The 57,370-nt window shown below is 65.1% G+C and carries 49 protein-coding genes (1 of these 49 cut by a window edge); 28 read left to right on the forward strand and 21 right to left on the reverse strand.

Annotated elements, in window-relative coordinates; genetic code table 11:
- Nucleotides 1–89 precede the first annotated feature (89 nt).
- The 4 genes from ABIB35_RS11275 to ABIB35_RS11290 form a co-directional block, all read right to left on the reverse strand.
- Nucleotides 90–965: an ABC transporter permease gene (locus ABIB35_RS11275; protein ID WP_354181422.1), complete on the reverse strand. Its 876-nt coding sequence runs from the start codon at nt 963–965 to the stop codon at nt 90–92.
- A gap of 7 nt (nt 966–972) precedes the next feature.
- Complete coding sequence (locus ABIB35_RS11280; RefSeq protein WP_354181424.1) at nt 973–1,989, reverse strand: TIGR03842 family LLM class F420-dependent oxidoreductase; 1,017 nt, start codon at nt 1,987–1,989, stop codon at nt 973–975.
- Between the two features lie 28 nt (nt 1,990–2,017).
- Nucleotides 2,018–3,439 carry a dihydropyrimidinase gene (hydA, locus tag ABIB35_RS11285; RefSeq protein WP_354181426.1) on the reverse strand — a complete coding sequence of 474 codons (1,422 nt, stop codon included), beginning with the start codon at nt 3,437–3,439 and terminating at the stop codon, nt 2,018–2,020.
- A 70-nt stretch (nt 3,440–3,509) separates the two neighbouring features.
- On the reverse strand, nt 3,510–4,358 hold the full coding sequence (locus ABIB35_RS11290; protein WP_354181428.1) for a nitrilase-related carbon-nitrogen hydrolase: 849 nt from the start codon (nt 4,356–4,358) through the stop codon (nt 3,510–3,512).
- A 387-nt stretch (nt 4,359–4,745) separates the two neighbouring features.
- On the opposite strand from ABIB35_RS11290, the gene ABIB35_RS11295 reads away from it, so the two are divergent.
- The 3 genes from ABIB35_RS11295 to ABIB35_RS11305 are packed head-to-tail and all read left to right on the forward strand — an operon-like array spanning nt 4,746 to nt 7,707.
- Nucleotides 4,746–5,765: a putative F420-0 ABC transporter substrate-binding protein gene (locus ABIB35_RS11295; RefSeq protein WP_354181430.1), complete on the forward strand. Its 1,020-nt coding sequence runs from the start codon at nt 4,746–4,748 to the stop codon at nt 5,763–5,765.
- On the forward strand, nt 5,762–6,850 hold the full coding sequence (locus ABIB35_RS11300) for a putative F420-0 ABC transporter permease subunit (protein WP_502915776.1): 1,089 nt from the start codon (nt 5,762–5,764) through the stop codon (nt 6,848–6,850). The genes ABIB35_RS11295 and ABIB35_RS11300 overlap by 4 nt, the downstream gene beginning before the upstream one ends.
- Nucleotides 6,847–7,707, forward strand: coding sequence for an ABC transporter ATP-binding protein (locus ABIB35_RS11305; protein ID WP_354181432.1), 861 nt, complete (start codon nt 6,847–6,849; stop codon nt 7,705–7,707). The genes ABIB35_RS11300 and ABIB35_RS11305 overlap by 4 nt, the downstream gene beginning before the upstream one ends.
- Here the strand turns inward: ABIB35_RS11305 and ABIB35_RS11310 are convergent.
- From ABIB35_RS11310 to ABIB35_RS11320, 3 genes are all read right to left on the reverse strand, one after another.
- Nucleotides 7,658–8,509, reverse strand: coding sequence for a coenzyme F420-0:L-glutamate ligase (locus ABIB35_RS11310; RefSeq protein ID WP_354181434.1), 852 nt, complete (start codon nt 8,507–8,509; stop codon nt 7,658–7,660). The two genes, ABIB35_RS11305 and ABIB35_RS11310, sit on opposite strands and share 50 nt — an antisense overlap.
- 3 nt (nt 8,510–8,512) lie before the next feature.
- Nucleotides 8,513–9,517, reverse strand: a complete 1,005-nt coding sequence (locus ABIB35_RS11315; RefSeq protein ID WP_354181436.1) for a TIGR03557 family F420-dependent LLM class oxidoreductase — start codon at nt 9,515–9,517, stop codon at nt 8,513–8,515.
- A 161-nt stretch (nt 9,518–9,678) separates the two neighbouring features.
- Nucleotides 9,679–10,572 (reverse strand): GmrSD restriction endonuclease domain-containing protein, encoded by an 894-nt coding sequence (locus ABIB35_RS11320; protein WP_354181438.1) that lies wholly within the window; start codon nt 10,570–10,572, stop codon nt 9,679–9,681.
- A gap of 239 nt (nt 10,573–10,811) precedes the next feature.
- Here ABIB35_RS11320 and ABIB35_RS11325 point away from each other — a divergent pair, with 239 nt between their 5' ends.
- Together ABIB35_RS11325 and ppk2 are read left to right on the forward strand one after the other, a co-directional pair.
- The gene (locus ABIB35_RS11325) at nt 10,812–12,812 is read left to right on the forward strand and encodes a S8 family serine peptidase (protein ID WP_354181440.1); all 2,001 of its coding nucleotides are present in this window, start codon (nt 10,812–10,814) and stop codon (nt 12,810–12,812) included.
- Between the two features lie 83 nt (nt 12,813–12,895).
- Complete coding sequence (ppk2, locus tag ABIB35_RS11330; protein WP_354181442.1) at nt 12,896–13,906, forward strand: polyphosphate kinase 2; 1,011 nt, start codon at nt 12,896–12,898, stop codon at nt 13,904–13,906.
- Here the strand turns inward: ppk2 and ABIB35_RS11335 are convergent.
- Entirely contained in the window at nt 13,903–14,475 is a 573-nt protein-coding gene (locus tag ABIB35_RS11335; RefSeq protein ID WP_354181444.1) for an Lrp/AsnC family transcriptional regulator, read from the reverse strand. The two genes, ppk2 and ABIB35_RS11335, sit on opposite strands and share 4 nt — an antisense overlap.
- Before the next feature lie 104 nt (nt 14,476–14,579).
- On the opposite strand from ABIB35_RS11335, the gene ABIB35_RS11340 reads away from it, so the two are divergent.
- The 8 genes from ABIB35_RS11340 (at nt 14,580) to ABIB35_RS11375 (ending at nt 24,820) form a co-directional block, all read left to right on the forward strand.
- Entirely contained in the window at nt 14,580–15,827 is a 1,248-nt protein-coding gene (locus ABIB35_RS11340) for an NAD(P)/FAD-dependent oxidoreductase (RefSeq protein WP_354181446.1), read from the forward strand.
- A gap of 92 nt (nt 15,828–15,919) precedes the next feature.
- The gene (locus ABIB35_RS11345; protein WP_354181448.1) at nt 15,920–17,350 is read left to right on the forward strand and encodes a TrkH family potassium uptake protein; all 1,431 of its coding nucleotides are present in this window, start codon (nt 15,920–15,922) and stop codon (nt 17,348–17,350) included.
- Nucleotides 17,343–18,038: a potassium channel family protein gene (locus tag ABIB35_RS11350; protein WP_354181450.1), complete on the forward strand. Its 696-nt coding sequence runs from the start codon at nt 17,343–17,345 to the stop codon at nt 18,036–18,038. Before ABIB35_RS11345 ends, ABIB35_RS11350 begins: the two co-directional genes overlap by 8 nt.
- 207 nt (nt 18,039–18,245) lie before the next feature.
- Nucleotides 18,246–21,653, forward strand: a complete 3,408-nt coding sequence (locus ABIB35_RS11355) for a DEAD/DEAH box helicase (RefSeq protein ID WP_354181451.1) — start codon at nt 18,246–18,248, stop codon at nt 21,651–21,653.
- A gap of 221 nt (nt 21,654–21,874) precedes the next feature.
- The gene (locus ABIB35_RS11360) at nt 21,875–22,327 is read left to right on the forward strand and encodes a MarR family winged helix-turn-helix transcriptional regulator (RefSeq protein WP_354181453.1); all 453 of its coding nucleotides are present in this window, start codon (nt 21,875–21,877) and stop codon (nt 22,325–22,327) included.
- A 31-nt stretch (nt 22,328–22,358) separates the two neighbouring features.
- Complete coding sequence (locus tag ABIB35_RS11365) at nt 22,359–23,117, forward strand: hypothetical protein (protein WP_354181455.1); 759 nt, start codon at nt 22,359–22,361, stop codon at nt 23,115–23,117.
- A complete protein-coding gene (locus ABIB35_RS11370) occupies nt 23,114–23,899 on the forward strand; it encodes a DUF4166 domain-containing protein (RefSeq protein WP_354181457.1) in 786 nt (261 codons plus the stop codon). The genes ABIB35_RS11365 and ABIB35_RS11370 overlap by 4 nt, the downstream gene beginning before the upstream one ends.
- Nucleotides 23,900–24,019: 120 nt before the next feature.
- Nucleotides 24,020–24,820 carry a cyclase family protein gene (locus tag ABIB35_RS11375; RefSeq protein WP_354181458.1) on the forward strand — a complete coding sequence of 267 codons (801 nt, stop codon included), beginning with the start codon at nt 24,020–24,022 and terminating at the stop codon, nt 24,818–24,820.
- 59 nt (nt 24,821–24,879) lie between these two features.
- Here ABIB35_RS11375 and ABIB35_RS11380 read toward each other — a convergent pair whose 3' ends face one another.
- Both ABIB35_RS11380 and ABIB35_RS11385 read right to left on the reverse strand, forming a co-directional pair.
- Nucleotides 24,880–25,893, reverse strand: coding sequence for an NAD(P)-dependent oxidoreductase (locus tag ABIB35_RS11380; RefSeq protein ID WP_354181460.1), 1,014 nt, complete (start codon nt 25,891–25,893; stop codon nt 24,880–24,882).
- A 100-nt stretch (nt 25,894–25,993) separates the two neighbouring features.
- Nucleotides 25,994–26,632, reverse strand: a complete 639-nt coding sequence (locus ABIB35_RS11385) for a CE1759 family FMN reductase (RefSeq protein WP_354181461.1) — start codon at nt 26,630–26,632, stop codon at nt 25,994–25,996.
- A 296-nt stretch (nt 26,633–26,928) separates the two neighbouring features.
- On the opposite strand from ABIB35_RS11385, the gene uriT (ABIB35_RS11390) reads away from it, so the two are divergent.
- The 5 genes from uriT (ABIB35_RS11390) to ABIB35_RS11410 all read left to right on the forward strand — a co-directional run bounded on the left by uriT (ABIB35_RS11390) (nt 26,929) and on the right by ABIB35_RS11410 (nt 33,736).
- Nucleotides 26,929–28,395 carry a uridine transporter UriT gene (uriT, locus tag ABIB35_RS11390; RefSeq protein ID WP_354181463.1) on the forward strand — a complete coding sequence of 489 codons (1,467 nt, stop codon included), beginning with the start codon at nt 26,929–26,931 and terminating at the stop codon, nt 28,393–28,395.
- A 367-nt stretch (nt 28,396–28,762) separates the two neighbouring features.
- The gene (gene uriH / locus ABIB35_RS11395) at nt 28,763–29,710 is read left to right on the forward strand and encodes a uridine-preferring nucleoside hydrolase UriH (RefSeq protein WP_354181465.1); all 948 of its coding nucleotides are present in this window, start codon (nt 28,763–28,765) and stop codon (nt 29,708–29,710) included.
- Nucleotides 29,707–31,137 carry a uridine transporter UriT gene (gene uriT, locus ABIB35_RS11400; protein ID WP_502915777.1) on the forward strand — a complete coding sequence of 477 codons (1,431 nt, stop codon included), beginning with the start codon at nt 29,707–29,709 and terminating at the stop codon, nt 31,135–31,137. Before uriH ends, uriT (ABIB35_RS11400) begins: the two co-directional genes overlap by 4 nt.
- Before the next feature lie 55 nt (nt 31,138–31,192).
- A complete protein-coding gene (locus tag ABIB35_RS11405) occupies nt 31,193–32,107 on the forward strand; it encodes a ribokinase (RefSeq protein ID WP_354181466.1) in 915 nt (304 codons plus the stop codon).
- Nucleotides 32,108–32,230: 123 nt separating this feature from the next.
- On the forward strand, nt 32,231–33,736 hold the full coding sequence (locus ABIB35_RS11410; protein ID WP_354181468.1) for an AAA family ATPase: 1,506 nt from the start codon (nt 32,231–32,233) through the stop codon (nt 33,734–33,736).
- Here the strand turns inward: ABIB35_RS11410 and ABIB35_RS11415 are convergent.
- Complete coding sequence (locus ABIB35_RS11415) at nt 33,720–34,532, reverse strand: hypothetical protein (RefSeq protein WP_354181469.1); 813 nt, start codon at nt 34,530–34,532, stop codon at nt 33,720–33,722. The two genes, ABIB35_RS11410 and ABIB35_RS11415, sit on opposite strands and share 17 nt — an antisense overlap.
- Nucleotides 34,533–34,578: 46 nt before the next feature.
- A complete protein-coding gene (locus ABIB35_RS11420) occupies nt 34,579–36,249 on the reverse strand; it encodes an FAD-binding dehydrogenase (RefSeq protein ID WP_354181470.1) in 1,671 nt (556 codons plus the stop codon).
- Nucleotides 36,250–36,470: 221 nt separating this feature from the next.
- Between ABIB35_RS11420 and ABIB35_RS11425 the strand changes: the two genes are divergently transcribed.
- A complete protein-coding gene (locus ABIB35_RS11425) occupies nt 36,471–36,620 on the forward strand; it encodes a hypothetical protein (RefSeq protein WP_354181472.1) in 150 nt (49 codons plus the stop codon).
- 114 nt (nt 36,621–36,734) lie between these two features.
- Here ABIB35_RS11425 and ABIB35_RS11430 read toward each other — a convergent pair whose 3' ends face one another.
- Together ABIB35_RS11430 and ABIB35_RS11435 are read right to left on the reverse strand one after the other, a co-directional pair.
- Nucleotides 36,735–36,971, reverse strand: a complete 237-nt coding sequence (locus tag ABIB35_RS11430) for a YegP family protein (protein ID WP_354181473.1) — start codon at nt 36,969–36,971, stop codon at nt 36,735–36,737.
- Between the two features lie 106 nt (nt 36,972–37,077).
- Nucleotides 37,078–38,070, reverse strand: a complete 993-nt coding sequence (locus ABIB35_RS11435; RefSeq protein WP_354181475.1) for an asparaginase — start codon at nt 38,068–38,070, stop codon at nt 37,078–37,080.
- Nucleotides 38,071–38,226: 156 nt separating this feature from the next.
- Here ABIB35_RS11435 and ABIB35_RS11440 point away from each other — a divergent pair, with 156 nt between their 5' ends.
- The 6 genes from ABIB35_RS11440 (at nt 38,227) to ABIB35_RS11465 (ending at nt 43,967) form a co-directional block, all read left to right on the forward strand.
- Nucleotides 38,227–38,667 carry a very short patch repair endonuclease gene (locus tag ABIB35_RS11440; RefSeq protein ID WP_354181476.1) on the forward strand — a complete coding sequence of 147 codons (441 nt, stop codon included), beginning with the start codon at nt 38,227–38,229 and terminating at the stop codon, nt 38,665–38,667.
- Between the two features lie 48 nt (nt 38,668–38,715).
- Nucleotides 38,716–39,408, forward strand: a complete 693-nt coding sequence (locus tag ABIB35_RS11445; protein ID WP_354181478.1) for an HAD family hydrolase — start codon at nt 38,716–38,718, stop codon at nt 39,406–39,408.
- 268 nt (nt 39,409–39,676) lie between these two features.
- The gene (locus ABIB35_RS11450; protein WP_354181479.1) at nt 39,677–41,008 is read left to right on the forward strand and encodes an ABC transporter substrate-binding protein; all 1,332 of its coding nucleotides are present in this window, start codon (nt 39,677–39,679) and stop codon (nt 41,006–41,008) included.
- Nucleotides 41,009–41,098: 90 nt separating this feature from the next.
- A complete protein-coding gene (locus tag ABIB35_RS11455) occupies nt 41,099–42,202 on the forward strand; it encodes a Gfo/Idh/MocA family protein (RefSeq protein WP_354181480.1) in 1,104 nt (367 codons plus the stop codon).
- Nucleotides 42,202–43,188 carry a DUF6807 domain-containing protein gene (locus ABIB35_RS11460; protein ID WP_354181482.1) on the forward strand — a complete coding sequence of 329 codons (987 nt, stop codon included), beginning with the start codon at nt 42,202–42,204 and terminating at the stop codon, nt 43,186–43,188. The genes ABIB35_RS11455 and ABIB35_RS11460 overlap by 1 nt, the downstream gene beginning before the upstream one ends.
- An 8-nt stretch (nt 43,189–43,196) precedes the next feature.
- Entirely contained in the window at nt 43,197–43,967 is a 771-nt protein-coding gene (locus tag ABIB35_RS11465) for a cupin domain-containing protein (RefSeq protein WP_354181484.1), read from the forward strand.
- A gap of 62 nt (nt 43,968–44,029) precedes the next feature.
- Here ABIB35_RS11465 and ABIB35_RS11470 read toward each other — a convergent pair whose 3' ends face one another.
- From ABIB35_RS11470 to ABIB35_RS11485, 4 genes are all read right to left on the reverse strand, one after another.
- Nucleotides 44,030–46,540: a Tex family protein gene (locus tag ABIB35_RS11470; protein ID WP_502915778.1), complete on the reverse strand. Its 2,511-nt coding sequence runs from the start codon at nt 46,538–46,540 to the stop codon at nt 44,030–44,032.
- Nucleotides 46,541–46,685: 145 nt separating this feature from the next.
- Complete coding sequence (locus ABIB35_RS11475) at nt 46,686–46,982, reverse strand: DUF503 domain-containing protein (RefSeq protein WP_354181486.1); 297 nt, start codon at nt 46,980–46,982, stop codon at nt 46,686–46,688.
- Nucleotides 46,983–47,049: 67 nt separating this feature from the next.
- A complete protein-coding gene (mmsB, locus tag ABIB35_RS11480) occupies nt 47,050–48,048 on the reverse strand; it encodes a 3-hydroxyisobutyrate dehydrogenase (protein WP_354181488.1) in 999 nt (332 codons plus the stop codon).
- A gap of 106 nt (nt 48,049–48,154) precedes the next feature.
- Nucleotides 48,155–49,573: an MFS transporter gene (locus ABIB35_RS11485; protein ID WP_354181489.1), complete on the reverse strand. Its 1,419-nt coding sequence runs from the start codon at nt 49,571–49,573 to the stop codon at nt 48,155–48,157.
- Between the two features lie 242 nt (nt 49,574–49,815).
- Here ABIB35_RS11485 and ABIB35_RS11490 point away from each other — a divergent pair, with 242 nt between their 5' ends.
- From ABIB35_RS11490 to ABIB35_RS11500, 3 genes are read left to right on the forward strand one after another with little or no spacing between them, the layout of a single operon-like run.
- On the forward strand, nt 49,816–51,075 hold the full coding sequence (locus ABIB35_RS11490; RefSeq protein WP_354181490.1) for a type III polyketide synthase: 1,260 nt from the start codon (nt 49,816–49,818) through the stop codon (nt 51,073–51,075).
- Between the two features lie 38 nt (nt 51,076–51,113).
- Nucleotides 51,114–51,845: a class I SAM-dependent methyltransferase gene (locus ABIB35_RS11495; RefSeq protein ID WP_502915779.1), complete on the forward strand. Its 732-nt coding sequence runs from the start codon at nt 51,114–51,116 to the stop codon at nt 51,843–51,845.
- Entirely contained in the window at nt 51,842–53,065 is a 1,224-nt protein-coding gene (locus ABIB35_RS11500; RefSeq protein ID WP_354181493.1) for an FAD-dependent oxidoreductase, read from the forward strand. The genes ABIB35_RS11495 and ABIB35_RS11500 overlap by 4 nt, the downstream gene beginning before the upstream one ends.
- A 134-nt stretch (nt 53,066–53,199) precedes the next feature.
- Here the strand turns inward: ABIB35_RS11500 and ABIB35_RS11505 are convergent, their stop codons facing one another.
- From ABIB35_RS11505 to ABIB35_RS11515, 3 genes are all read right to left on the reverse strand, one after another.
- Entirely contained in the window at nt 53,200–54,888 is a 1,689-nt protein-coding gene (locus ABIB35_RS11505) for an MDR family MFS transporter (RefSeq protein WP_502915780.1), read from the reverse strand.
- A 188-nt stretch (nt 54,889–55,076) separates the two neighbouring features.
- Nucleotides 55,077–55,574, reverse strand: coding sequence for a MarR family winged helix-turn-helix transcriptional regulator (locus ABIB35_RS11510; RefSeq protein ID WP_354181497.1), 498 nt, complete (start codon nt 55,572–55,574; stop codon nt 55,077–55,079).
- Nucleotides 55,575–55,703: 129 nt separating this feature from the next.
- On the reverse strand, nt 55,704–57,370 hold the 3' portion of the coding sequence (locus ABIB35_RS11515) for a thiamine pyrophosphate-binding protein (RefSeq protein ID WP_354181499.1). Its footprint extends 100 nt past the window's final position; the window shows 1,667 of its 1,767 coding nt (coding positions 101–1,767); its start codon lies off the right edge, out of view; its stop codon occupies nt 55,704–55,706.

A 57,370-nucleotide genomic window follows, 5' to 3' on the forward strand; every position in this document is an offset into this window, starting at 1 on the left:
ACCCTGGGCATGGCGACCCCGGCTCAGAAACTTGCTGAGCTGCTGCAACCCGCAGCAGCCTGAACCCCGTGTTGCACTAACCGGTTGACTTAGCCGTGCAGGAACAGTCCCAGGACGGTGGTGGCGGCAACGGCTGCCAGGCCCAGAAGGACGGCTCCGAAGATGGGTGCCCAGGGTTTGCCGGGATCTCCGCCGGCCGCAGCGGCGTATTCCACGATCATCCGGCCGATCCCGCCTTTGAGGCCGATCGATACTTCCGCCACCACGGCACCGATAACGGCGTTGGCCGCGGCCAGGCGCAGAGCGGGCAGCAGAAACGGAATGCTTGCCGGGAGCCGCAGGAACAGGAAGCTGCGCCACCAGCCCACGGCATAGCTGTACATCAGATCCAGATGATTGCCCTGCGGGGAGGAAAATCCGCGCAGGGCACCGATCGCCACCGGGAAGAAAGCCAGATAGGAGGCGATGACCGCCACCGACATCCAGTTTTCCCAGGTGAAGGAGCCAATCTCCAGCTGCGATCCCCAGCGCCGCACCAGCGGTGCAATGGCGATCAGCGGGACGGTCTGACTCAGGATGATCCATGGCAGCAGCGCCGATCCGGCGGACCGGAACCGCTGCATCACCATGGCCAGGCCGGTCCCCACCACCACACCGATCAGCCAGCCCAGCGCCGCAATCCCCAGCGTGAACGCCGCGGCCTGCAGCACGGCGGCCCACAGCGGCACCGCCCCGGCAGCCGAGGTGACCGGTTCGGCCAGCCGCGCAAGCATGGTCCAGATATGCGGCATGGCCAGGTCGGAGGTCCGCGGCAGCAGCGGCATGCCGGCAAGGCTGACACCGCTTTCGGGTCCGGCAAACTTGTACCCTTCCCAGAGCAGCACCGGAGCCAGGACTCCGCCGGCCGCCCAGCCAATCCTGGCCGCCGGCCCCGCCGGCCCCGCCGCCCCAGCCGCCGAGCTCATGCGCTGCTCATGAGGTTGCGCTCACGTGCTTGCGCAGCGCCGGGATGATGCTCTCACCGTAGACGCGCAGGGTTTCCTCCTTGTTGTCATGCTGGAGGTAGCCGGCAAACTGGGTGACCCCCAGAGCCTGGAGCTTTTCCAGCTTTTCCATGTGCTGCTCGGCGGTGCCCATCAGGCAGAACCGGTCCACAATCTCGTCCGGCACAAATGCGGTGTGAGTGTTTCCGGCGCGGCCGTGTTCGTTGTAGTCGTAGCCGTCCCGCCCCGCTATGTAATCGGTCAGCGCCTGCGGCACCGCGGCATCGGCACCATATTTGGACACAATGTCCGCCACATGGTTGCCCACCATCCCGCCGAACCAGCGGCACTGGTCCCGCATGTGCTCCCAGTCATCCCCTATATACATGGGCGCCGCCACGCAGAACTTGATCGCCATCGGATCGCGGCCGGCCGCGGCCGCAGCGGTGCGCACAGTGGCGATCATCCATTCGGCAATGTCCAGATCCGCCAGCTGCAGGATGAACCCGTCCCCCACTTCACCGGTAAGTTTCAGCGCCAGGGGTCCGTAGGCTGCCACCCACATTTCCAGCTCCGAGCCGGTGCTCCACGGAAACTGGATGGTCCGCCCGTTGTATTCCACGGGCCGGGAGTTTGCCAGCTCGCGGATCACGTGGATCGCCTCGCGCAGCGTCTTGAGCGTGGTGGGCGATCCGCCGCTCACCCGCAGTGCGGAGTCACCGCGGCCGATGCCGCACACTGTCCGGTTGCCGTACATCGAGTTCAGCGTGGCGTAGGTGGAGGCGGTCACTGTCCAGTCCCTGGTGGCCGGGTTGGTGACCATGGGCCCCACTTTGATGTTTTGCGTTTCGGCCAGGATCTGGCTGTAAATCACATACGGTTCCTGCCACAGGATGTGCGAGTCGAACGTCCAGACGTAGTCGAACCCATACTCCTCGGCCCTTTTTGCGAGCGCCACTGTACGGGCGGCGGGCGGGTTGCACTGAAGTACTGCACCAAATTCCATGCTGTTCCGCTCCTTGTAAGGTACTGGCCTAAATCAGGTACTGGCTGGGGGCACGGCGGACGTAGCGGCCGTGGCCCTTGGATTCCAGGTATTCGTTGTCATTGATGAGGACCCGCCCGCGGGACAGCACGGTGTCCACGTGCCCGTCAATCTCGTAGCCTTCCCACGCCGAGTAGTCCATGTTCATGTGATGGGTCTTCTCCAGTCCTATGGAGGTGTGGCCGTTGGGGTCATAGATCACGACGTCGGCATCGGCTCCCGGGGCGATCACGCCTTTGGTGCCGTACATGCCAAACATGCGCGCCGGCGTGGTGCTGGTGATTTCCACCCAGCGCTCAAGGCTGATCCTGCCGTCCACCACCCCCTGGTACATCAGGTCCATGCGGTGCTCCACCGAGCCGATGCCGTTGGGGATTTTGGAGAAGTCCCCCTGGCCCAGGTCTTTTTGCCCCTTCATGCAGAACGGGCAGTGGTCGGTGGCCACCATCTGGATATCGTTGGTGCGCAGTGCCTGCCACATGTGGTCCTGATGATGCTCGTGCTTGGAACGCAGCGGTGTGGAACACACCCATTTGGCCCCTTCAAAACCCTCGGCGCCGAGCTGGTCCTCCAGATTCAGGTACAGGTACTGCGGGCAGGTTTCGCCGAACACGTTCTGGCCGTTGTCCCGGGCGGCGGCCAGCTGCTCCACCGCCTGCTTCGCCGAAACGTGGACCACATACAGGGGCGCGTTGGTGAGGTTGGCCAGCATGATGGCCCGGTGCGTGGCTTCCTCCTCCATCTGCCAGGCCCGCGCCACCCCGTGGTAGTAGGGATCGGTTTTGCCCTGGGCCAGCAGTTCGGTGACCATGGCGTCAATGGCGGGGCCGTTTTCGGCGTGCATCATGGTCATCAGGCCGGTTTCGGCTCCCACCCGCATGGCCTTGTAGATCTGCGCGTCATCGCTGTAGAAGACCCCCGGATAGGCCATGAACAGTTTGTAGCTGGATACCCCCTCATCGATGAGCCCGGCCATGGCCTTGAGCGAATCATCGTTGACGTCCCCCACAATCTGATGGAAGCCGTAGTCGACGGCGCATTCCCCGGCGGCCTTCTCATGCCACGCCTCCAGGCCGTCCATCACCCGCTCGCCGTACCGCTGGATCGCGAAGTCCACGATCGTCGTGGTCCCTCCCCAGGCGGCGGCGCGGGTGCCGGTTTCAAAGGTGTCGGAGGCTTCAGTGCCGCCGAACGGCATCTGCATGTGGGTGTGCGCATCAATGCCGCCGGGAACCACATACTTGCCGCGGGCGTCCAGGACCGTATCCACGGAGCCGGCCAGGTCATGGCCGAGCAGGGTGGACCCGGGTGCGAGTACCGCCGCGATCTTCTCCCCGTCAATGAGGACGTCCGCTTCGCTGCGGCCGGTGGAGGTAACAACTGTTCCTCCGGTGATCAGTGTTGTACTCAAAACGACTCCCTTGTCTGACTGCTGTCCTGCTGCGATGTCCAGCCAGGAACGGGCTGGCGGAACTGCCGGTCTACGGGTTGGTGATGGGCGTATAGGCGTCCGGCCGGCGGTCGCGGTAGAACTGCCAGTTGTTGCGGGCGGTGCGCACCAGGTCCATGTCCAGGTCGCGGATCATCAGCTCCTCGTTGTGGCGGCTCCCCAGCTCCCCCACGTAGTTCCCCTGCGGATCAACAACGTAGGAGGTGCCGTAGAAATCAACGGCCTCATCACCGAATTCATTGGTCTCACTGCCCACCCGGTTGGGCACCACCACGTAATAGCCGTTCGCCGCCGCGGCGGTGGGCTGTTCCAGTTCCCAGAGCCGGTTGGAGAGCCCCGGCTTGGAGGCGTTCGGGTTGAACACGAGTTGGGCCCCGTTCAGTCCCAGGACACGCCAGCCTTCGGGGAAGTGGCGGTCGTAGCAGATGGTCACGCCCACGGCGCCTACGGCGGTGTTGAACACCGGCCAGCCCATGTTTCCCGGCCGGAAATAGAACTTCTCCCAGAACTTATCAACATGGGGAATGTGGTTTTTGCGGTATTTGCCCAGATACGTTCCGTCGGCATCTATAACTGCTGCCGTGTTGTAAAGGATTCCGGGCTGCTCCTCTTCATAAATGGGCAGGATGATGACCATGTTGTGTTCGGCGGCAAGTTTCGAGAACCGCTCGGTGAGGGGGCCGGGAACCTTCTGCGCATAGTCGTAGTACTTGTTGTCCTGCACAATTCCGAAGTACGGGCCGTGGAAGAGTTCCTGGAAACAAATGATCTGCGCGCCCTCGGCAGCTGCCTTTCGGACAAACTCCTCATGCTTGGCAACCATGGATTCTTCATCCCCGGTCCACGTTGTCTGGGTCAGGGCTGTGCGGATGATGGTCATTGTGCCTCCTCATTGCGGCTGCAGTGCCGCGGTGCCGATGCGCCCTTTCACGGGCCTTTACCAGTCTTTGTGCCGAACGTTTCCCCAACATTTCCGCGGCGTTAAAGCTGGGGCGTCATTGCCGCGGCGTGGGTTCATCCTTCGCCCTTGTCCGGGAACCCGCAAGGGTTTGCTGCTGCGGCTTTTCCAGGCCGGTGCAGGTATTGGCGGAAGAGTTACCGGCCGGCAGAGGAATGATCCGGAAACAAAGTGATGCTAGCGTTCTGCACAGATCACCGGCTCGAATGGCCGGTAGCGCCGGTCTGGATTTGGACCATAGATCCCTCAGCTGCCCCACCAAAACCACGAGGAACTATGAACCGATCACCTAAACCCTCCCCTTTCCTTATGCCCGGCCTTTCCCTGTTCCTTGCTGCCAGCCTGCTGGCCCTGGCCGGCTGTGCCGCGTCCCCCGGCCCTGCGGCGCAGGCCGAAAGCCCTGCAGCGCAGCCCGATGGCGGGGACGGGACGGCTGCCGCAGCGCCGGGCCCGCCGTCGTCGTACCCGATCTTCGTGTCCAACTGCGGCACCGATGTCACCCTTACCGCCCCGCCCGAACGCATTGTGGCCATTAAATCCACCTCCCTGGAAACAGTTCTGGCCCTGGGACTGGGCAGCAAAGTGGTGGGCACGGCATTCCTGGACGGCCCCGTTCCTCCGTCATTGGCGGCGGCCGCGGAAGGGATTCCGTCCCTGTCCGACGCGGCACCCTCGCAGGAGGTGGTGCTGGAGCGTGAACCCGACTTCATCTACGCCGGCTGGGAATCAAACCTGAGCGCCGACGCCGCCGGCGAGCGGGATGCCCTGGCCTCCCTCGGCATCAGCACCTATGTGTCCCCGGCAGCCTGCCGGGAGGAAGGGGCGCCGGGCAAACTGACCTTCGAGGCCGTTTTTGATGACATCGTCGAGGCCGGTAATCTTCTGGGCGCTCCGGAGGCAGCCGCTGATCTGGTGGCCGAGCAGCGGAAGGTCCTGGCCGGGATTGAGCCTGCCGGAGCCGGCCGGACCGCGTTTTGGTTCTCCTCGGGCCGGGACACTCCGTACGCGGGAGCAGGTTTGGGTGCACCGCAGATGATGATGGAGACGCTGGGCCTGGAGAACATTGCCGGCTCGGTGGAAGATGCCTGGGCTTCGCTGAGCTGGGAAACCGTGGTGGCGGCCAACCCGGACGTGATCGTCCTGGCGGATGCGGACCGGAACACCGCCGAATCCAAGAAGGAGCTGCTGGCGGCCAACCCGGCCACGGCGGGGATGGACGCGGTCATCAACGAGCGCTATCTGGTCCTTCCCTTCGCCGCCGGCGAGGCCGGCGTCCGCAACACCGACGCCGTGGCGGACCTCAACGACCAGCTCGCGAAGCTGCAGTGACCACCGTCCGCCTGGCCCGCGGGGAAGCCGCCGCCCTCACCCCGGAGCCAGCGGAGCCGGCTCCCCCGCGGGGCAGACGCCGCTTCCGCACGGGCACGGCGACGGCGGTGCTGGCCGCGTCGCTGGTGCTATCCATCGCCGCCGCCGCGACCGTGGGCCCGGCGGACATTGGCGTGGCGGACGCTTTCCGTTCCATCCTCTCCCACCTTGGGCTTGGCACCAGCCCGCTGTCCGCCCTGCAGGACGGCATTATCTGGGAACTGCGGCTGCCCCGGGTCCTGACCGCGGCGGCAGTGGGCGCCGGCCTGGCAGTGAGCGGCGCGGTCATGCAGGCGCTGACCCGCAACGCGCTGGCCGATCCGTACCTGCTGGGCCTGTCCTCCGGCGCTTCACTGGGGGCGGTCTGCGTAGTCCTGCTGGGCGCCCAGCTGCTGCTGCCGCTGGCGGCGTTCATCGGCGCCCTGGCCGCGCTGGCCGCAACCCTGCTGCTGGCTCGACTGGCGGGCGGACTGACACCGTCCCGCACCGTCCTGGCCGGAGTGGCGGTCTCCTCCCTGGGCAGCGCCCTGACCAGTTTGGTGATCTTCTGGACCGCCACCGGCGATTCCTACCGGAATATTCTGGGCTGGCTGCTGGGTTCACTGAGCGGCACCCAGTGGTCCAGTGTGGGCATAGCCACCGGCGCCCTGCTGCTGGTGGGCCTGCCGCTGCTGGGCACCGCCCGCATCCTGGACGGGTTTGCCTTCGGCGACGACGCCGCCTCGGCCCTGGGCATCAACGTTGGAGCCGTGCGGTGGAGCATGCTCGCCGCGACGGCCCTGCTGACCGGCGCCATGGTTTCGGTCAGCGGATCGATCGGCTTCATTGGCCTGGTGTTCCCCCATGTGGTCCGGCTCATTGCCGGTCCGGGTCACCGCGCTCTGCTGCCGCTGTCCGCGCTGCTCGGCGCGGTGTTCCTGATCTGGGCGGATACGGCGGCCCGTGCCGCCTTTGAACCCCGTGAGCTGCCGGTGGGCGTGGTGACAGCCGTGATTGGCGCACCGGTGTTCGCGTACGTGCTGGCCCGGCGGAAGGGCGGGGCATGAGCATCGGGCAGGCAGCCAAGCCGGACGTGAAGGCCCTGCGCGCCGCTGATCTGGCGGTCCGGCTCGGCGGGAGGCTGGTGGTGGACGGGGTGGACTGTACGGTGCCGGCCGGTACCCTTTCGGCTCTGGTGGGGCCCAACGGTGCCGGCAAGTCCACGCTGCTGCGGGCGCTGGCCGGCGTAGTGCCCGTGCGCGCAGGCAGCGTGCTGTGGGAGGGCCGGGATCTGCTGCGCCGGCCGCGCCGGGAGCGCGCCCGGATTGCGGCCCTGGCCGAGCAGGAGTCCGGCACCGACTCACCCCTGACCGTGCGCGACGTCGTGTCGCTGGGCACCATGCCGCACCGGTCCATGCTGGGTTTTGGCACCAGCGGGGACGACGCCGAGGTGCTGGCCTCGCTGCAGACCGCCGGTGTGCCGGAGCTGGCTGAGCGCATGTTTAACGAACTTTCGGGCGGCCAGCGGCAGCGGGTCCAGCTGGCCCGGGCGCTGGCCCAGCGGCCGCAGCTGCTGCTGCTGGACGAACCCACCAACCACCTTGATCCGCATGCCCAGCTGACCACGCTGCATCTGCTGCGGGAACTCGCCGGCCGCGGGATCGCCGTCGTCGCCGCCCTGCACGACCTCACCCATGCGGCCGCTCACTGCGACCATGTCATTGTTCTTTCCGGCGGCGCGGTGGTGGCCGCCGGGGATCCGCGGACCGTGCTGACCGCCGACCTGATCCGGGAGGTCTACGGTGTGCAGGCCCACGTGCTGGTACATCCGGGGACGGGACGGCCGCTGATCGCCCTGTCCCTGCCGCCGACTTCTAGTTCTGCCCGTCCGCTGCCGGTGCCGTCCCGTTCGCGCCGGCAGTGAACCAGCCCGGCAGCGGCAGCCCGGCGTCATGGCAGGCCGCCGCGTAGCCTTCCCGCCAGGCCTCGGCGCTGCCCAGCCGGAACATGTCCCGGGCCGCAGGCCTCACCAGCGCCCGGGCGCCCCGGTCAGCACTGAAAAACCCTTCGGGATGCACCAAATCCGGCAGCCCCCTCAGCACCGCCACGGGGCACTGGCTGGTTTTGCCCTTGACCAGATCCGCAGCCGCGGCAATCTCGTCCGCAACAGCAGTCATGGTGGCTTTCATCTCCTGGCCAAAGGCGTCAGCTGTTCCCCGCAGATCCAGCATGACGTCCATCCCGGCGGCCCCAATGGCGGCGTCGGTCTGCCCCTCCCGCCAGGCGCGGCCCAGGGTGTCGGTAATAAGGACCCCGACGTCGAACCCCAGTTCCCGCCGCAGCCCGGCGCACAGTGCCCGGGCCGAGGCGTCGGGATCAACGGGAAGCAGCAGGACCGTTCCGGCGGGCGTGTTGCTGTTGTCCACCCCTGCCGCGGCGGACACGATGCCCAGCTTGTTCTCCACGATCCGGGTCACGCCTCCGGGATGGACCTTGCTGGCCACCACCCGGACCGTTTCATCGGTAATCGCCTGTTCCCGGTCCTCCGCCGCTACTTGGCGGCCTTCGGCCTTGGAGACAATCTTGGAGGTGACGGCCAAAATGTCTCCGGGCCGCAGGGCCGTCTCCGGAGCTGAGCCCGCGGCCGCCAGGATAACGGCAGCCAGGTCCGCGCCCGGGGTGATTTCCCCAATGCCCGGCACGGCAAAAAGTGTGATGCTGCGCATCGGTCAGCGCTGCAGGGCCGGAAGGACGCTGCGGCTAAAGACATCGATCCACTGGCGCTGGTTTCGTCCCACGTTGTGCAGGTAGATGCGGTCAAAGCCCAGATCCACGAATTTCTGAATGTACGCGCGGTGCAGGTCCGGATCGCTGGAAATAACCAGGCGCCCTTCAAAGTCCTCCGGCCGGACCAGCTTGGCCATCTGCTCCAGCTCGAACGGGGACCGGATGTCCCCCTTGGGGAACTTCATGCCGCCGTTGGGCCATTCCACCATGGCGTTGGTGAGGGCTTCTTCGTCCGTCTCGGCCCAGCTCATATGCAGCTGCAGGACCTTGGGCATGGTGTCCGGATCCTTGCCGGCTTCGCGGGCTCCGGCGTCGAACCGCTCAAAGAGCATTCCGATCTTCTCCAACGGAGCGCCCACTGTAATGAGCCCGTCGGCATGGCGGCCGGCCCGCTTGGCTGTCACCGGCCCGGCCGTGGCCACCAGGATCTCCGGGGCGGTCTCCGGCATGGTCCACAGGCGGGTGGACTCCATCTTGTAAAACTCGCCCTTGTGCCGGACGTCCTTGCCGGCCAGCGAGTTCGTGAAGAGCTTGGTGATGATGTCGATCGCTTCGAACATGCGGTTGATGCGCTCCGGCGCCTCCGGCCAGTACTGTCCGGTGATGTGCTCGTTCAGCGCCTCTCCGGACCCCAGTCCCAGCCAGTGCCGGCCCGGATACATGGCAGCCAGAGTGGCCGAGGCCTGCGCCACCATGGCCGGATGCCATCTGAAGGTTGGGGCCGTCACACCCGGGCCAATGTCGCCCCTGGTGCGCTCTCCTAAAGCAGAGAGAACATTCCAGACAAAGGCGGACTGTCCCTGCGCCGGAACCCAGGGTTGGAAATGATCTGCGGCCATGACGCCGGAAAAGCCCTTACTTTCGGCATATTCCGCCAGCGCCACGGCCTCCGTGGGATGGAACTGCTCCAGCATTGCCGCGTAACCGATGGTGAGGGAAGAGTTCATATTCCGATCCTGACAGCCAGACATTTCGAAAAGGAGAACGATTGTTTCCAATGTAATAAGGCACCACATTCCGGCCCTGACCGGAACCTGCTGCCCATCCTAACGGCCGCGCCCGGGGCGCACTCCGTTAGAAGCTGTCCTTAACCTCCGATGACGCCCGGCTAGGAGGTGCAGCCCACACCGTCGCCGTCGCCGTCGAACTTGGGATCCCAGCCCGCCTCGCCGGGACGGATGGGCGCGGCGCCGGCAGCCTTGACGGCCGCGCAGTTGGCATAGACCGGCGCTTTTCCGGCCTCGGCGGGAGGCACAACCTCCACCGCTCCAGCGCCGGCGCCGGCCGTATCAGCAACGGGCTGGTCCGGGCAGGACGAAAGGACCCCGGCGATCGCGTCGTGCTCAGCCTGGGTTACCCACAGCTCATACTCGGCCTTGACCGCAACCTGGCGCGCCACATAATCACAGCGGAAGGCCTTGTTGGACGGCAGCCAGGTGGCGGCGTCGGAGTCCGACTTCGCACCGTTGGCCGGGCCGTCCGCCGCCATCAGGTTCAACGGATCATTGGCGAGCTGGCGGCGTTCCTCGGCGGAGAGCTGCTGGGCGCCCTTCTGCCAGGCATCGGACAGCGCCACGATGTGGTCTATCTGGACGGCTGTGCTCGTGTCATTGCCGCGTACAAAGCTGATGGTTGTGCCCGTGTAGGGGTCGGCGAAGGTGCCGGAGGCCACCACGCATTCCTTGGTTCCGTCCTTATAAACGACGGCGGTGAGGTCCCGGGCCAGGATGTCGTTGCGGGTATCGCACCCGTTGCGGTCCACGTCCGCCCAGGAGGGCCCAAACTGATCCCGGTTATAACCGGTCTTCGGTGCACGGCCCTTCACCGGGAGCGTCTCCAGCTGCTCCAGCGCCGAGCCTGCCACTGCCTCCTGGACCGGCGACGGGCCGGTTCCCGTTCCTGGGGCCGCATTTCCCTCCGTCAACGGAGTGCAGGCGGCGGATCCGAACAAAAGAGCGGGCAGAGCGGCAAGGGACAGAACTTTGGTGCGTAGAGAAGTCATCGGTATTCATTATGAATGAAGAAAGGTCTGCAGCTTTCGATTCCGCGCCGCCGCCGCTTCTCTTAGCACAGTGGACTGTTGATTTCTGCCGGAGAAACACTCCGGTAGGCGCTACCGGGGCGACGGGATAGAGTCAGCATTCGCGGCAGACGCCGCATTCCAGGCGTGCATGAGGCCAGGATCGTCTTTCCCCGGCGGAGCCCTTGCCCGTCCGGAACCCCGTTTGAACAGGAACACCCTTGGCGAAGATCCTCTGTCCCCGCGTCCTGGTCCGTGCCGTGGCCGGGGCAGCTGTTCTCCTGCTCACCGGCGGCACGCTGGTGGCAGGACCGGCAGTGGCAGTCAGCCAGGTAGAGCAAACGCCGGCACCGGACGCCGCTCCGGAAACCGGGACCAACCGTTTCATTGTGAAGTTCACCAACAGGTCTTCGCTTTCCGGCCACGACCGGGCGCAGTCCTATGTTCAGGCCGCCGAGCCGCTGGAGACCTCGGTGACCGAGCTTCACCAGACCGCCGCGGGAGCAACCGTCATCGAAGTGGACCGCGAGCTCAGCACGGAAGAAACTGCCGCCGTCGTCGGCACCCTGGCAGCCAACCCCAACATCGAGTCCGTGGAGCCGGATATCCTGCTGCATCCGGCGGCAGTGACCCCCAATGACCCCCGCTATCCGCAGCAGTGGAATCTACAGGCTGCGGGAGGCGGAGCCAATGTGGCGGCCGCGTGGAACGTCTCCACCGGCGAGCGCCAGGTGGTGGCCGTCGTGGATACGGGCATCACCGCGCACACCGAGCTTCGGTCCAAGCTCCTCCCGGGTTACGACGTGATTACTGATCCGGCAGTTGCCGGTGACGGCAACGGGCGCGACGCCGATCCGCGCGATGAGGGCGACTGGTACCCGGCCGGTGCGTGCGGCAGAACCGTGGGCGCCCCGTCTACCTGGCATGGCACCCATGTTTCAGGCATCATCGCCGCGACGGCCAACAACCGAGTGGGCATCAGCGGTGTTGCCCCCGGAGCCCTGATTCTTCCCGTCCGGGCGCTTGGCACCTGCGGCGGATACATGTCCGATATTTCAGACGGCATCATCTGGGCCGCCGGCGGACAGCTGCCCGGCGCTCCGTCCAATCCCACGCCTGCCCGTGTCATTAACCTGAGCCTTGGCGGAGTGAGCACCTGCTCCGGCGCCATGCAGGAGGCGATCGACTTCGCGGTGGGCCGCGGAGCCGTTGTTGTGGCGGCGGCAGGCAATGACGGCATCGCCGCTGACCGGAGCCAGCCGGCCAACTGCCGGGACGTCGTCGTGGTGGGTGCAACAGATGCGAACGGCTCCCGCGCGGTCTACTCAAACTATGGTCCGTTGGTGGATGTCATGGCCCCCGGCGGCAACACTTTCACTGACCCTGCCGGGGGGATCCTCTCAACCGTGAACACCGGCACATCGGTGCCGGCGGCCGAGGGCTACGAGTTCTATCAGGGAACCTCCATGGCGGCGCCGCATGTGGCCGGAACAGCCGCGCTCCTGTTGGCGGCGGACCCGGGGCTGAAGCCCGCGCAGGTGGAGGCGGCCCTGAAGGAAACGGCCCGCACCCTTCCCGGAACCTGCTTCCCGCACTGCGGTCCGGAGCTGCTGGACGCCGCCGCTGCTGTAGCCTCCGTGGCCTCCCCCTTCGCCGATGTGCCACACAGCATGCTGTTCTCCGATGAAATGGGCTGGATGGCCGCCGCGGGCATCTCCACCGGCTGGACCGAGGCCAACGGAAGCAGGACCTACCGCCCGCTGGACTCCGTGAACCGAGACGCGATGGCAGCCTTTATGTATCGTTTGGCCGGCAGCCCGAAATTTACTGCGCCGAAGAAATCTCCGTTCGCTGACGTTTCGACCAGCAACCAGTTCTACCGGGAGATCGCCTGGCTGGCAGCGGAAGAGATTTCCACCGGCTGGCTGGAAAGCAACGGCACCAAGACATACCGGCCGCGTCAATCGGTAAACCGTGACGCCATGGCTGCCTTTATGTACCGGTATGCCGATTCGCCCGACTTCACGCCTCCCGGAAAAGCTCCCTTCAGGGACGTCGCGAAAAACAACCAGTTCTACAAAGAGATTTCCTGGTTGGCGTCCACCGGGATCTCCACCGGGTGGACCGAGCCCAACGGCACCAGCACGTACCGTCCCTTGACCGCCGTGAAGCGTGACGCGATGGCGGCGTTCATGAAACGTTTCGATACTCAGTTCAACTGATAATCCGGCTGCGCTAGCCCTTCCCTGACCTGCTGTGGCGACGTAGATTCGGTTATCACCGTCCGCGCGTGCAGGAGATGCCCATGGCTACGAACAAGACCACCGTCAAGGATGAGGATAAGAAACTGGCAGGAGGCCAGGCTTCCGGAGACCTCAGGCCACCCGAGCGGGAGAAGCAGATTTCCCTGACGCAGGACTACGCCGACGAGCTCGATGAGTTGCGCGATCTCAAAGTCAAGAGCAAGAAAATCACGGCCGTCGCCGACGACGAAGCCTGGCGGTACAACTACCCGTACGACAAGAAGCTCAGCCGGCGCAGCTATGACAAGCAGAAACGGGCCCTGCAGATTGAACTTCTGAAAATGCAGCTGTGGGTTAAGGAAACCGGCCAAAAGATGCTCCTCATTTTTGAGGGCCGTGATGCGGCGGGTAAAGGCGGAGCGATCAAGCGCTTCAACGAGCATATGAATCCCCGTGGCGCCCGAATTGTGGCGCTGGAAAAGCCCACAGACAGCGAGCGCACCCAATGGTATTTCCAGCGCTACGTTGCCAGGCTTCCCAGCGGCGGTGAAATCGTCATGATGGACCGGTCCTGGTACAACCGGGCCGGTGTGGAACGCGTCATGGGATACTGCACCCCTGCCCAGTACCTGGAGTTCATGCGCGAAGTGCCTGAACTGGAGCGCATGCTCGTGAACTCGGGCGTACTGCTCAACAAGCTGTGGTTTTCCGTGGGGCGGGCGGAACAGGTGGCCCGGTTCGCCGCCCGTGAAACAGACCCCGTGAAACAGTGGAAGCTCTCCCCCACGGACCTCGCCAGCCTGGACAAGTGGGACGACTACACCGAGGCCAAGGAAGCCATGTTCTTCTACACGGATACCGGCGACGCCCCGTGGACCGTGGTGAAGTCCAATGACAAGAAGCGGGCCAGGCTGGAAGCCATGCGGTTTGTGCTGCACAGCGTCGACTATCCCAATAAGGACATCTCGGTTGCCCATGCCCCTGATCCGTTGATTGTTGGGCCTGCATCCAGCCACTTTGAAGAGGGCGAGGAGCCCAGCGGACGTTTCCCTGTGGTGAAGCCAAAGAGCTAACCGGCAGAGATGCTCCGTTCCACCGAGACGTATTCAAAGATGACGCTGGTGTTGGTTCCGGCCACCTCCGGATGAACGCTGAGGTTGTGCGCCACCAGGTCCCGCAGCGCCTCCGAATTTGCCAGCGCCACGTGGATGAGAAAATCCCGGTCCCCCGTGACGAAAAAAATGCTCTCCACCCCCGGCAGCTGCGCCAAATACTGTTTGAAGGTGGCCAGGTTTGAACGCGCGTGGGCGTGGAGCCGAATGGCGATCAGCGCCTGGAGCCCGCGCCCGACGGCGGCCGGATCAATTGCTGCGTGAAAGCCCCGGATAACGCCGCGCTCCTGCAGTGATTTGATCCTTCCGTGGCAGGTGGACGGTGCTATGCCGACGGCGGAGGCCACGGCGTTGTTGGCCATCCTGGCGTCGGCCTGCAGCAGCGCCACAATGGACAGGTCAATGGCATCCAGCCCTGTCACCGGGGCTGGAAGGACGGAAGCCTGCAGCGCGGGTGCAGCACTACCGGCGGGCCGCTGTTTCTTCGATCCGGCAATCCGGGAAGCCTTCATTTTTGAACCTTTAGCCATGATCGGCAGTCTAAACAGAATTCTTGTCGATTTCGTTGCTTTCGGGGTAACTGATCTTCAGGATGGCACCAAGTGCTCAGTCCCCGCTTTTGAGGAGTTCCCGTATGTATCCCCGTGCCGCCGCTCCCCGCAGTGCCGTCGTCGTCGGAGCCGGAATGGTGGGGCTCGCCACCGCCTGGCATCTTCAGGAACGCGGCCTCGACGTCACCGTTTTGGATCGTTCAGGCGTGGCCGCCGGAGCGTCCTGGGGCAATGCCGGCTGGTTGACCCCCGGCATGGCCATGCCGCTCTCTGATCCCTCGCTTTGGTCCTACGGTGCCAAGGCCCTGCTGGACCCGAGCGCGCCCCTGCACATTCCGGCACGGCTGGACCCGCAGCTGTGGAGCTTCCTGGCGCGCTTTGCCGCCCATGCCACGCCGCGTGCCTGGTCCAAAGCCATGGCCGCACTGACCCCGATCGATCAGATGGCCCTGGAGTCCTTTGATGAGCTGACCTCCGCGGGGGTCCGGTCCGAGACCAGGAAAGGACCCTTCATTATCGGCTTCGAGTCGGCGCCCCAGAGCCTGCCCTTCACCCGCGAAATTGCGCATGTGGAGGCGGCGGGACAAGCCGTTCCGCTGACATTGCTGGAAGACGCGCAGGCGAAGGTCCCGCAGCTGTCGGACAACGTTTCAACCGTCTATTCAATGGGCGGCCAGCGGTTTATCGAGCCCGGACCGTTCGTTCAGGCTCTGGCGGACTCCGTGCGGGCCCGCGGCGGCAGCATCGTCACCGGTGCCGAGGTCCGATCGCTGCGGCATGGTCCGGCGGGAATCTCCGTGGAGACCTACGCGGCGGCTCCCGTGACCGCCGACGTCGTTGTGCTGGCTACCGGAGCCTGGCTGCCCCGGCTGGCCAAACCCTTGGGCGTGCGGACCTCGGTACAGGCGGGACGCGGATATTCCTTCAGCGTGGCCACTGACGATCCGGCCGAGTTTCCCATCTATTTCCCTGCCCGTCGGGTGGCGTGCACCCCGTATCAGGGGCGGCTCCGGATCGCCGGAACCATGGAGTTCCGCGGTCCGGATGAACCCCTTCAGACCGGCCGGATCGAGGCCATTCTGGCCTCTGTGCGTCCGCTGTTCACCCGCATGGATTTGGCGGACCTGCAGGACATTTGGGTGGGTGCGCGGCCCGTGACCCCGGACGGGCTGCCCGTTATCGGTGCAACCCGTTCCCCTGGCGTGTTCGTAGCCGGCGGCCACGGGATGTGGGGCATTGTGCTGGGCCCTGCCACCGGGAAACTGCTGGCGCAGCAGATCGTCAGCGGTGAGGTCCCCGACCAGATTCGTCCGTTTAACCCGCTGCGCTAGCTGAGCCCGCGCAGCGCTCCACATGTGCCGACATTTCACCGGCACGCTCCCTGTGCGAGGGTCCGCTGTTTTCCGGTGATAACGTGACGGCCATGCACTTTGTTCGCGCTGCCAAGAGCGGCTTGGCCTCCCTCGCGAACACCACTTCAGCAGCCGCCGGAAGAACCCCGGTGATTCTGTCCACAGCCCGTCGCGCGTTTGCACCCCGACATCCCGCCCAAGTCATAGTGTTGGGGTTCGCCGGAGCTGTTGCCGTTGGGACCAGCCTGCTGATGCTCCCGATGGCCAAGGCCGGAGACGGCGGCGCAACTTTTCTCGAGGCGCTGTTCACTGCTACCTCAGCTATCTGCGTCACTGGCCTGATCACCGTGGACACGCCCGTCTTCTGGACTGGCTTCGGCCAGCTGGTCATCCTGGCGCTCATCCAGATTGGCGGCTTCGGCGTGATGTCCTTCGGTACACTGCTTGGCGTCCTGACCGCACGCCGGCTGGGTCTGAAGTCCCGCATATCCGCTGCCGCGGAGACCAAAAGCAGCGGCTTCGGCGACGTCCGGCGTGTGGTGGTTGGAGTTCTCCTCATCAGCGTGCTTGTGGAAGCAGTGCTGGCCTTGATTCTCACGCTCCGCTTTGCGGCGGAATACGGCTACGGGCTGGGAAGAGCTCTCTGGCATGGCATTTTCCACTCCATCTCCTCCTTTAACAACGCCGGCTTTGCCCTGTACTCGGATAATCTGATGGGGTTCGTCGGAGACCCCTGGATCTGCCTGCCGATCGCTGCCGCCGTGATAATCGGCGGACTCGGATTTCCGGTCCTTTTTGAGCTGGGCCGGCAATACCGACGTCCCATCCACTGGAGTATGAACACCAAACTCGTCCTAGTCGGCTCGGGCATCCTCCTGGCGGGCGGAACCATGTTCCTCACCGCCGTCGAGTGGACCAACCCGGCCACTTTGGGCGGCCTGCCTCCGGCTGAGCGTATGCTGGCCGGCTTTTTCCAGTCCGTCATTACCCGCACCGCAGGGTTTAACAGTATTGACATCACCCAGATGAACCCGGTGTCGTGGCTGGGCATGGACATCATGATGTTCATTGGCGGCGGCCCGGCTGGTACAGCCGGCGGCCTGAAGATCACCACGTTTGCCGTCCTGTTCTTCATCCTGAAGACCGAACTGCAAGGCGGAACGGCGGTGAATATCTTCGGCAAGCGGCTCTCCCGCGGAGTGCACCGGCAGGCCATTACCGTGGTGCTGCTGGCGATCGCCCTTGTCACCGGGGCCACGATGTTCCTGATGATGATCACCGATTTTGGGCAGGAACGGCTCCTGTTCGAGGTTGTTTCGGCCTTCGCCACAGTCGGATTGTCCGCCGGAATCACCGCTGCACTCCCTCCGGCCGGACAGCTCGTGCTGATCCTGCTCATGTTCGTTGGGAGGCTGGGGCCCGTCACGCTGGGGGCGGCCCTGGCCCTGCGCGAACGCCCTATGCTGTACGAATTCCCCAAGGAAAGGCCCCTCATTGGCTAGGAACATCTTCTCGTCCCGCTCCGATGCCGCAGCTGATAAGGCATCCTCGGTGGTAGTCATCGGCCTCGGCCGCTTCGGCGGATCGCTAGCCCTGGAACTGGAGGCGCAGGGAACTGAGGTGCTTGGCATCGATGCCAGCGAAGAGGTTGTCCAGTCCTATAACGGGCGCCTCACCCACGTGGTGCGGGCCGACTCCACCAAGGAAGAGGTTCTGCGCCAGCTTTCGGTCCATGAATTCGACCGTGCCGTGGTGGGCATCGGCTCGGACCTCGAAGCCAGCATCCTCACCACCTCCCGGATCCTGAAGTTCCAGCGTCCTCAGATCTGGGCGAAAGCCATCAGCGAACCCCACGCTGAGATCCTGGGCCAGCTCGGTGTGGAGCACGTGATCCGGCCGGAGCATGACATGGGCCGGCGTGTGGCGCACTTGGTCCTGGGCTCGATTCTTGATTACGTGGAATTCGAGGATGACTTTGTCATGATCCGCACCAGCCCGTCATCGGCCGTCAGTGACCGGCCGTTGGGCGTGCTCGGGATCCGGGACAAGTACGGCGTCACCGTTGTCGCCGTGAAACGGCCCGGGGGCACATGGGGCCACACCACGGCGCAAACGGTGTTGTACAGTGATGACCAGATCATTGTTCAGGGCCGCAAATCCCAGGCGGAAAAGTTCAGCGTTCTCCCCTGATGACCGCCATACGTGACGTGTGAAAGCGAGACGCAGACCACGCCATTGTGATCTGCGTTACCCCTGATGCTAGCGAGATTGACCGGACTTTGCAGAAATGCCTCGACACGCCGCGCGTCGGGCGCTCCACCCGGCAGGGGATGGCAGCGTTTTGACCGACCGAAGCAACATCGTGGAAGTGTCGGAGGTGCGTGAGACGATAAAAACATGCCTACCTCACCGCCTCTGATCGACGTCACGGACATCATCCGGGTCGTGGGCGGAGCCGCGTTCCAACGCGGTCAAACGTACGCCAAGGGCGGGGCGGTGGTGGAGCTGGACTGGGAGCCGCAGGCTGAGGTGCTCCGAGCCAAGGTTCGGGGACACTCCTCCGTGCCGTACCGGACCATGCTTCAGCTGGGGGAAAAGCGGCAGGGCGACTACCGGCTGCTGGACAACCACTGCAGCTGCCCGGTCGGCTTCGACTGCAAGCATGTTGCCGCCGTGGCGCTGCAAAGCAATACTGACCATTTGGTGGCCCGGCAGGAGTTCATCCGCCCCGCAGCCCCCGGCCGAGCCCCGGTGCCTGCCTGGCAGGAATCCCTCCAGACCCTGATCGATGCCGACCTCAGCGCGCTGACCGGCAGCACCGCCTCCGCGGCCACCCCCTTGGCCCTGCAGTTTGAGGTCCGAACCTCAGACTCAGGAATCAGCGCCAGGTGGGGAGCGCCGGCTCCACGGAGCGCTCACCGGAACACCTCCTTCCGGCTGGGCGTCCGCCCCGTGATCCGCAATCCAAAAGGCAACTGGGTCAAGAACAACCTGGCCTGGAGCAACATTGCCTACCAGACCCACGGGCTGAAACTGGATCCGGAACAGCACCGGTGGTTCTCCCAGTTCCCGGCCCTGCACCGCTCCCACGGAGTGAGCTACTTCGGCCAGAACGACTCGTGGCTTTACCTGGATGACTTCTCCAACCCGCTGCTGTGGCAGCTGCTTGAAGAGGCGCAGCGCATCGGGGTGCAGTTTGTCGGCACCAAGAAAGACACCGTTATCCAGCTGGGACACCGGGCAGCCCTGTCCCTGGATGTCCGGGCCGCCGGCGATTCCAGAGCCGCGGACGGTGCGGCAGAGCTCACCGCCGCAGCTCCCGGCGCCGCGGCTCCCCTGCAGCTTCTTCCGGTCCTGGAGATCGACGGCGAACCGTACCCCACGGATACCGCCGGGTTGATCTCGGTGCACGGCATCTACGTGCGCAGTCCGGAGAACGTCATCACGCTGGCTCCCACCGCCCGCCCGCTGACAGACCAGGACAAGGGCCTGCTGCTGAACAGCGCCCCGGTAATGATCCCCCAGGAAGACGCTCCGGTGTTCCTGGAGAAGTTCTATCCCAAACTCCGCCAGGTACTGCCCGTTACGAGCAGTGACAGCTCGGTTGAATTCCCTGAGATCTCTCCGCCACTGCTGGTGCTCACTGCCTCCTTCCAGCCGGATGATTCCCTGTTCCTGGACTGGGAATGGGAGTACAGGCAGGGTACTGACCTCACCCGCGTTGCACTGGGAACCCGCGCGGATCCCGCGGCCGGTTACCGGGATGTGGCTGCAGAAGCGGACCTGCTCACCGCCGTCGGCAAAGTCCTGGGCTCGGTGCCCCGCAGCCGCTCCTACCAGGGCATCGACACTGCCGAGTTCACCGAGTATCTGCTCCCCAAGATCGAAAAGGTCGACGGCGTCCGGGTGGACGTCGTCGGCGAGCGCCCCGCCTACCGCGAGCTCACGAGTGTGCCCGAACTCAAGATCACCACGGTGGAAACCGAACGCCGGGACTGGTTCGACCTTGGCATCATGATCACCGTCGAAGGGCGGCTTGTTCCCTTCGCCGATGTTTTCAAGGCCCTGTCCCAGGGCAAAACAAAGCTGCTGCTCGTGGACCGCACCTACCTGTCCCTGGACCGGCCCGAATTCGCCCAGCTCCATGCGCTCCTTGAGGAGGCTGAAGGCCTGCAGGAGTGGGAAACCGGCGAAATGACGATCAGCCGGTACCAGGCCGGGCTCTGGTCCGAGCTGGAAGAGCTGGCGGAGGAAACCGAGCAGGCGGCCGCCTGGCGTGCGTCGGTCACCGGGCTGCTGGAATTGGATTCCGTGGCGCAGGTGCCGTTGCCCGCCGGGTTGAAGGCGGACCTCCGCCCCTATCAGGCTGAGGGCTTCAACTGGCTGGCGTTCCTCTTCGAACACGGACTCGGCGGCATCCTGGCGGATGACATGGGCTTGGGCAAGACCCTCCAAACGCTGGCCCTGCTGGCGCATGCCCGGGAACAGGCCGCCACGCACAACGACGGCGGGACACCGGCTGCCGACGGCGGCAACAGTTCAGGGGCTGGCACCGTCGCCGCACCCCGCCGGCCGTTCCTGGTGGTCGCCCCCACCTCGGTGGTGCCTAACTGGCTCTCCGAGGCGGCTCGTTTCACCCCGGGCCTGCGTGCGGTCGCTATTGGGGACACCACCGCCAAGTCCAAGGTGCCGCTGGCAGAACTGACTGCGGATGCGGACATCGTTGTCACCTCCTATGCAGTCTTCCGGCTGGACTTCGCTTCCTACCGTGCCCTGGAATGGGACGGACTGATTCTGGACGAAGCGCAGTTCGTGAAGAACCGCACCACCAGGGCTCACCAGTGCGCCCGTGACCTGAATGCTCCGTTCAAGCTGGCCATCACCGGAACCCCCATGGAGAATAACCTGCTGGAGCTGTGGAGCCTGTTCGCCATCGTGGCACCGGGACTCTTTCCGTCCGCCCGGAAGTTCATTGAGGAATACCAGCGGCCCATCGAGCGCGGTGAGGACAACAAGCTCTTGGCCCGGCTGCGCCGGCGGATCCGGCCGCTGCTGATGCGCCGCACCAAGGAGGCCGTGGCCAAGGACCTGCCGGAGAAGCAGGAACAGGTCCTGGAGGTGGAGCTGAGCCCCAAGCACCGCAAGATCTACGAGATGCACCTGCAGCGCGAACGCCAAAAGCTGATGGGCCTGATCAAGGACTTGGACCGAAACCGGATGATCGTCTTTAGGTCACTGACTCTGCTGCGCATGCTCAGCCTGGATGCGTCACTGGTGGATGAGGACTACGCCGGTGTGCCCTCCGCCAAGCTCGATGCCCTCTTTGAGCAGCTGGAAGATGTGACTGCCGAGGGCCACCGTGCCTTGATCTTCAGCCAGTTCACCTCGTTCCTGAAGAAGGCGGCGGCCCGCCTGGACGCCGCCGGCATCCCCTATGCCTATTTGGACGGCTCCACCCGGGACCGCGGAGCGGTCATCGCTTCCTTCAAGGATGGAGAGGCGCCGGTGTTCCTGATCAGTCTCAAAGCGGGCGGATTCGGGCTGAACCTGACGGAGGCAGACTATGTGTTCCTGCTGGATCCGTGGTGGAATCCGGCAGCGGAGTCGCAGGCGGTGGACCGCACGCACCGCATCGGGCAGACCCGCAACGTGATGGTCTACCGGATGGTTGCCCGCGGAACCATCGAGGAAAAGGTGATGGCGTTGAAGGAGCAGAAGGCCAAGCTCTTCAGCTCGGTGATGGACGACGACGCCGTGTTCAGCTCCGCGCTCACCGCTGAGGACATCAGGGCCCTGCTGGACTGACGGGCAGCAAGCGCCGGGCGATGCACCACGCGCAGCGCCCCACGCCGTATTGCGGAAAGACCATGCCTCACCGCCCGCTCCGGGACGACAACGCAGACCCTGCCCGCCTGCATGGTCTGCGTTGACCTTGCCCGCTCGTCGCCGTGTCCGCGCTGCGGCATGCGCGCCCGGTTGTAGTTGGGGCCATTCCGCCAACCCTGATTGGTTTGTACAGTGGGGTGATGGCTACTGACGAACGCCCCATCGGATTCTGGCTCAAGCTTGTGGACCAACTGGTCGATGACCAGTTCGGAGCCAGTTTCGAAGAGCACGGCGTGACCAGACGGCAATGGCAGATGATGAACCTCCTGACGGACGGCCCTGCCACCGAAAAACAACTGTCCGACGCGTTGAAACCGTTCTTTCCCGTGGTGGAAGGCAGCATCACCTCGACAGAGCTGATCGAGGAGCTGCGCGAAAGCGGCTGGGTGTCCCTCGATGAAGACCAGTACCAGTTAACTGATCTGGGCCGCCGAAGCCTGGAGAATCTGCGCGGCGCCGTGGAACGCATCAGGGAACAGCTCACGGAGAACGTCTCCGAGGAGGAGTACGGCGCCCTAGTGACAGTCCTGCAGCGGATGGCAACCAACCTTGGCTGGGACGGTTCCGTGGAGGAGCCCGCCGTTTCGCCCTGAATTCTCCGCCACCGTGGGTTAGGCTCCCGGCATGGGGAAAAGTGCCGGGCAACAGATTTACGTGGAGATACCGATCCGGGCAGATCTTGACCGGCTGTGGCAGCTCAGTCAGGACCCTTCGCTGCATCCCCGCTGGGACCTGCGTTTCACTGCCATCCGGCCCGTTGATGAGGGCGCCCCGAACAAGGCGCAGCACTTTCGCTACGAATTTCGACTCCCGCTGCATACCATCCACGGCACCGGGACCTCGTTGGGCACCCGGCTCTCCGCTGAGGGCCATGCCACCTCCGTACTGAAGTTCACCACCTCCGATCTCCTCTCGCCGATCGGAACCGGGGCAGGCTACTGGCGCTACCTCCCGTTCGACGGCGGCATCCGGTTCGTCACCGGCTACAACTATCAGCCGGGCTGGGGAGCGCTGGGGCAGTTCCTCGACGCACCCCTCGTCCGCCCCGCACTGGGGTGGGCCACCGCCGTCAGCTTCGACCGGTTGCGCCTGTGGGCGGAGCAGGACCTTGACCCGGCCGCCGCCCGTAACGCCTGGCTGGCCGATGCCGCTGCCCGAGCTGCCGGTGCGGGCGCAGCCCTCATCCTGATGGCTGCAGCGGCCGGCAGACCGCGCCGTCCCGGTTCGCTCCTCGCGCTGATGACCGGAGCAGCAGTGCTCACCGTAGTGGTCCGCACACCGGCCAATCCCCGTGTGCCGCGGGCAGCCAGATGCCTTCGGACGCCAGCCGGGCGGGCTTCACGGGCGCCCTCGGACCTGGCTACCCTGCCGGAGCCGGCATGAGTGCCGCGGGCGCAGCGCGCAGCAACACCGGATCCGATCTGGCCGCCCCGGCCGACCTGGCCGCCTCGGCCGATCTGGCCGCCTCGGCCGACCCGGTCCAAGGATCCATCTTCCGACAGGCCCTTGGCGCAGATTTTGACCGGCTGCATCCGATGTTGCAACGCCGCTTCGGCGTGGATCCTGCGGCCGGGTATGCCTGCGTGGGCCGCGGAGTGTTCGCCGAGGTCCGACGAGGTGCCTGGTGGACGGTGCCGTTCCTGAAGTTCGGCGCCTTCCGCAACATCCTCTTCCCCGATTCGGGGGCCAATATCCCCTTCACCGTGGAGAACTACCCCTACGTAGACAGCTTTGGCCGACCCACCGTCACCTTTGCCCGCACCCTGGAGGTCCGTCCCGGCAAACACCGGCGGTTCGACGCCACGATGGTCTACAGCCCGGCACGTGCCGCCGTCGTCGACTACTTGGGAACCCATCAGCATCTGGCGACTGATCTTGCGTTGGCTGTCCGCGAGGACGGCTCCCTACACCTGCGGTCCACCGCGCTTCGGTTTTATGAAGGACGTCTCCGGTTTATCGTTCCGCGGCTGCTCAATGGAAGCGCCGACTTATACGAGTCCTGGGACGAGGAACGCCAGCGGTTCACCATCCAATTGCAGGTGCGCAACCCGATCTTCGGCTTCCTGTTTGGCTACCGCGGCGAGTTCAGCTGCGAGTTTCCGACGGTGCCGGAGGACGGAGTGCCGGTGCGGTTGAGGCCGGTGCGCGAGGAGATTCGCGATTAAGTGCCGCTCGTTGCGCGTCGAGCGCCGCTAGCCACTTCATATGACGCGCATATGACGGGCAGCCCAGGCACCCGGCGGTATCCTCAGGCAAAGATCCCTCTCCACGACAGGACCCCGACCATGAGCTTGAACAGCACTGATCCCGGTTTGATCAACTCCCTGCTGAGCGCCGTCGCCGGGGGCACCCTGGACATTGTGGACCTGACGGCCCCGCTGAGCAGCGGAACCCCCACGCTGAAGTTGCCGGCACCGTTCGTCAATCTGATCGATTTCAGCCTCGAAACGGTCAGCGGGTTCAATGATCCAGGCCCGTTCTGGAAGCATCACAATATTCACACCGGCGAGCACATCGGCACGCACGTGGATGCACCCTCGCACTGGATCACGGGGCGTGACGGCGATGACGTCTCGCAACTGCCGCTCAAGGCGCTGGTGGCTCCCGCCGTCGTCCTTGATTTCAGTGCCCAGGCGGCAGCGGATCCGGACTTTGTCCTCGAAGTGGACCACATTCAGGCGTGGGAGGCTCAGCACGGAGTCCTGCCGGCGGGCGGCTGGCTGCTTCTGCGTACGGGCTGGGATACGTTTGCCGACGACGCAGACGCTTTCCTGAACATCGACGACAGCGGTTCGCACACCCCGGGAATCTCCGCCGAGTGCGCCAAATGGCTGGCCGAGGAGACGGCGATCGCAGGACTGGGCGTGGAGACTGTGGGCATCGACGCAGGCAATGCCGGCGCCTTCGACCCGCCCTTCCCCGCCCATTATTATCTACTAGGCAACAACAAGTACGGCGTCACTCTGCTGCAGAACCTGGCCCAGCTTCCTCCCACCGGAGCCATGATCATTGTGGCGCCGCTGAAGATCGTGGGCGGCACGGCAAGCCCCGCACGGGTGCTGGCCCTCGTGGAGCGTAGCCGGTAGCCGTGGCTGGAGGCACATTGTGAGGTTTTTCCGCCAGTAGTCCCTCTGGGCGGCAGGGTTCAGTACCCCGCGTCAACGTCCACGGTGCCGTCCAGGGGTTGCCCGGCCGCCAGCCTGCGCACGTTGTCACGCACGCGGCCGGCCAGGAGCGGGGCCACCATTTCCGGAGTTTCGGCGGTGTGCGGCGTGATCAGCACCCGCGGCTCCGCCCAGAGCGGATGCCCGTCCGGCAGCGGTTGGGGATCCGTCACGTCCAATGCTGCGCCGGCCAGCTTCCCCGCCGCCAGCGCCCGGGCCAGGGCGTCTGTATCCACCAACGGGCCGCGGGAGATGTTGATCAGGAAGGCCTCGGGCTGCAGAAGCCCCAGCCGCCGTTCATCCATCAGATGCTCGGTGCCGGCGGTCATCGCGGCAGCAAGAATGACGACGTCGGCCGTGGCCAGCGCCGCATCCAGCCCCGCATCGGTGACCGTATGTTCGGCCCCCGGCACCGGGCGGTTGTGGGCCCGCACCACCGTGACATGCTCGGTGAATGCGCTCAGTAACCGTAGGATTTCCTGCCCCACCCCGCCGGCTCCCACAAGGACCACCCGCCGGTTGTGCAGCGACGTACCCCGGGGTTGTCCCCAGGTGCCGGCCCGCGCAAACACGGGGATGCTGCGCATGACGGCGAGGGTGAGGGTCAGGGCGAACTCCCCCACCGGCTGCTTGAAGGCGCCCTTACCGCTGGTCCACTCGACCAACCGGTGTGCCCGCATGACCTCGTCATACTGGTCCACCCCGGCGAGGGGAAGTTGGACCCAGCGGATGTTCGGATGCCCGGCGAGGGCTTGTTCAACTTCCGCCGGGCCGACGACGTCAGCCAGTACCAGCCCGGCAGTGGTGTCCGAAAGGGGTTCAAGAACGCCGCCGCCCTCTGCCACAGCAGCAACCATTTCGGACGTGGGTGCCGGAAGTACGGTTATGGACGGTGCTACTGCCGGGTTGAACGGGTCATCCGAGGGTCCTGGATCAAACGGGTTCGCAGCGGTGGAGGCGAAGGATGATTCGTCGGATTCAGCATGCTTGGCCATGGACGGCTCCTGCGGCTGGTGAGGTTCCCGGATACCGGGACGGCTCCTGCCGAGTCTAGTTCCGGCTGCACGGGGAGTGAAGGCTGGAAGGGAACGGGCACTACCCCCGCTTGGTTTGGGCCAGCAGCTGTTCAAACGGCAACGAGGCCGGAGCATCCGGACGGATTTCCGGCCGGGCATCCTCAAGAAACCCGCCGAGCTCGGAGGCTGCGCGGAGGACCCGGGCGTCCAGGCTTGTTGTTACGGCCTGACCGTTCCCTGCGCCGCCGGCTCCCCAGTCCTCGGGCGCGGCGTAGACGGCAGTGGGAAGCACCCGGGCCCGGAGGTAGCTAAACATCGGCCGCATTGCGAAGTCCAGGACCATGGAGTGGCGTGAGCTGCCTCCGGTGGCTCCCAGCATCACCGGTTTGCCGTCCAGGGCAGTGTTGTCGATGACGTCGAAGAAGGACTTGAAGAGTCCACTCATGGACGCGGTGAAGACGGGAGTCACGGCCACGAGTACATCGGCGTCCACAACTTCGTTAATGAGCGCCTCCAACTTGGGCGGCGCATATCCGGCCACCATGTTGTTGGCTATATCCACGGCATATTCCCGGAGCTCAAAGGTGCTGACGGACACGGTTGCACCGGACGCCTCGAGCGACCCGCGGGCTGCCTCACCCAACTGATCGGCCAGCATCCGGCTGGACGACGGCACGCCCAGACCGGCCGTCACTACTACGATTCTGCGATCCGCCATTCCGGCGACCTCCTCAGGTTTTCATGCATTTGCATCTACTTCAACAGAAGCACTCCGGCCGTTATTCCAGACCGGCACGCGAAGGATAGAGACGGTCCTGCCTGCAGGCAAATCAGCTCCCGGTGCCGCGGCCCGGGGAGCCGGTCAGGAGAAAAACCGGCGCTCGCACCCCGATATCGTTAACGCAGTGTCCACCCCTCTATTGCCGCCGCCGCAAAGGCTGCCCCAATGCTGAACCCTCAAAAGTTCCCGGATCTGGTGGAACTCCCCCCCAAATGAATTGGCGAAACAAACCTGTGAGTGAAACAACCCAACGCCGCGTCAACGTTGCAGCACTGATGACGGCGCTGCTGACTGCCTGCATGGCGTTCCAGCTGAACGCCTCCATGCTCTCCCCTGCACTGTTCACCATCGAGAAAGAGCTGAACACCACTTCTGCGGCCGTAGCCCTGACCCAGACGGCGTTCTTCACCTCCGCAGCTCTCTTTTCCCTGTTCCTCCCCCGCCTCGGTGACATCATCGGCCGCAAGAAGGTCCTTGGCGGCATGCTGGTGGTTTTGACCATCGGTTCCGTGCTCGCTGCCCTGGCCCCGAACATCGAAGTGCTGTTCCTGGCCCGGCTCATTCAAGGTGTTTCCGGACCTACGGTTGCCCTGTCCATGATCATGCTCCGCGTGGAAATCCGGGAACCAAAGCTCTACGGCACCCTGATGGGCGTCATTGCGGCAGTCAACGGCGGCATCGCCGGCGTTGACGCCATCGCCGGCGGCTACCTGGCCCAGAACCATGGCTTCGCCTCGATCTTCTGGACCATGTCTGCTGTGGGTGTTCTTGCTGCTGCCCTGGTGATCCTCCTCGTCCCCGAATCCCGGGCCGAGAAGAAAGAAAAGATGGACTGGGTGGGCGTGGTTCCCCTGGTCATCTCGGTGGGCACCCTGCTCACGGCCTTCAACGAGGCCGGCAAGCTTGGGGCCGCCAACTGGCCCCTCGTGGTCGGGCTGATCGTGACCTCCGTGGTTGCGTTCACAGTGTTCTGGAAGGTGGAAAACCGCAGCACCCACCCCTTGATAGCCACCCGGCTGTTGAAGCAGCGTTCCACGTGGGCCCTGCTGCTGACCACCCTGCTCACCATGACCGGCGTCTTCGCCGTCATGAACGGCATCATTCCCGCCCTGGCACAGGACGGCGTGATCGGCTTTGGTCTGGGCGCCGAAGAGTCCGCCTGGTGGACCATCACGCCGTATGCCCTTGCCGGCCTGATGATCGGCCCCTTCGCCGGCCGCCTCGCGGGCGGCTGGGGGTACGGCGTGATGCTGCGGATCGGCACGATCGGTTCCGTCATAGCGCTGGCCCTGATGCTCCCGGTGGTTGGCAGCGACTCCAAGCTGGGCCTGCTCGGCGTTTCGGTGCTGATCGGCATCACGTACGCGGGCATCGGCAACGTGATGCTCAGCGGACTGGGTGTGATGCTTTCCCCGAAAGAGAACCCCGGCTTCCTGCCGGGCCTTAACGCCGGAGCGTTCAACCTGGGCGCCGGGCTGAGCTTCGCCGTGATCTACGCTGTGAAAACTGCCACCACCGCCTCGGACGGATCCGGCACCGAAGGCTACTACGGCGGCATCATCGCCGGTCTGGTGATCCTGGTCCTGGCCCTGGCCGCGTCCTTCCTGATCCCCAAACCGGCCGGCGCCCACGTTAGTGCGAACGCTGAAAGGTCCATAGAAACGGACGTGCAGACTCAGGAGGAACCTGCACGTCGCTAAGGCCTGACTGCGCCGCGGTCCGGACAATCCGTCGGGACCACGGGGGCCGCGGCGCATAGGTTAAGCGTCTACCCTGCCGGACGCAAATCAGTGCGGACAGCAGTGCCGTCGTCAGCAACAGAGGGAAATACGGGCCCAAAAACGCCGCTATCTTTAAATGCAGTGCCCGCCCCTTCCGGGGAAAAGTGCTGCCGCCCTTCGAACCGTCTTCCGGCCTCGCCCGAACCCGTACCGCAGTGCGCAGCACTCCGTCGTGGCCCCCGCCCGCATCCCGCACGCTGCGGCCTGCAAACACGGGTTGTTCTGACGGGGCACTGCACCATCGGGACCACGGTCCTAGCTGTAACCTCAACGAAGCGGAGATGCAATGCCCCACAAAATCATCCTGGACTGCGATCCCGGCCACGATGATGCGGTCGCCCTGCTGCTGGCACACGGCAGCCCGGAGATCGACCTCCTGGCGGTGACCACCGTCGTCGGAAACCAGACGCTTGAGAAGGTGACGCGCAACGCGCTGGCAATTGCCCGTGTTGCAAATATCACAGGCGTTCCCTTCGCTGCCGGCAGCCCGCGACCCCTGGTCCGCACCATTGAAAACGCTCCCGACATCCACGGCGAGTCCGGCATGGACGGCCCCGAGTTGCCGGAGCCGGCCATCGAGCTGGATCCGCGCCATGCCGTGGACCTCATCATCGACACGGTGATGGCCCATGACCCCGGAACCATCACCCTCGTTCCCACCGGCGGCCTGACCAACATTGCCCTGGCGGTCCGCAAGGAACCGCGCATCGCCGAGCGCGTGAAGGAAGTTGTCCTGATGGGCGGCGGTTACCACGTGGGCAACTGGTCGGCAGTGGCCGAGTTCAACATCAAGATTGACCCCGAAGCAGCGCACATTGTGTTCAACGAAAAGTGGCCGCTGACCATGGTGGGATTGGACCTCACTCATCAGGCCCTGGCCACGGACGAGGTGGCCAACCGCATCGCCGCGGTGGGCACCAAGCCGGCCAAGTTTGTGGGCGAGTTGCTCGAATTCTTCGGCCAGACGTACAAGGACGCGCAGGGCTTCGATTTCCCGCCCGTCCACGATCCCTGCGCCGTGGCCTATGTCATCGACCGCTCGGTCATGACCACCCAGCGGGTTCCGCTGGACGTGGAGCTGACCGGTTCCCTGACCCTGGGCATGACGGTGGCGGATTTCCGTGCACCGGCGCCCGCGGACTGCAACACCTCTGTGGCCGTTGACCTGGATCACCAGAAGTTCTGGGATCTGGTTGTGGATGCTCTGGAGCGCATCGGCGAGGTGGACCTGTGAGCGAAACAACTCAGCGCCGCGTAAATGTTGCCGTCCTCATGACGGCCCTGCTGGCCGCCTGTGTGGCGTTCCAGCTGAACGCTTCGATGCTCTCCCCCGCCCTGGTCACCATTGAAGAGGAACTGAACACCACTTCTGCGGCTGTGGGCCTGAGCCAGACCGCGTTCTTCACCTCTGCAGCCCTTTTCTCCCTGTTCCTCCCCCGCCTCGGTGACATCATCGGCCGCAAGAAGGTCCTTGGCGGCATGCTGGTGGTTTTGACCATCGGTTCCTTAGTGGCCGCTCTGGCACCGAACATCGAAGTGCTGTTCCTCGCCCGGCTGATCCAGGGCGTTTCCGGCCCTGTAGTTCCGCTGGCCCTGATCATGCTCCGCGTGGAAATCCGGGAACCAAAGCTCTACGGCACCCTGATGGGTGTGGTGACCGCGGTCAACGGCGGCATTGCCGGCGTTGATGCCCTGGCCGGCGGTTACCTGGCCCAGAACCACGGTTTCGCCTCAGTCTTCTGGGCCATGGCCGCCGTTGGTGCAGTGGCCTCCGTATTGCTGTTTGCCCTGGCCCCCGAATCCACCGCCGCGAAAAAGGAAAAGATGGACTGGGTGGGCGTGGTTCCCCTGGTCATCTCGGTGGGCACCCTGCTCACGGCCTTCAACGAGGCCGGCAAGCTGGCCGCCGCCAACTGGCCCCTGGTCATCGGGCTGATCGTGATCTCCGTGGTTGCGTTCACGGTGTTCTGGAAGGTGGAAAACCGCAGCACCCACCCGCTGGTGGCCACCCACCTGCTGAAGCAGCGCTCCACCTGGTCCCTGCTGCTGACCACCCTGCTGACGATGACCGGCGTCTTCGCCGTCATGAACGGCATCATTCCCGCCCTGGCACAGGACGGCGTGATCGGCTTTGGTCTGGGCGCCGAAGATTCAGCGTGGTGGACACTCACCCCGTACGCCATCGCCGGGCTGGTCATGGGCCCGATCGCCGGGCGCCTCGCGGCAAGCTGGGGTTATGGCAAGATGCTGCGGATCGGTATGATCGGTTCCGTCATAGCGCTGGCCCTGATGCTCCTGGTGGTTGGCAGCGATTCCAAGCTGGGCCTGCTGGGCGTCTCAGTCCTGATCGGTATCACGTATGCGGGCATCGGCAACATCATGCTCAACGGGCTGGGGATTGTACTCTCCCCCAAGGAGAACCCCGGCTTCCTGCCGGGCCTGAACGCCGGTGCGTTCAACCTGGGTGCCGGGCTGAGCTTCGCCGTGATCTACGCTGTGAAGACCGCCACCACCGCAGCGGACGGATCCGGCACCGAAGGCTACTACGGCGGCATCATTGCCGGTCTGGTGATCCTGGTCCTGGCTTTGGCCACGTCCTTCCTGATCCCCAAACCGGCCGACGCCGAGGTGGAAACCGCTCCTGAAAAAGCCGTCCGCTAGCTCCTGTCCGCTCATCCCCGCCTGATCCCGTTCCTCGCCAAGGAGAATCCGAAGCATGTTCGCCGGAAAAGTTGTAGTTGTAGGGTCGCTCAACGCTGACCTGACCGTCCGCACCGACCGTTTCCCGCAGCCCGGGGAAACCCTCAACGGCTCCGAACTGGTGATTGTTCCAGGCGGAAAGAGCGCCAACCAGGCCGCTGCCGCTGCCATCCTGGGCGCCGAGGTCCGGCTGTTCGGTGCCGTGGGCGCCGACGGACACGGGGACCTGCTGCTGCAGGCAGCAGCGGACGCGGGCGTTGATGCTTCCCGGGTACTGCGACGCACGGATACCGCAACGGGCACCGCCATGATTGTGGTGGACGCTGCCGGGGAAAACACCATCATCGTTTCCCCGGGTGCCAACGGAACCGTCACCGGCGCTGAGCTGCCGGCTGATCTGTTCGAGGGCGCCGCCGTCCTCTGCCTGAGCCTGGAGGTTCCGCTGGAAGCGGTAACCGCTGCGGCAAAGGCGGGGCACGACGCCGGCGCCCAGGTCCTGCTGAATCTCTCCCCGTATCGGGAAGTTCCGGCCGAACTGCTGTTCCTCACCGACGTGCTGCTGCTCAACACCCACGAAGCGGCACTCGTAACCGGCCTGGCCGATCCTGCTTCGGACTGGGAAGCGGTGATCGCGGCGCTCGATGAACTGGGCGTGCGGCGCACCATCATCACGCTGGGCGGAGAGGGCGCCGTTGTCCTCGACGGGACGGCAACCGGCGCGGACCGCGTGGTGACCGTGGCACCCACCCGGGTCACCGCGGTGGACACCACCGGCTGCGGAGATGCCTTCACGGCGGCCACCGCCGCGCGACTTGCCGCCGGGGATTCGCTGGCGGACGCCGCAACGTTCGCGGCCCGTGCCGGTGCGCTGGCCGCCACCCGCGAAGGTGCGCAGTCCTCCTACCCGGCATTGGTGGAGCTGGTGGGCTAAGGCTCAGCCCAGCACCAACGACGACGGCGCTTCCCGCTTGGGAGGCGCCGTCGTCGTCTGCGCGGGACAGTCCTTCTCCCGGATATCTGTTCCCCGTTTCGCTTCCTGCTAGGCTCTGCCTGCATGGACGAAAAACTGGGGGAATTTCTTCGCAACTTCAACCGCGCCATCGAACTGGCGCAGGCGCACCGGACAGCATCTCCGGGACGCGAGCTTCTTCTGGACGCGCTGACTGGGCATCTGGGTGTATCTGCGGCCGAGCTCCCGATCCTGACCCAGGACTTTCCGGTCCACCGTTTCGCGGATCTGGACATCGCCGTCGAAAAGATCTCCGGGCAGGACCCGAAGGCGCGGCTGATCGGCGTGGGCGGCGGACAGCAGCGTCACCACCAGTCCCTCTCGGACCTGGTGCAGCAGGAGTATGGCCCGGTCGGCGTGGGTCAGCCGGATTTCGTAAATCTCGCTGTGGGGCCGGACAGCACCCGCGAAGTGGTGACGCTGGGACTGCGGTTGTTTGTCTATGAGGGCTTTCCTCTGGCGGTGCTGCAGCGCGGCGCCAACCCGCAGTATGGACGCAACGGGACGGACATTGCAGTGCTGGCCCCGGAGCGGGAAGCGGCCGCGCGGTTCCTGGCAGCCATACAGGAGGATCTGCGGACCAACAGCATTCTGCGCGGACAGGTGGTTTCCTTCGCCTTTGACCCCTACGGCCAGCAGGGTGCCGGTGTCACGTTCCTGCCCCGCCCCTCGCTGCCGGCTGACGAGGTGATTCTTCCCGACGGCATCCTGGACCGGGTGGGACGGCATGTCCTGGGCATTGCGGCAAACCGGGAAATTCTGCGGAAGCACGGACAGCATCTGAAGCGCGGCGTTCTGCTGTACGGGCCGCCCGGCACCGGAAAAACCCACACTGTTCGTCACCTGCTCAGCGCCAGCGAGGGCACGACGGCGGTGCTCCTGGCCGGCAGCTCGCTACACGCCGTCGGCGAGGCGGCCCGGCTGGCCCGCGCCATGGCGCCGTCCATGGTGATCCTTGAGGACATTGACCTGGTGGCCGAGGACCGGGACATGGGCCACGGGCCTCAGCCGCTGCTCTTTGAAGTTCTGGACGCCTTGGACGGACTCGATGCCGACGCCGACGTGGTGTTCCTGATGACCACCAACCGGGCACAGGCGCTGGAGCGGGCTCTGGTGCAGCGGCCAGGCCGGGTGGACCTAGCCGTGGAAATTCCACTGCCCGACGTGGAAAACCGGGTGCGGCTGCTGGAACTCTACGCACCGGACGGGGTCTTCTCCGAGGCTGCCCTGCAGGCTGCCGCGGAGCAGTCCGAGGGCGCCACGGCGTCCTTCGCCCGGGAGCTGGTCCGCCGAGCCGTGCTGGTCGCCGTGGACGCCGGCGAGCAGCCAGGGGACGAACATTTGGCCGCCGCAGTCCGGGAGCTCATGGGTCAGGGTGAAGCCCTGACCCGGAGCCTGCTCGGTGCCGGTGGTGACGTTGACAACGCTGGTCCCGTCGACGGCGGCGACATTGACGGGCCCGTTGGCTTCGCGTCGGGCGGAGACGGACCGCAGCCCGGTGTGGCCTACTCGTTTGGGTACACGTCCCTACACCTCAGCGGGGCCCCGTAACCCCCGGAATGATCCCAGCACGCTGCTTGCCGGAAAGGTGGTCCTGCGCGGTTATGCTCAGGGCCCGCCACCCGGAAGAGAAATTAGGCTGGAGCTCGTCGTTGCTGGGCCAGTTCGGCAGGCGGGTCACAAGGACAAATCCGCAGGCCCGCCAATCCGGATCCTTTTTCCGGAACCGGTGCACGTGGTCAATGACGGGGCGTTGTGGCATGCCGGGATGGGCCGGAGCCTGGATCGGCGCCAGCAGGGCGAGCTGCCGCGCGCCGGGAGCACTGCTTCCGGTCCAGTCCAGCCATTCGAGGCACGGCATGTCACCCACCCGTGCCCGCTTAATTCCGGCTACGCGGAACAGTGTCATGCGGCCCTGGTCATCCGCATAGCTCAGGACGTCGCCCGCTGCGAGTTCGGTTTCCTCATGGCGCCACGGTCGGCGGAGCTTCTTCCGTTCCGGTTGCGGTCCGGTGAGCTGGTGTCGCAGTTTCTGAAGGGCAGCCACTCGCTGGGCAAGGTCGGCAGGTCCCGCCTCTGCCCACACGTCCAGACCGCTCCCTTGGTCGATCGCAACAAGCGCAGCGGCCAACACCCCGTCATCGAGGCGACCCACCTGGGCCTGCGCGGCCGCGAGCGCCATCCACAACTCGCCGGCGTTATCCTGGCGCAGAAGGTAAGCGAACGATTCCACAACACGCCGGGTCGCATCCTCGTCAGGAACCTGATCCTCAAGATGTTCCCGGTACTCCCCGCGAATATCCGCAGCTGTGTCGTTGGCAAAAATACCTGTCCCCCATGCACCCATGCCCCGAGTATGGCAGACGCCCGGAGCCGTGCGGCCACTTGAGCTGTTACCGGGCGGCAGCGCGTCCGGCTATTCGCCCGCTGAACAGACAACCGCCCAGGAACGTCCCTTCCAGGGACCGGTAGCCGTGCATCCCGCCGCCGCCAAAGCCCGCCGCTTCGCCGGCGGCGAACAGCCCCGGCACCGGGTTTCCGTCCAGCCCCAACACGCGGGAGTCCAGATCGGTTTCCAGCCCGCCCAGGGTCTTGCGGGTCAGGACCGAAAGCCGAACCGCAATCAGCGGGCCGTCCTTGGGATCCAGGATCGGATGCGGAGCCGCCGTGCGAATGAGCCGGTCCCCCAGGTACTTCCGTGCCCCGCGGATGGCAGTAACCTGGCTGTCCTTGGTAAAGGGATTCTGAATTTCCCGGTCCCGGGCTTCCAGCTCGCCGCGGATCGCCTCAGTGGACAGCACCGGAGCAGCACCGCTGGTAGAGTCCTTCGCCAGCGCATTCATGCCGGCCACCAGTTCCTCGACCGAACCGGCGGTAATGAAGTCCTCACCGTGGTCAATGAATTTCTGCACCGGACCGGGCACGCCGGCCGTGGCACGGCTCAGCACATCCCGCACGGATTTGCCGGTCAGGTCCGGGTTCTGCTCTGACCCGGAGAGCGCAAACTCCTTGCGGATGATCGCCGTGTTCAGCACGAACCAGCTGTACTCGTGACCGGTGGTGCGCAAATGTTCCAGCGTCCCCAGGGTGTCGAAGCCGGGAAACAGGGGCACGGGCAGCCGGTTACCGGCGGCATCCAGCCAGAGCGAGGACGGACCGGGCAAAATCCGGATGCCGTGGTTGGCCCACACCGGATCCCAGTTCCTGATCCCCTCCACGTAATGCCACATCCGGTCCGGGTTGATGACCCGGCCGCCGGCCGCGGCGCTGGCCGTGATACCGCTGCCGTCCACGTAGCCGGGCACTCCGCTGAGCATCGTTTCCGGTGCGCTGCCCATCCGCTTCGGCCACACCGCCCGCACCAGGGCATGGTCGCCGCCGATTCCACCGGTGGTGACAACCACGGCGCCGGCCGTGAACTCGAAGTCCCCCGTCGGGGTGCGGCTGGTCGCAGCGCCGCGGACCGCCGTCGTTGGCTCCAACACGCTGCCACGCACACCCGCGACGACGCCGTTGCTCACCACCAGTTCCCCCATCCGGTGGCGGAAAGCGAGCCGCACCAGTCCGCGGGCGACGCCGTCGCGCACCTTCGCTTCGAAGGGTGCGGTGATGCCCGGGCCGGTGCCCCAGGTGACGTGGAAGCGGGGGACGGAGTTGCCCGGGCCGGTGGCGCCGTAGCCGCCGCGTTCAGCCCAGCCCACCACCGGAAAGATCCGATGGCCCATCTCGTGGAGCCAGGCACGCTTTTCCCCGGCAGCGAAATGTACGTAGGCCTCCGCCCAACGGCGCGGCCAGTAGTCTTCCGGACGGTCAAAACCTGCCGTTCCAAGCCAGTCCTGCCAAGCCAGCTCCACGGAATCCCGCACCCGCAGCCGCCGCTGTTCGGGCGAATCCACCATGAAGAGTCCGCCGAAGGACCACCAGGCCTGTCCGCCGAGGCTCGCCTCCCCCTCCTGTTCCACCAGAATGACGGAACGGCCGGCGTCCACCAGCTCTGAGGTTGCCACCAACCCCGCCAGCCCGGCTCCGACAACTATGACGTCTGCGTCTGTGGTTGGCTGCATCCGGTTCACGGTACCGGCAGTTCCACCCTCTGGCTAGGCCCGATATTGGTGGGTGCAGCGGGGGTCTGGGCCGGCCCGCTCCGTGGGGGCCGGCCACTTCGCGGTTTCCCCTTTCTGCTTGGAGCACCACTTCCTAGACTGAGTCCTATGGGCTGACGGAGTCCGATTGGGCTGCTCTTCCGCAGAGCTGGTGTCCGCCCCTGAGCTGACTGGAGAAAACCATGACTGAGACGGAAAACCCCGCAACAGGCGATGATCAGGACCGCACCCACACTGAGGCTCCTTCCGAAGGAGAGACGTCAGCGGAGGCCGATACGCAGCGTCAGCACACCCAGGATGCCGCCGAAGGAGACGAGGCCGAGAAGAAGTAGCCGCCGCGACGGTAAAAGCCTCTGCGCCGAGTCGGGGCAGCCAACAGGCCCGGGATTCCATGGAATCCCGGGCCTGTTGGCTTCAGACTTCTGAGCAAACTTATGCCGGTCCTGTCAGGATGCCCGCGCCCTTCCATCGTTGCGGCTCGCGTCGCCCAGCACATCGGCGTCGTGGCTTTGATCGACAACGGGGCCGGTGCCGGCGATTTCACGCATCAATTCAATTCCGGCAACTGCCGCCTGTTTGGTCGGAAACATCGCTGAGACCGCCATCAGGGCGCCATCCCCGGAAATGAGCTTAATCCGGAAAGCGCCGTCGTGGGCGTCCACCAGCTTAAAGTAGCCCGACATCTCTTACCTCCTTGTAAGGGGTACCATCTGTGCCCTTAATAGTAAGCCAGCTTACGGGTCATGGAACCCTCGTTTTCCTCATTCGAGTAGAGCCTGCCCACCGGCCTCATCCTGACTGCCCGCCCTGTCTGCCGGGAGCGGCAGTCAGGGCGTGGAGGATCTGTTCGGGCGTGGCCGGCTGCGATGTGAGCAGGGCCGCGAGGATGCGTGCCTGCGCAGGTTTGAGGTCGCCGGAGGGAATGGCTCCTGCACGCACCAGGTCTATCCCGCCCCCGGCCCCGTAAGTCGGAATTACGGGCCCAAACGGAACCCGGGAACTCAGCACCACAAAACATCCAGCCCGCACCGCGTCCTGAACCGCCTCCGTGAAACCCGGGCCGGCGTTGCCCAGTCCCGTGCCGGCAAGGACGACGGCGTCCGCCCCGGCATGGACGGCGTGAGAGAACAGATCCGGATCCGTACCGAGCGAGCAATCGATGACGGTGACCCGTGCGTTGTCGAATTCTTCACCCGGCATGCGCAGCGGAGGCGGCCGGAGCGGCCTGGCAGTCACATGCAGGCTGTCGCCGATGAAATGCGCCACCTCGGTGCCGCCCGCAAATGGATCCGCCGCCGTAGTGCTGGCGTTGAACAATCCGCGGGCCGCTCTGACCACCCCGGCAAACGAGACCAGTACGCCGGTGCCGCGCAGTTCCGGTGAGGCTGCTGCTTCCACCGCCTCCTCGAGATTCTGCGGGCCATCGGGTGCCGCACTGTCAGCCGGATGCCGGGAACCGGTGAACACCACGGGTTTGGAGGAGCTGTGGACAAGATCCAGCAGGAAGGCTGTTTCCTCCATGGTGTCGGTTCCGTGGGTGATAACGACGCCGTCCACGGTGGAGTCCAGCACGGCGTTCCGTGCCGCTTGGGCAATGGTTCTCAGGTCCGACAACTGCAGCCCGTAGCTTCCGCTGACCATAATGTTGCGGACAGTCACCGTGTGCCGGCGGGACAGTGTGCGGATCAGTGCTTCGATGCGCTCCGATGCCACCAATCCGCCGGGCCCAGTGCTGCGTGACGCGATGGTCCCTCCAGTGCCGAGAATCCGAATCGAAGCCATAGGCCAACCCTTCACGCGTTTCGCATTTACCAGCAAACCTAGGCCGATCCTGTGGGCGGTGGCTAGGGCAGAGCGCCGTACCGGCTGTGCCACGCCCTGCATCCAGCCGGCTCTTTCCGGAGTCGAGGCTGTATCCGCGCTGCCTAGACTGGATTCATGGCCGATACCGTCACCGTTGAGCAACGCAGCAGGAACATGTCCCGGATCCGGGGAAAGGACACCAAACCCGAGCTTCTGGTGCGGCGTCTACTTCATGCAGCCGGCTACCGCTTCCGGCTCCACGGTGCCGCGGGCGGGAAAGTGCTGCCCGGAAAACCCGATCTGGTGTTCGCCGGCCGCCGCAAGGTTGTTTTCGTCAACGGCTGCTTTTGGCACCTTCACAGCTGTCCTGCCGGGCAACACGCACCGAAGAGCAACAGCGGGTTTTGGGCTGACAAGCGTCAACGAACGGCGCTTCGTGATGCAGCCGCGGTGGAATTGCTTGCTGGCGCGGGCTGGGAATCGTTCACGGTCTGGGAATGCGAGCTGAAGAACCGCAGCAAGGTGGAGGAACAACTCATCACGTTCCTGGGCCCGCGCGCTTCCTCAGGTCACTAGACTCGAAGTCCTCATCATTTCGCCCATTTACCCGGAGGCAGGACACATATGGCCCACAACAGCACCGCCAAGCGCGGCGTCCTTTTCGACGTCGACGGAACCCTGGTTGATTCCAACTATCTGCATGCAGTGGCCTGGTGGCAGGCGTTCCGGCGGATGGACCACGACGTTCCCATGTCCGCTGTGCACCGGGCCATTGGCATGGGCGGCGACAAACTGGTGGAACACCTGCTCGGCGAGGACAGAAACAAGGATAACGACGAAAAACTCGATGCGACCCACGGCGCAATTTTTTCCACGTGGTGGCCGTCCCTGCGTTCCTTCGACGGCGCCCGCGACCTCCTGCTGGCCTGCGCCAACAACGGGCTGACGGTGGTACTGGCCTCTTCGGCCTCCGAGGCGGAACTGACGGTGCTGCGCACGGTTATCGACGCCGATTCGGCGATTAGTGCCGCCACCAGCTCATCGGATGCCGAAGAGTCTAAGCCCGCACCTGACATTCTTCAGGCGGCCTTGGACTCCTCCGGCCTGGCAGCTGAAGAGACGGTTTTTGTTGGCGATTCGGTGTGGGATGTCAAGGCCGCAGCGGCGCTGAAGATCCCCACCATCGGCCTGCTCTGCGGCGGTACCAGTGAAGCCGAGCTGCGCGATGCGGGCGCCAAAGAGATCTGGAACAACCCCCGCGAGCTGTTCGAGAATCTGACCACTTCCCTGATGGGAAAGCTCGCCGGCGGCGCTTAGCCTACAGAAGGCCACCACCGCCAAAGGAAGACAAACGTTGCCGCAAAGGGCCGGGAGGACGCACCTCCCGGCCTTTTTGGGCATGGGGGGATTGGGGCGGGTGCCGGTGAGGGACACCAACTTCATGTGATTGACATCACATTGATTCTATACAAGGGTGGACCGCAGCGGAAGCGCTTTCCGGACCCTGTGCACGATCCGGACGAAAGGCACTTCCGCTGGGCAGGAGGCAACGAAGCACCCCGCCCCGTCAACGAGAGGTCCGGATATGACCCGTTACTCGATAAGCTCCACCGGCCAGCGGTCCCAGAGCACCCGCCTGCGTCGACACATCTCAGTGGTCACGGCAACCTGCGTGGCACTCACGCTGGCCGCCTGCGGCAGCTCCGGTTCCGACTCCGCCAATGACGGCACCGTGGAACTCACCTTCACCTGGTGGGGGGCGGATGCCCGTGCCCAACTCACCGAGCAGGTCATCAACAAGTTCGAAGATCAGAACCCCGGCATCACCATCAAAGGCGACTGGGGCGGATGGGAAGGATATTGGGACAAGCTGGCCATCTCGACCGCCGGCGGAGACGCCCCCGACGTCATCCAGATGGACGAAACCCGAATAGCTGCCTACGGCGAACGTGAGGCCCTGCTGGACCTCACCACTCAGCCAGAGATCCTGGACCTCTCGGAAATGGAGTCCGCCGTCCTGCAGACGGGCGAGGTCAAGGACATCCTGGCGGGAGTTCCGGTGGGAGTGGGCATCTTCTCCGTCGGCGTGAACCCGGAAATCCTGAAGCAGGCCGGACTTCAGGTTCCGGATGACACCACTTGGACCTGGGAGGAGATGTTTGACATGGCCGCCCAGGTCAGCGAAACACTTGGCGGCCAGGGAATCTATGGATTCGATTTTTTTGGCACCCAGACTGCTGAGCTAGGCGCCTTTGCCCGTCAGCAGGGAGAGGAAGTCTTCCCCCGCGAGGATGAAACCCCCGTCAGCGCGCAAACACTGGAGAACTATTTTGAGACAGCACTGCAGCTGATGGAGACCGGTGCAACACCGTCTGCCTCCGCGCAGGCGGAAAGCACCGGAACGCTTGAGGATTCACTGTTCGGCACCAACAAATCCGCGTTCCACCTCCAGTTCCACACCCAAATCCAGGCATTCGTGGATGCCAGCGGCTCTGACCTGTTGCTGCTGCGCCTGCCCGCCCAGAAGGAGGGTGAGCCAGCGAACATGGTGAATAAAGCCTCCATGTACTGGTCGATCTCCTCCCGCACCGAGCATCCGGAGGAGGCCGCAAAGTTTGTGGATTTCCTTGTCAATGATGAGGACGCCGCTGCCATTCTCAAGGTTGAACGCGGTGTTCCGGCCATTCCCGCCATCCAGGAATTCCTGAAGCCTCAGCTGACTCCCACCGGAACCATGTCGCTGGAGTTTGCAGCCGATATGCAGGAGCAAGTCATCAAGCCTCCGCAGGTAACACCGGCCAATGCCTCCGACTTCAGTACCGAATTTACCCGGATCGGCAACGAGGTTCTCTTCGGCAGCCAAACCCCGGCACAAGGCGCTGAGGCGGTACTGGCCATCCTGAGCAACCTGCGTTAGCCGCCCTTCGCCCCGCACCATCTTCCCCGTCCGTTACATCTTCTCTGTTTCCTTCCCTGTTTTTCTTCCCACACCCTGGAGCTTCCCCATATGGCACATCGTCCCTTCCGAACCGCGATCATCGGTACCGGCGGCATTGCACACGCACATGCCCAGAGCATGTCCACCCTCAGCGACAGAGCCCAGGTGGTCGCCGCCGTCGACATTGACCCGGGACGGTTGTCCGAATTCTGCGACAAATGGAATATTCCCCACCGATACTCCTCGCTGACGGAGCTGCTGGCAGCCGAGGAACTGGACCTGGTACATCTGTGCACGCCGCCGGGATTCCATAAAGGGCAGGCTATTGAGGCACTTCGCAGCAACGTCAACGTCCTGTCGGAAAAACCCCCTGCACTGACGCTGGCGGACATGGACGAAATCGCCGAGGCCGAGGCCGCGTCCGAGGCCTTCTTCGCCACGGTCTTCCAGCACCGCTTCGGCTCCGGTGCGGAGAACCTCAAGCGCCTGATGGGTCAAGCCGACCTTGGCCGTCCCCTCACCGCAATCTGCAATACGCTCTGGTACCGGCCGGACAGCTACTTTGATCTGCCCTGGCGAGGACAGTGGCTGGTGGAAGGCGGCGGACCCACCATGGGCCACGGAATCCACCAGTTCGATCTCCTGCTTTCGATTTTGGGCAACTGGAGCGAGGTCACAGCCGTCGCTGCCCGGCAGGCACTGCCCACCAACACGGAAGACTTCTCCGCCGCGATAGTCAGCTTTGAGAACGGCACCGTCGCCACCATCATCAACAGCCTGCTGGCACCGAAGGAAACCAGTTACCTGCGCTTCGATTTCAGCGCCGCCACCGTTGAGCTCGAGCACCTGTACGGCTATTCGGATGACAGCTGGCAACTCACTCCCGCTCCCGGACACGAAGACCTTGAGCGGCTGTGGAAAGAAGGACTGACCGGACGGGCATCAGGGCATTCCTCCCAGTTCGCCGCCATCTTCGACGCCCTCGAGTCCGAGGCGGCGCCGCCCGTAACCAGCACGGACTCGCGGATGACCATGGAGCTGATCGCCGCCATCTATGCCTCGGCGTTCACCCAAAAGCCCGTATCCCGGGGTCAGATCGCCCCTGATTCCCCCTTCTATGGCGCCATGGACGGCAACTCCGCTCCGTGGGCCGATGTGAAAGAGAGCCACTAATGCCCCAGCTTCCCTCCCCCGCCACCGAACCGGTCCGCACCGGATTGTCCCTGGTGCACGAGCATGACCGCAGCCTCAGAGTGAGCTTCGACGGACAGGAAATTTTCCGGTACGTGTACGGCCCGTGGGATGCGCAGTTTGAATCCCCGCGGCCCTATTTTCATCCCCTCAAGACCCTCGGCGGCAAGGAGGTCAGCACCTACCGCCCCCACGATCACCTGTGGCACAAGGGCATGGCCTGGTCGCTGCCGAACGTAGGCACGGAGAACTTTTGGGGCGGCCCCACCTACAACCGGGGCCGGGGGTACGAACAGCTGGAAAACAACGGGTCCACCCAGCACGTTGATTTCGCCTCGCTGGAGGTAACCGGCGAGCGCATCACGGTGGTGGAAAACCTGGAATGGATCACCCAGGCCGGAGACCTGTGGGTCCGTGAACAGCGCCGGTTTGCGGTGGAAGTGCTGCCCGGAGAGCTCGCCGACCGGGCCTGGGCGCTGACCTACTCCACCTCCTTCACCAACGTGTCCGGAGAAGACATTGTGATGGGCAGCCCCACCACCAAGGGCCGCGAAAATGCCGGTTACGGCGGGCTTTTCTGGCGCGGGCCCCGGTCCTTCACCGGTGGTTCCGTTTACATCCCCGGACGGAAAGGCGGTGACGAGCTCAACGGAATCCGCGCCCCGTGGATGGCCTTCAGCGGCCAGCACGACGGCGACGGGGGTGCCTCCACCGTGGTCTTCGTGGATTCCCCCAACAATTCCTATGCCGGGGCTGAGAACACTGAGTGGTTTGTCCGCACCGGAATTTTCGCCGTCGTCAGCCCCTCCCCCTATTACTCCACGGAGCTCACCTTCGAGCCGGGCCAGAGCCTGTCTTACGAATACGCCGTGGTGATTGCTGATCTTGACCGGGGAGTGGACGGATCAGCGCAGCTGGCCGATGCCAGCCTGCAGCTGTTGGGTTCCTCCACAGCGGCGGTCCGCTGATGCTGCCCGTGACCGGTGGCAGGCCGGCAGGTTTTCCGGGCGGAACCGGCGTCACCCGGATCAATGTCTATACCTGGGATGCGGTGGACGGCCAGTGCGGCGGCAGCCCGCACCTGCACACCGCCACCACTGAAAGCTACGTTGTGGTCGGTGGCCGCGGCCGGGTTCAAACCCTGAGTTCCACCGGGTTTGATGAGCATCAGCTGGCTCCGGGAACCGTGTTGTGGTTTACCCCCGGCACCGTCCACCGGCTCATTAACGACGACGGCGCCTTGGAAATTGTGGCCGTCATGGGGAATTCCGGGCTCCCCGAAAACGGTGACGCCGTCCTCACCTTTCCCGAGCCGTACCTGAACGATCCGGACAGGTACCGGGAAGCGGCCACCCTTCCGTCCGACGGCGGAGTGGAGGCCAGGGAAGCCGCTGTTATTGCCCGCCGCGACCTGGCGATGGAGGGCTTCCTTGCCCTTCGCTCCCGCATCGAAGCCGAAGGTCCGCAGGCTCTGGCACCTCTGTATCAGCAGGCCGCTGCCCTGGTGCAGGACAAGGTGGATACCTGGACCGCTCTTGTCCGGAGCGGCCCCCTGGCTCAGGCCCAGCAGAGCCTGGAGCAGCTGGAGCGGCTGGCACAGGCCGACGGCACTCACCTGCACCACGCCGTTGTGCGCTCCGCCGCTCCCACCTCCCCGGATCCGGTGTACGGGATGTGCGGCCGGCTTCAGACCTGGAACCTCATGCCGGACGCCGATGCCGCTGAGGCTGCAGCCGGGAAGGGCTGACTGGCACGACCACCGAACCCAAACGAACCGGCCAGGGGCTGCCGGTCCGGTCCCGGTCCCGGCTAGGCCAACCCTGCCCGGCGCAGCGCTTCGGCCATCGGCCCCTGCGCCTGCGCCGGAACCGTCGGGCGGCGGCGCCCGCTGCCCGACGCGGGTGAGCCGGCCTTTCCGGTACGCTGCGGCGCGGATCCCTTACCGCCGTCAGCCTTGGCCGCCCCGCTGCGTCCGGTGGCGCCGCGGCCGTTAGTGCCGCGGCCGTTGGCGCCACTGTCCTGCCGAGTCCTGGGCCCGCCGGGGCCGGCGGCAACGGCGTCGTCATCCAGGCGCAGCGTCAGCGAGATCCGCTTACGCTCCGGATCGGCTTCCAGCACCTTGACCTTGACCACCTGCCCGGACTTCACGACGTCGTGCGGATCCGAGATGAAGGTGGAGGACATGGCCGAGATATGCACCAGACCGTCCTGATGCACGCCCACATCCACAAACGCACCGAAGGCAGCCACGTTGGTCACCACACCATCGAGCACCATTCCGGTCCGAAGGTCGGAGATCTTCTCCACGCCCTCGGAGAAGGTAGCCGTGCGGAATTCCGGGCGGGGGTCACGGCCGGGTTTGCGCAGCTCGGCCACGATGTCCAGGATGGTGGGCAGTCCCACTGTTTCATCCACGAACGCTGAGGGGGTCAGATTGTCCAGCGAGGCTCCGGCCGGGCTCATCGTGGTTCCGGCGGCGGCGAGGATCCGGCGGGCGATGCCGTAGGACTCAGGATGCACGCTGGAGGCATCCAGCGGCTCAGTTCCGGCAGTGACGCGCAGGAAACCCGCGCACTGTTCAAAAGCTTTAGCGCCCAGTCTGGGCACCTTCTTCAGATCGGCACGGCGGGCAAAGGGCCCGTTCTGGTTCCGGTACGCCACAATGTTCTCGCTGAGCAGCGGCCCGACGCCGGCCACCCGGGTCAGCAGCGCCGGCGAGGCGGTGTTGACGTCAACGCCCACGGCGGTGACGCAGTCCTCGATCACCGCGTTCAGGGAGCGTTCCAGCTTGGCTGCGCTGACATCATGCTGGTACTGGCCAACACCGATCGACTTGGGGTCGATCTTCACCAGTTCAGCCAGCGGATCCTGGAGCCGGCGGGCAATCGATACGGCCCCGCGCAGCGAAACATCCATCCCTGGCAGCTCCGCAGAGGCAAGGGCGGATGCGGAGTAGACCGAGGCTCCCGCTTCCGAGACCACGAGTTTGTGCAGATTCGCTGCCGGCAGCAGCCGGATGAGTTCGGTGGCAAGCTTGTCGGTTTCGCGGGACGCGGTGCCGTTGCCGACGGCGATCAGCTCCACCCCGTGCTGCTTCACCAGATCGGCAAGCCGGGACAGTGCCTCGTCCCATTTGCGCGCCGGAGCATGCGGATAAATGGTGTCGGTGGCCACCGATTGGCCGGTGCCGTCCACCACGGCCACCTTCACGCCCGTGCGCAGCCCCGGGTCCAGGCCCAGCGTCGGACGGTTGCCGGCCGGCGCGGCCAGCAGGACGTCGCGCAGGTTCGCCGCGAACACGCGGACCGCTTCGGTTTCCGCAGCGGTAAACAGGCGGACGCGAAGGTCCACGGACAGCTTGGCCAGGATCCGCCGCCACGCCAGCTGCGCGGTCTGCTGCAGCCAGGCATCGGCCGGACGGCCGCGGTCCGCGATCCCCAGGCTTCCAGCGACTGCGCGCTCGTACTTCTGCCGGGCGGCCGCCAGAGCCGCTGCATCCGCCGGGTCCGCCTCCGCCAGCTCGAGTTCCAGGATGCCTTCCTTTTCGCCGCGAAGCAGCGCCAGCACCCGATGCGAGGGCATGCTCGCCGGAGAACCGGTGAACGCGAAATAATCGGCGAACTTCTGGCCTTCTGCTTCTTTGCCCTTCTTTACCTGTGAACGCATCTTGCCCTGTTTCCAGAGCCGCTCACGCTGATTGGTGAGCAGGTCTGCATCCTGGCCTGCGCGTTCAATCAGGATGGCCCGCGCTCCGGCGAGCGCTTCCGCCCCGTCCGGGACGGCGTCGTTGACATACCCGGCGGCTGCGCGTTCCGGATCCAGCGAGGGGTTGGCCAGCAGCGCTTCGGCCAGCGGTTCCAATCCTGCTTCACGGGCGATCTGGGCTTTGGTGCGGCGCTTGGTCTTATAGGGCAGGTAGATGTCCTCGAGCCGGGATTTGGTATCCGCAGCGTCGATGGCGTCGCTGAGCTGCGGGGTCAGCTTGCCCTGGCCGTCAATGGCTTCCCGGACGGACTGCCGCCTGTCTTCCAGCTCGCGCAGGTACCGCAGCCGCTCATCAAGTTCGCGCAGCTGGGCATCGTCCAGGGTTCCGGTGGCCTCCTTGCGGTACCGGGCAATGAACGGAACGGTGGCACCGCTGTCCAGCAGGTCGACGGCGGCGCACACCTGCCAGGGGGCCACCCCCAGTTCCGCGGCAATCTGGCCGCAGACACGGTCAGTGACCTGGTCGGCGGCCGTGCCGGCCTTGGCCGCGGACCGGAGCGGGCGCGAGGCGGACGGAGTTGCTGGTTTCTTGGGCTGTACCGGGGAAAGACTCACCCGCCCAATTGTTCCCTACCACCCGCGGGATTGGTCAACTCTTCCCGCAGCAGGGCCGCCGGGGAAGCCAACTCGCTTCCGAGCTGCCACCCGGTTGTCCGTTTGCACCGGTGGTTGCATCTGTTGGGTCAGCGGTCTTTCCCGGTTACCAGTCCTCGGAGCTGAACACCCGCCGTCGGGCGCTGAGCAGTTCAATTTCCGGCCGCGACGCCATCAGGTGCTCGACGGCGTCGAGCACCTGAGTGACATGCGCTCGGTCTGCAGCGACGAGCCCCACACCCAGGCTCGCGCGCCGGTGCAGATCCTGGTCGCCGGTTTCCGCGACGGACACCTCGAACCTGCGCCGCACCTCCGCCAGAATGGGCCGGATGACGGAACGTTTGCCCTTGAGGGAGTGCACGTCGCCCAACAGCAGATCACATTCGATGATGCCCATCCACATTCACCCATAGTGATACGCGGCCACCCGGACGCGCCAGCACGATCGGGCGCCAATCAGCCGGCAGCTCCTAGCTCCGCCCGCCGGAGGACACCTCTGCTCCGGCTCCGCTGTGCCCCGCTGGGGTGGCAGGGGTGCTGACTCCGGCGGGAGTACCGTTCCCGGTTGCAGCCTTTTCGTTCAGGCTGCCGTCCACCAGCGACACGATCATGGAACAGTCCCTGGCGGCCTGCCCGGCGTCCACCAGCCGCTGGAACAGCTGCTGGACATGCTCGCCGATTTCCAGCGGAGTTCCGGTGTCCCGGGCTGCGGCAATGGCTAAATTGATGTCCTTGTTCGCCAGTTCGGCCGTAAAGGTGGGGGCAAAGTCGTTGTTGGAGGCGGCCGAGGCCACCACTCCCGGGATCGGATACCAGGTGCGCAACGCCCAGCTGTCCCCCGAGGACACCGACGCAATGTCCCAAAACACCTGCTTGTCCAGACCGAGCCGGTTGGCAAGGACAGCACCTTCGGAGGTGGCCGCCAGGTTGATAAAGAGCATCAGGTTGTTGCAGATCTTGGCCGCCTGGCCGGTGGTGGCTCCGCCGGTGGGAATGATGTTTCCTGCCATTGGCTCGATATAGGCAGCGGCTTCCTGCACCGGGCCGGACTCACCGCCCACCATGAAGGTCAGTGTGCCGGCTTCGGCACCGCTGATGCCGCCCGAGACCGGCGCATCCACAAAACGGAAGCCGGCGGCAGCGGCGGCGTCGTGCAGTGCCTGTGCGGACTCGATATCAATGGTGGAGGAATCAACCAGCAGCGTGTCGGTGCCGGCGTGTGCCAGCACCCCGTCCGGGCCCAGATACACGGATCGGGAGTGTTCCCCCTTGGGCAGCATCGTGAAGACAACGTCGGCGCCGTCCACCGCGGCGGCGATGCTATCCACCGGCTGAACACCTTGCCCGCCGGCGGCAGCCACCGCTGCGGGGTTCAGGTCGTAGCCGCGCACGGTGTGCCCGGCTTTGACCATGTTGGCCGACATGTAGCCGCCCATGTTTCCCAGTCCAACCCATCCCACTGCAGCCATGATCAAAAGCTCCTTTGCTTTTCCGGCACCGGCATTAGCCGCAGGTGCCGGACCTAGAATGTCATCCGGCTCCGGGGTGTTCAAGAGCCGGATCAAGCAGGCACAGTTACGTGCGGGGCCGGGACTTGTCCTCCGTGCTCTTCGACGCCGCCAGCAGGTCCGCGGTTCCGCGGGCGTCCGCAGCATCAACGTCCTGCAGGGAAATACCGTTGGTTTCCCGCAGCATCAGCACCGAGAAGGCGGTAACGGCGCAGGCACACAGGAGGTAGATGGCCACGGGAGTGGACGAGTCGTATTTCTCCAGCAGCGCCGTAGCGATAATCGGTGCCAGCGAGCCAGCAACGATGGACGTCACCTGATAGCCCAGCGAGACCCCCGAATAGCGCATCCGGGTGGGGAACATCTCGGCCATGATGGCCGGCTGCCCCGCGTACATCAGCGCATGGAACAGCAGCCCGATGGTGACGGCCGCCAGGATCACCAGGTTGTCCGCAGTGTCCATCATGGGAAACGCGAAGAAGCCCCAGGTGGCACCCAGGACGGCGCCGGCCAGATAGACCGGGCGCCGGCCAAACCGGTCCGACATCCGTCCCACGAGCGGGACAGCACAGAAGTGGATGAGGTGGGCCACCAGCAGCAGCAGGAGGATTCGTGAGGTGTCCACCTCCACAACCAGCTTCAGATAGGTGATGGAGAACGTCACCACCAGGTAATAGAGGATGTTCTCGGCGAACCGCAGGCCCATCGCGGTGAAGACACCGCGCGGGTAGCGCTTGAAGACCTCGATGACGCCGTATCCCTTGGCTTCCTCCTCCACTTCCTTCTGGGCTTCCAGGAAAATCGGGGCGTCACTGACCTTGGTCCGGATGTAGTAGCCCACCAGCACAATGACCGCCGAAAGCCAGAAGGCCACACGCCAGCCCCAGCCCAGGAACGCGTCCTCGGAGAGCATGGCAGAGAGCAGGAACAGGACACCGGTGGCCAGCAGGTTACCCATCGGCACCGCGGACTGGGGCCAGCTGGACCAAAAGCCGCGTGACGTGTTGGGACTGTGCTCCGCTACCAAGAGCACCGCCCCACCCCATTCACCGCCCACGGCGAAACCCTGAATGAAGCGCAGCGTCACCAACATGGCCGGCGCCCAGTAGCCCACCAGATCGAAGCCGGGCAGGCAGCCCATGAGGAAGGTGGAGACGCCCACCAGGATGATGCTCAGCTGCAGCAGTTTTTTCCGCCCGAATTTGTCGCCAAAGTGGCCAAAAACAATGCCTCCGATGGGGCGGGCCACGAAGCCGACGGCATAAGTAACGAAGGCGGCAATGATGCCGTCGAGTTCGGTTTCGGCATTGGGGAAAAACAGCTTGGCGAAGACCAGTGTGGAGGCCGCCGCGTAAAGGAAGAACTCGTACCACTCCACCACGGTTCCGGCCATTGACGCCGCAACAACCTTCTTTAGTCCCTCCGGTGCCCGCTCCTTGCCGGCCCGCTGGGGGGATCCGCCCTGCCCTGGAACTTCAGTACTCATGGTGATGCTCCTGTCCATGTCTCCGTTGACATTTCCCATCGCCGCCATGCTGCCTGGGTCGATGATTCATTGAGTATGGCCGCATACCGCGGCGCACTCAATCCCCGTCAAAGGCAGTCTGCACCCGCTATTGCGCCCAAATACCTCATCCGGACCGGCAGCCGGGGTGTCCGGCCCGCTTCGCGTAGTTTGCAGCGGACCCCGCCATTGTGTCCTGCGGAACATTCCCCTAAGAATGGACTATGACGGTTACCCTCAGATCACTGGAAATTGCTGTCCCGCCCACCGTGCTGGTACAAACCGAAGCCCGGGACGTCTTCGCTGCCCAGCCTGGCCTTACCCGGCTGGGACAAAGGCTTGTCACCACCTGCTTCAACTCCGCGGCCATCGACACCCGCCGCACTGCCCTGGCCGAACTGTCCCTGTCCTACCACTCCGAGAACCCCAAATTCTTTGATGCCGAATCCGGCAACATGCTCAGCCCCAGTACCAAAACACGAAACGATATTTTCGCGACCGAGGCCACTAAACTTTTTATTGAATCCGCCGGCAAAGCCGTTGCCGCCTGCGAAGGCATCGGGCCCGGCGACATCACCCACGTCATCACCGTTTCCTGCACCGGTTTCTTCAATCCCGGACCTGATTACAAGGTGGTCCGCGCGCTTGGCCTGAATCCTTCAGTGCAGCGCTTCCATCTGGGATTCATGGGCTGTTATGCGGCCTTCCCGGCCATGCGGGCGGCCAAGTCCTTCTGCGAAGCGGATCCGGAAGCCGTGGTGCTGGTTGTCAGTGCAGAGCTGTGCTCCCTGCATGTGCGAACCTCCAATGACCCGGACACCATCATGGGATCATCCCTCTTCGCGGACGGCGCCGCGGCTGCCGTCATCACCGCCCGTGACCTGCCGGGTAACGCCCCCGGCATTCAGCTGGACCACTTCGAGACCGTCCTGACCCCGGTGGGCGAGGAATCCATGGCCTGGAACATCGGGGACGAAGGCTTTGAGATGGTGCTGGGAACCTACGTACCGCACATCATCGACGACCACATTGTTGGCGCCCTGGAACCCCTGCTCGCCCGTGATCCTTCTCTGGCCGGACACCCCTACCGGAACATTGAGCATTGGGCCATCCACCCCGGCGGACGTAGCATCCTGGATAAGGTGGAGGCGAAACTGGACCTGACCGAGGAGCAACTGGTGCCCGCCCGGGAGACTCTGCGCAACTGGGGGAACATGTCCAGCGCCACGGTGATGTTTGTGCTCAAGCACATCCTGGATCAACCGTTCCGCGGCGGCAATGAACGCATCTGTTCCATGGCGTTCGGCCCCGGGCTGACTGTTGAAACCGGCCTGTTCACCCGTGTTGGAGGCCCAGTGGTTTCTGACGCAGCGGACAGGGCTGCAGACCAGACGCCGGTCGGCGCAGCCGATCCGGCTACCGTCCCCGGCCCAACCATCGCTGATGCCGCTGTCCCCGCTGTCCCCGCACCGGCAGGAGTGTGAGCATCGGAACTTCCGCGGGCGCTCCGGTGCAGGGCCCCCTGGCGCGGCGGCTCACTCCGCCACGCCTCCGGTCCCTGGCGGAGCGGGATATCCATGCGGTGGAGGAGATGGACCGTGCCGACTGCGATCCGGTGAAACTGCAGCGGACCTACGCCCAGTTTTGGCTGATCAACGCCGTGGTCTCCGGCTGGCGGCGCAACTACGTCAGGTACCTGCGTCCAGTGTTCGAGACAGGCCGGACCAACACCCTGCTGGACATTGGCTCCGGCGGCGGGGATGTCCCGCGGATGCTGGCCCGCTGGGCCCGCCGTGACGGCCTGCGGCTGGAGATCACCGGAATCGACCCGGATGAACGGGCGCACGCCTTTGCCTCCTCGCAGCCGCCGCTGCCGGGACTGGAATTTCGGCGGGCGTTCAGCTCAGAGCTGGTGGCGGAAGGCAGGACCTACGACGTCGTGATCTCCAACCATGTCCTGCACCACCTCACCGATGAGCAGTTCTCCTCCCTGCTCGCCGACTCGGAGCAGCTGGGCACCCGGCTGAGCCTGCACAGCGATATTGAGCGCAGCCGCTGGGGTTATGCCCTGTTTTCGGCCGGTACCCTGCCGTTTTTCCCCGGCAGCTTCATCCGCCGGGACGGCCTGACGTCCATCCGGCGCAGCTACTCTGCGGCGGAACTCGCAGCCGCTGCCCCGCCGGGCTGGAACTGCGTGCAGCACCGGCCATGGCAAAACCTGCTGCTGCACACACCATCCGGAGACCAGTCGTGACAGTCTTGCCGGAGCGTCCCGCCGCCATTGCTCCCCGCACTGAAACCGATGTGGCCGTGGTGGGCGGCGGTCCGGTGGGCGTGTTTTTGGCGGTGCTCCTGGCCCAGGCGGGTGTGAGCGTGCAGGTTTTGGAGCAGCGCCTCGAGCGGTCTCCGCATTCGCGCGCCATCGGCATTCATCCTCCGGCGCTTCAGGCCCTGGCCGCCGCCGGTGTTGCCAAGACCATCAGCGGTGAGGGCGTGCAGATCCGCCGCGGCGAAGCGCGCAGCGGGGGGCGGCCGGTGGCGGCGGTGGACTTTTCCGCGGCGTCGCAGCGGTTCCCCTACGTCCTGACCCTGCCGCAGCTGCGCACCGAGGCGATCCTGGAGGCGCGGCTGAACGAATTGGATCCCGGGGCGCTGGTGCGCGGTGTGAAGGTTACTAAACTGCACGACGACGGCGGCCGGGTCCTGCTGCGCGGCTCCGCGGTCCCGGGCACCGACCCTCTCAACCCTGTCGAGTGCAGCGCTTCCGGGCCGAACGAGTTTGCGGTGTCGGCGCGGATCACAGTGGCGGCCGACGGGGCACGGTCCGGACTGCGGCAACTGCTCGGAATGCCATGCCGGACGCGCACTCTGCCGGACACCTACCTCATGGGCGACTTCGCGGACAACACCGGGGACGGAGCCGTGGGCGTGCTCTACCTTGAGACCGCGGGGATCGTGGAGTCTTTTCCGCTGCCCGGAGGGGTCCGGCGCTGGGTCGCCCATACCGATCAGCTGATGCCCGAGGCCACGGCCGCGGACCTCGCCCGCATGATCGGGGGCCGGACCGGCATGCGCCCGAACCCCGAAACCAACACCATGCTCAGTGCCTTTACGGTACGCACGGGCCTGGCCCGGGAACTGGTTCGCGGGCGCACCGTGCTCATTGGCGACGCCGCCCATGAGGTCAGCCCGATCGGTGGGCAGGGGATGAACCTCGGCTGGCTCGATGCCGAAGCCCTGGCTCCAATCATCGTTGCTTCGCTGCGCGGGGAGGATGTCGGGGCACCGCTGGCGGGCTTTGCCCGGGGCCGGCGTCGGGCTGCCGTGGTGGCGTCTGCGCAGGCGCAGCTGAATATGGCTCTTGGCCGGCCGCTGGCTCCGCGGGTGCTGGCCACCCGCAACGCCGGCCTGGCGCGGATCCTGCGGTCCCCGGCGGCCAGTAACTTGGTGGCGAAACGGTTCACGATGCAGTAGCGCCTGTAGCGCACACGGTTGTGCCCTTTTTGCCTCACGGGCTCCAATTTAACGGGCTCCGGCCCGGCCCCTGTGCAGGGACCGGGCCGGAGGGTGCCGGGTTCAGCTGAAACGCATCTGACCGGGTCGTACGATCAGTCAGTGCCGGAGCGCCCGTGCGAGGCGGCGGCTGCCGACCTCCCGCCGTCGGCATCTGAGTCGGGGACACCGTCGCTGCCCGGCAACGAGCCGGAAGCAGTCTCGGTGACGGAACCGGCGGGGGTTCCTGCGGAGCCGGCCGGGACGGAACCACCCAGGCCGTGCTCCACGGGCATCTGCGCGGCCGGCTTGATATCCAGCGTGCGGCGCAGCACCTGCTCCTTGATGAAGAGCACGGCGATCAGTGCCACTACGGAAATCACGGCGGCAATTTGGAAGATCGTGGCCGTGGCATCGCCGTAGGCCGCACGGAAAATGCCCTGAATGGCAGGCGGCAGGCTGCCGATATCCAGCGAGTCGCCGGCACCGCCGTCGGACACCGGAATGTTGGCGGCGCTGAGGCCGTCAGCGGCCCGGCTGCTCACGGAGCTGGACATGACCGCGCCCAGAACGGAGACACCCACAGCGCCGCCGACGGTGCGGAAGAACGCAATGGAAGCGCTCGCGGAGCCGACCTCGGAGACCCGGACGGTGTTCTGCACAGCCAGGACCAGGTTCTGCATCAGCAGTCCCATGCCCAGGCCGAGCACGAAAATGTACACGCTGACCAGGACCATGTCGGTCTCATGGTCCATGGTTCCGGCCAGGCCGGTGCCGGCAATGACCATGATCGTGCCGGCAATCAGGAACCGCTTCCACTTGCCGAAGCGGCTAATCAGCTGGCCGGATCCCACGGAACCCAACAGGTTGCCGGCGATCATGGGAAGCATCAGCAGGCCGGCCTCGGTGGGGCTGAAGCCGCGGGCAATCTGGAAGTACTGACCCAGGAAGGTGGTGGAGCCGAACATCGCAATGCCCACGGCCACCGAGGCGACGATGGACAGCGCGGTGGTGCGCTGGCGGATGATCTTCAGCGGGATGATGGGCTCGCGGACCTTGGATTCCACCAGGACCAGCAGGGCCAGGAGGACGACGGCGCCACCCACCATCGCTGCGGTCTGCCAGGACATCCACTCGTAGTAGCCGGCCTTTCCGGCAAAGGACACCCAGATCAGCAGCAGCGAAACGCCTGCGGTCAGGAGGACGGAGCCGAGCCAGTCAATGCTGACCCTGCGGCGGGTGTGCGGCAGGCGCAGCGTGACCTGGAGCAGGAACAGCGCGATCACGGCCAGCGGCACGCACAGGAAGAACGTCCAGCGCCAGCCCAACGGGCTGTCCACAATGAAGCCGCCCAGCAGCGGGCCACCGGCCGTGGCAACCGCCATGACCGCACCCATGTAGCCCGAGTACCGGCCGCGTTCGCGCGGCGGAATGATGGAGCCAATGACGGCCTGCACCAGCGCGGTCAGGCCACCCATGCCCAGACCTTGAATCACCCGGGCGCTGAGCAGGACGGGCATGCTGTCCGCCAGACCTGCGATGACCGAGCCGATCACAAAGATGATGATGCTCAGCTGGACGAGGAGCTTCTTGCTGAACAGGTCGGCGAGCTTGCCCCAGATCGGCGTGGAAACGGCGTTGGCCAGCAGCGCGGCTGTGACCACCCAGGCGAAGTCCGTCTGCGTGCCGTGCAGGTCGGCCATGATGGTGGGCAAGGCGTTTGCCACGATGGTGGTGCTCAGCATGGCGGTGAACAGAGCCGCCAGCAGACCGGTCAGGGCCTGGAGGATTTGCCGGTGGCTCATGTCGCCGGGGACGTGCTCCTGCCGGGCAGGCTTGCCGTTCCGCCGGACTTTGGCGGGCTTGGACTTTGTGGCCGGCCCGGGGTTGGTGGCCGGCGCGGGATTGGTGGCCGGCGCGGGATTGGTGGCCGGCGCGGGATTCTGCCCGGACGGGCCGGGATTCTGGGCGGTAGAGGTTCTCTGCGACTCTGTCACTTAGTGTTTTCTCCTGCCGGGATGGGCATCTGGTGGGGACCCGGCTTCATTGCGCGGATTGTTCTCTGTAGTGTTTCCGTGAGTTTGGTCAGGGACTCATTGGCCGAGATTGCATCTTCATCGGTCCAGTCCTCGAGCATGTGCTGCAGCAGTGCCCCCCGGCGGCGCATCTCGTCCGAGACCGTCTGGGTTCCTGCCGGCGTCAGGCTGATGAGGTATGCCCGGCGGTCTTCCGGATGGGGCCGCCGGCAGACATATCCCAACTCCACGAGTTCGGAAATGTGCCGGCTCAGCCCGGCCGTTCCGATGCCGAGTTTTTTGGCCAGTTCGGTGGCCCGGATCTCGCCGTGATCGCCGATCACACGCATAACGCCCTGCAGGGCGGTGCCGGGTCCGCGCGGGTCGGAACTTTTCTGCGCGACGCAGCGGAGTTGGCGCTGGAGCCGGAAGATCAAAGTGATGAGCTCTTCGGCTGACTGCTGGTTTACTGCCACGAAACACCTGTCTAGACGCACTGTTGCTTACCTTAGGCAACAATACGACTGTTGATTGCCTGAGTCAACGAACTAGATCACAGGATGGATCCGCGGCAGAACCCGGGGGCCTGAGCGGGACGACCGGTATTAGACCGTCAGGTGTGTCGGGGCGAAGAGGCCGATCGTGGCTTGGACCACCACCACGTTGGGTCCGTCCGCGGCGAGGCATTCTTCCAGCGCTGCCCGGACACCGTCCGGTGTTGTCCGCCGGGCCGGAACGCCAAAGGATTCCGCCAGCTTCACGAAGTCCGGACCAGCTAGCTCAGTGGCGGTGGCCTTGCCGAACGCTTCAACCATGTACTCGCGCAGGATTCCGTAACCGCCGTCGTCGACGATCAGCCAGGTGATGGGCAGATCGTGCTGCCGCGCTGTGGCGAGTTCGGCGATGGAGTACATCGCCGATCCGTCGCCGGACACGGCCAGGACCCGCTCCCCCAGACCTACGGCACCACCAATGGCTCCCGGATAGCCGTATCCCAGTCCGCCGGCACCCTGGGCGGAATGGAACTGCCCGGATTTGGCATCCCAGCAGCTCCATGCCCAATAGGCGGAGATAGTCATATCCCAGTAAGTCTGCATGGCCGCGGGGACGGCGGCCCGGATATCAGCCATGAACTTCCGCTCCATGTCCAGGTCCTGCCCGTCCAAGCGGGCTGCAACCCGAGCCAGGGTTTGCGCCACGAGCTCTTCGGCTGTCTGCCCGTTCCAATCCGGAACCTTCTCGGGCGAATCGCAGGACACGGACTCGAGCGCCTCCACCAGGGCGGCGAGCGCCTGCCCCGCATCTGCTCGGATCCCCAGCGCCGGCTGGTTGGATTCCAGCACCCGGGGTTCGGCGTCGATCTGGATAATCCGTCCGCGCGGCTGGAGCGTGAAGTAGTTGGAGGTGACCTCTCCCAGCGACGATCCGATGACCACCAGGACGTCGGCGTCTTCAAGCACGTCGGTGGTGTGGCGGTCTTCGATCCAGGACTGCAGTGACAGCTCGTGGTTCCAGGGGAAAGCGCCGTTGCCGCCGGGAGTGCAGATGACCGGCGCCCGCAGTATTTCCGCCAGGGCTAGCAGATCCGTTTCAGCGCCGCCGCGCCGGGTGCCGCCGCCGGCGATGATCGCGGGCCGCTCCGCGGCAGCAAGCCACCGGACAGCCTCCTTGACCAGTTCGGTCCGGGGCGGATTGTCGAACGGTTCGGCCAATGCGTCCTCGACGGCGGGCACCAAAACGGGGTTCAGCAGAACGTTCTGCGGGATCTCCAGCCAGACCGGTCCCATGGGCGAGGAAATGGCTTCGGTCCAGGCATCCTGGATGGCCGAGGGAATGCCGGAGGCATGCTGGATCAGGCGCTGGCTTTTGGTGACATTGGCGGCCGAGGCCTTCTGATCATCCAGCTGGTGAAGCATTCCGCGGCGGCGGGCACCGAGGCCTTCAATGGGTATCTGGCTGGCCACCACCACCATCGGCACGCCGGTGGCGTAGGCCTCCTGCAGCCCGGCGAGCGCGGTCAGGGCACCGGGACCGGTGGAAAGAAACACCACGCCCACCTGGCCGGTGGCGCGTGAGAAGCCGTCGGCGGCAAAGGCGGAGTTATTCTCCACGCGAGAGGAAACGAACCGCAGATCGGAACGGGACAGGGCGTCGAAAAGTCCCAGTGCGTGCTGGCCGGGAATGCCGAAAACGGTGGTGGCGCCCAGCGCGGAGAGAGTCTCCACCACCAGGTCCCCACCATTGCGCACCGGCGTTCCTTCGGCCGGCACCG

The organism is Arthrobacter sp. UYP6 (assembly GCF_040547315.1).
Lineage (GTDB): Bacteria > Actinomycetota > Actinomycetes > Actinomycetales > Micrococcaceae > Arthrobacter_B.

Coding starts and splice junctions, on each gene's coding strand:
- ABIB35_RS11490 (WP_354181490.1), top strand. CDS start 49,816: ATGACGGTTACCCTCAGATCACTGGAAATTGCTGTCCCGCCCACCGTG.
- ABIB35_RS11450 (WP_354181479.1), top strand. CDS start 39,677: ATGACCCGTTACTCGATAAGCTCCACCGGCCAGCGGTCCCAGAGCACC.
- ABIB35_RS11435 (WP_354181475.1), bottom strand. CDS start 38,070: ATGGCTTCGATTCGGATTCTCGGCACTGGAGGGACCATCGCGTCACGC.
- ABIB35_RS11290 (WP_354181428.1), bottom strand. CDS start 4,358: ATGACCATCATCCGCACAGCCCTGACCCAGACAACGTGGACCGGGGAT.
- ABIB35_RS11355 (WP_354181451.1), top strand. CDS start 18,246: ATGCCTACCTCACCGCCTCTGATCGACGTCACGGACATCATCCGGGTC.
- ABIB35_RS11445 (WP_354181478.1), top strand. CDS start 38,716: ATGGCCCACAACAGCACCGCCAAGCGCGGCGTCCTTTTCGACGTCGAC.
- ABIB35_RS11455 (WP_354181480.1), top strand. CDS start 41,099: ATGGCACATCGTCCCTTCCGAACCGCGATCATCGGTACCGGCGGCATT.
- ABIB35_RS11385 (WP_354181461.1), bottom strand. CDS start 26,632: ATGGCGGATCGCAGAATCGTAGTAGTGACGGCCGGTCTGGGCGTGCCG.
- mmsB (WP_354181488.1), bottom strand. CDS start 48,048: ATGGCTGCAGTGGGATGGGTTGGACTGGGAAACATGGGCGGCTACATG.
- ABIB35_RS11485 (WP_354181489.1), bottom strand. CDS start 49,573: ATGAGTACTGAAGTTCCAGGGCAGGGCGGATCCCCCCAGCGGGCCGGC.
- ABIB35_RS11505 (WP_502915780.1), bottom strand. CDS start 54,888: ATGAGCCACCGGCAAATCCTCCAGGCCCTGACCGGTCTGCTGGCGGCT.
- ABIB35_RS11275 (WP_354181422.1), bottom strand. CDS start 965: ATGAGCTCGGCGGCTGGGGCGGCGGGGCCGGCGGGGCCGGCGGCCAGG.
- ABIB35_RS11335 (WP_354181444.1), bottom strand. CDS start 14,475: ATGGCTAAAGGTTCAAAAATGAAGGCTTCCCGGATTGCCGGATCGAAG.
- ABIB35_RS11345 (WP_354181448.1), top strand. CDS start 15,920: ATGCACTTTGTTCGCGCTGCCAAGAGCGGCTTGGCCTCCCTCGCGAAC.
- uriH (WP_354181465.1), top strand. CDS start 28,763: ATGCCCCACAAAATCATCCTGGACTGCGATCCCGGCCACGATGATGCG.
- ABIB35_RS11315 (WP_354181436.1), bottom strand. CDS start 9,517: ATGAACTCTTCCCTCACCATCGGTTACGCGGCAATGCTGGAGCAGTTC.
- ABIB35_RS11405 (WP_354181466.1), top strand. CDS start 31,193: ATGTTCGCCGGAAAAGTTGTAGTTGTAGGGTCGCTCAACGCTGACCTG.
- ABIB35_RS11430 (WP_354181473.1), bottom strand. CDS start 36,971: ATGTCGGGCTACTTTAAGCTGGTGGACGCCCACGACGGCGCTTTCCGG.
- ABIB35_RS11420 (WP_354181470.1), bottom strand. CDS start 36,249: ATGCAGCCAACCACAGACGCAGACGTCATAGTTGTCGGAGCCGGGCTG.
- ABIB35_RS11475 (WP_354181486.1), bottom strand. CDS start 46,982: ATGTGGATGGGCATCATCGAATGTGATCTGCTGTTGGGCGACGTGCAC.
- ABIB35_RS11415 (WP_354181469.1), bottom strand. CDS start 34,532: ATGGGTGCATGGGGGACAGGTATTTTTGCCAACGACACAGCTGCGGAT.
- ABIB35_RS11375 (WP_354181458.1), top strand. CDS start 24,020: ATGAGCTTGAACAGCACTGATCCCGGTTTGATCAACTCCCTGCTGAGC.
- ABIB35_RS11320 (WP_354181438.1), bottom strand. CDS start 10,572: ATGACTTCTCTACGCACCAAAGTTCTGTCCCTTGCCGCTCTGCCCGCT.
- ABIB35_RS11410 (WP_354181468.1), top strand. CDS start 32,231: ATGGACGAAAAACTGGGGGAATTTCTTCGCAACTTCAACCGCGCCATC.
- ABIB35_RS11295 (WP_354181430.1), top strand. CDS start 4,746: ATGCCCGGCCTTTCCCTGTTCCTTGCTGCCAGCCTGCTGGCCCTGGCC.
- ABIB35_RS11280 (WP_354181424.1), bottom strand. CDS start 1,989: ATGGAATTTGGTGCAGTACTTCAGTGCAACCCGCCCGCCGCCCGTACA.
- ABIB35_RS11370 (WP_354181457.1), top strand. CDS start 23,114: ATGAGTGCCGCGGGCGCAGCGCGCAGCAACACCGGATCCGATCTGGCC.
- ABIB35_RS11365 (WP_354181455.1), top strand. CDS start 22,359: ATGGGGAAAAGTGCCGGGCAACAGATTTACGTGGAGATACCGATCCGG.
- ABIB35_RS11360 (WP_354181453.1), top strand. CDS start 21,875: ATGGCTACTGACGAACGCCCCATCGGATTCTGGCTCAAGCTTGTGGAC.
- ppk2 (WP_354181442.1), top strand. CDS start 12,896: ATGGCTACGAACAAGACCACCGTCAAGGATGAGGATAAGAAACTGGCA.
- ABIB35_RS11305 (WP_354181432.1), top strand. CDS start 6,847: ATGAGCATCGGGCAGGCAGCCAAGCCGGACGTGAAGGCCCTGCGCGCC.
- ABIB35_RS11310 (WP_354181434.1), bottom strand. CDS start 8,509: ATGCGCAGCATCACACTTTTTGCCGTGCCGGGCATTGGGGAAATCACC.
- ABIB35_RS11460 (WP_354181482.1), top strand. CDS start 42,202: ATGCCCCAGCTTCCCTCCCCCGCCACCGAACCGGTCCGCACCGGATTG.
- ABIB35_RS11340 (WP_354181446.1), top strand. CDS start 14,580: ATGTATCCCCGTGCCGCCGCTCCCCGCAGTGCCGTCGTCGTCGGAGCC.
- ABIB35_RS11380 (WP_354181460.1), bottom strand. CDS start 25,893: ATGGCCAAGCATGCTGAATCCGACGAATCATCCTTCGCCTCCACCGCT.
- ABIB35_RS11440 (WP_354181476.1), top strand. CDS start 38,227: ATGGCCGATACCGTCACCGTTGAGCAACGCAGCAGGAACATGTCCCGG.
- ABIB35_RS11425 (WP_354181472.1), top strand. CDS start 36,471: ATGACTGAGACGGAAAACCCCGCAACAGGCGATGATCAGGACCGCACC.